This window comes from Salmonella sp. 741265055_HSA, from assembly GCF_046569525.1.
GTDB classification, from domain to species: domain Bacteria; phylum Pseudomonadota; class Gammaproteobacteria; order Enterobacterales; family Enterobacteriaceae; genus Salmonella; species Salmonella enterica.
This window is the reverse complement of sequence record NZ_JBKFSQ010000036.1, coordinates 1-42,667: the sequence shown is the minus strand read 5'-3', so window position 1 is coordinate 42,667 and position 42,667 is coordinate 1. Positions and strand designations below refer to the sequence as shown.

The 42,667-nt window shown below is 53.5% G+C and carries 31 protein-coding genes, 1 other RNA gene and 1 other annotated feature; of the genes, 14 read left to right on the top strand and 18 right to left on the bottom strand.

Annotation, left to right across the window (positions count from 1 at the left end):
• Positions 1–165: 165 nt before the first annotated feature.
• The 6 genes from ssrA to smpB all read right to left on the bottom strand — a co-directional run bounded on the left by ssrA (position 166) and on the right by smpB (position 17,993).
• Positions 166–528, bottom strand: a transfer-messenger RNA (tmRNA) gene (ssrA, locus tag ACLD4K_RS17810).
• Positions 529–599: 71 nt separating this feature from the next.
• Positions 600–1,763 carry an HlyD family type I secretion periplasmic adaptor subunit gene (locus tag ACLD4K_RS17805; protein WP_411012253.1) on the bottom strand — a complete coding sequence of 388 codons (1,164 nt, stop codon included), beginning with the start codon at positions 1,761–1,763 and terminating at the stop codon, positions 600–602.
• Positions 1,764–1,770: 7 nt separating this feature from the next.
• Positions 1,771–3,951 carry a type I secretion system permease/ATPase gene (locus tag ACLD4K_RS17800; protein ID WP_411012250.1) on the bottom strand — a complete coding sequence of 727 codons (2,181 nt, stop codon included), beginning with the start codon at positions 3,949–3,951 and terminating at the stop codon, positions 1,771–1,773.
• A complete protein-coding gene (locus tag ACLD4K_RS17795; RefSeq protein ID WP_411012249.1) occupies positions 3,948–5,357 on the bottom strand; it encodes a TolC family outer membrane protein in 1,410 nt (469 codons plus the stop codon). The genes ACLD4K_RS17800 and ACLD4K_RS17795 overlap by 4 nt, the downstream gene beginning before the upstream one ends.
• A gap of 64 nt (positions 5,358–5,421) precedes the next feature.
• Positions 5,422–16,896 (bottom strand): biofilm-associated protein BapA, encoded by an 11,475-nt coding sequence (gene bapA, locus ACLD4K_RS17790; protein WP_411012248.1) that lies wholly within the window; start codon positions 16,894–16,896, stop codon positions 5,422–5,424.
• 614 nt (positions 16,897–17,510) lie between these two features.
• Entirely contained in the window at positions 17,511–17,993 is a 483-nt protein-coding gene (smpB, locus tag ACLD4K_RS17785) for an SsrA-binding protein SmpB (RefSeq protein WP_001518569.1), read from the bottom strand.
• A gap of 188 nt (positions 17,994–18,181) precedes the next feature.
• On the opposite strand from smpB, the gene ACLD4K_RS17780 reads away from it, so the two are divergent.
• Entirely contained in the window at positions 18,182–18,619 is a 438-nt protein-coding gene (locus tag ACLD4K_RS17780; RefSeq protein WP_001537508.1) for a type II toxin-antitoxin system RatA family toxin, read from the top strand.
• Positions 18,609–18,899, top strand: coding sequence for an RnfH family protein (locus ACLD4K_RS17775; RefSeq protein WP_079981851.1), 291 nt, complete (start codon positions 18,609–18,611; stop codon positions 18,897–18,899). Before ACLD4K_RS17780 ends, ACLD4K_RS17775 begins: the two co-directional genes overlap by 11 nt.
• 165 nt (positions 18,900–19,064) lie before the next feature.
• Here ACLD4K_RS17775 and bamE read toward each other — a convergent pair whose 3' ends face one another.
• The 3 genes from bamE to nadK all read right to left on the bottom strand — a co-directional run bounded on the left by bamE (position 19,065) and on the right by nadK (position 22,177).
• The gene (gene bamE / locus ACLD4K_RS17770) at positions 19,065–19,403 is read right to left on the bottom strand and encodes an outer membrane protein assembly factor BamE (protein WP_131046461.1); all 339 of its coding nucleotides are present in this window, start codon (positions 19,401–19,403) and stop codon (positions 19,065–19,067) included.
• A 148-nt stretch (positions 19,404–19,551) separates the two neighbouring features.
• Positions 19,552–21,213 carry a DNA repair protein RecN gene (gene recN, locus ACLD4K_RS17765; RefSeq protein WP_000880965.1) on the bottom strand — a complete coding sequence of 554 codons (1,662 nt, stop codon included), beginning with the start codon at positions 21,211–21,213 and terminating at the stop codon, positions 19,552–19,554.
• 85 nt (positions 21,214–21,298) lie between these two features.
• A complete protein-coding gene (gene nadK, locus ACLD4K_RS17760; RefSeq protein WP_001059155.1) occupies positions 21,299–22,177 on the bottom strand; it encodes an NAD(+) kinase in 879 nt (292 codons plus the stop codon).
• 122 nt (positions 22,178–22,299) lie between these two features.
• On the opposite strand from nadK, the gene grpE reads away from it, so the two are divergent.
• Positions 22,300–22,890, top strand: coding sequence for a nucleotide exchange factor GrpE (gene grpE / locus ACLD4K_RS17755; RefSeq protein ID WP_001518875.1), 591 nt, complete (start codon positions 22,300–22,302; stop codon positions 22,888–22,890).
• 36 nt (positions 22,891–22,926) lie between these two features.
• Here grpE and ACLD4K_RS17750 read toward each other — a convergent pair whose 3' ends face one another.
• The 3 genes from ACLD4K_RS17750 to ACLD4K_RS17740 form a co-directional block, all read right to left on the bottom strand.
• Positions 22,927–23,532 carry a cytoplasmic protein gene (locus ACLD4K_RS17750; RefSeq protein ID WP_411012247.1) on the bottom strand — a complete coding sequence of 202 codons (606 nt, stop codon included), beginning with the start codon at positions 23,530–23,532 and terminating at the stop codon, positions 22,927–22,929.
• 129 nt (positions 23,533–23,661) lie between these two features.
• Positions 23,662–24,948 (bottom strand): HlyC/CorC family transporter, encoded by a 1,287-nt coding sequence (locus ACLD4K_RS17745; protein WP_127908301.1) that lies wholly within the window; start codon positions 24,946–24,948, stop codon positions 23,662–23,664.
• A 19-nt stretch (positions 24,949–24,967) separates the two neighbouring features.
• On the bottom strand, positions 24,968–25,759 hold the full coding sequence (locus tag ACLD4K_RS17740) for an inner membrane protein YpjD (RefSeq protein WP_001537507.1): 792 nt from the start codon (positions 25,757–25,759) through the stop codon (positions 24,968–24,970).
• A gap of 165 nt (positions 25,760–25,924) precedes the next feature.
• On the opposite strand from ACLD4K_RS17740, the gene ffh reads away from it, so the two are divergent.
• The 5 genes from ffh (at position 25,925) to rplS (ending at position 29,554) form a co-directional block, all read left to right on the top strand.
• Entirely contained in the window at positions 25,925–27,286 is a 1,362-nt protein-coding gene (gene ffh / locus ACLD4K_RS17735) for a signal recognition particle protein (protein WP_000460052.1), read from the top strand.
• Between the two features lie 253 nt (positions 27,287–27,539).
• Complete coding sequence (gene rpsP, locus ACLD4K_RS17730; RefSeq protein WP_000256453.1) at positions 27,540–27,788, top strand: 30S ribosomal protein S16; 249 nt, start codon at positions 27,540–27,542, stop codon at positions 27,786–27,788.
• 18 nt (positions 27,789–27,806) lie between these two features.
• Positions 27,807–28,355, top strand: coding sequence for a ribosome maturation factor RimM (gene rimM / locus ACLD4K_RS17725; RefSeq protein ID WP_411012252.1), 549 nt, complete (start codon positions 27,807–27,809; stop codon positions 28,353–28,355).
• Between the two features lie 44 nt (positions 28,356–28,399).
• Positions 28,400–29,167 carry a tRNA (guanosine(37)-N1)-methyltransferase TrmD gene (trmD, locus tag ACLD4K_RS17720; protein WP_411012246.1) on the top strand — a complete coding sequence of 256 codons (768 nt, stop codon included), beginning with the start codon at positions 28,400–28,402 and terminating at the stop codon, positions 29,165–29,167.
• Between the two features lie 39 nt (positions 29,168–29,206).
• On the top strand, positions 29,207–29,554 hold the full coding sequence (gene rplS, locus ACLD4K_RS17715) for a 50S ribosomal protein L19 (protein WP_012134695.1): 348 nt from the start codon (positions 29,207–29,209) through the stop codon (positions 29,552–29,554).
• Between the two features lie 154 nt (positions 29,555–29,708).
• Here the strand turns inward: rplS and dgcN are convergent, their stop codons facing one another.
• Both dgcN and ACLD4K_RS17705 read right to left on the bottom strand, forming a co-directional pair.
• Positions 29,709–30,929 (bottom strand): diguanylate cyclase DgcN, encoded by a 1,221-nt coding sequence (dgcN, locus tag ACLD4K_RS17710; protein WP_411012245.1) that lies wholly within the window; start codon positions 30,927–30,929, stop codon positions 29,709–29,711.
• Positions 30,922–31,440 (bottom strand): YfiR family protein, encoded by a 519-nt coding sequence (locus tag ACLD4K_RS17705; RefSeq protein ID WP_411012251.1) that lies wholly within the window; start codon positions 31,438–31,440, stop codon positions 30,922–30,924. The genes dgcN and ACLD4K_RS17705 overlap by 8 nt, the downstream gene beginning before the upstream one ends.
• Before the next feature lie 439 nt (positions 31,441–31,879).
• Between ACLD4K_RS17705 and aroF the strand changes: the two genes are divergently transcribed.
• Genes aroF through ACLD4K_RS17690 form a run of 3 tightly spaced genes read left to right on the top strand, consistent with a single transcriptional unit; the run spans position 31,880 to position 35,047 of the window.
• Complete coding sequence (gene aroF, locus ACLD4K_RS17700; protein ID WP_001168062.1) at positions 31,880–32,950, top strand: 3-deoxy-7-phosphoheptulonate synthase AroF; 1,071 nt, start codon at positions 31,880–31,882, stop codon at positions 32,948–32,950.
• Between the two features lie 9 nt (positions 32,951–32,959).
• The gene (gene tyrA / locus ACLD4K_RS17695; RefSeq protein ID WP_000225191.1) at positions 32,960–34,081 is read left to right on the top strand and encodes a bifunctional chorismate mutase/prephenate dehydrogenase; all 1,122 of its coding nucleotides are present in this window, start codon (positions 32,960–32,962) and stop codon (positions 34,079–34,081) included.
• 57 nt (positions 34,082–34,138) lie between these two features.
• The gene (locus ACLD4K_RS17690) at positions 34,139–35,047 is read left to right on the top strand and encodes an SMP-30/gluconolactonase/LRE family protein (RefSeq protein ID WP_000210993.1); all 909 of its coding nucleotides are present in this window, start codon (positions 34,139–34,141) and stop codon (positions 35,045–35,047) included.
• On the opposite strand, the gene pheA is transcribed toward ACLD4K_RS17690, so the two are convergent.
• From pheA to bamD, 4 genes are all read right to left on the bottom strand, one after another.
• Positions 35,008–36,168 (bottom strand): bifunctional chorismate mutase/prephenate dehydratase, encoded by a 1,161-nt coding sequence (gene pheA, locus ACLD4K_RS17685; RefSeq protein WP_411012244.1) that lies wholly within the window; start codon positions 36,166–36,168, stop codon positions 35,008–35,010. The genes ACLD4K_RS17690 and pheA overlap by 40 nt on opposite strands.
• A 22-nt stretch (positions 36,169–36,190) precedes the next feature.
• Positions 36,191–36,316, bottom strand: a sequence feature (Phe leader region).
• The gene (gene pheL, locus ACLD4K_RS17680) at positions 36,268–36,315 is read right to left on the bottom strand and encodes a pheA operon leader peptide PheL (protein WP_010989056.1); all 48 of its coding nucleotides are present in this window, start codon (positions 36,313–36,315) and stop codon (positions 36,268–36,270) included. It overlaps the preceding feature by 48 nt.
• A 102-nt stretch (positions 36,317–36,418) precedes the next feature.
• Complete coding sequence (gene raiA / locus ACLD4K_RS17675; RefSeq protein WP_000178449.1) at positions 36,419–36,757, bottom strand: ribosome-associated translation inhibitor RaiA; 339 nt, start codon at positions 36,755–36,757, stop codon at positions 36,419–36,421.
• A gap of 272 nt (positions 36,758–37,029) precedes the next feature.
• Positions 37,030–37,767 (bottom strand): outer membrane protein assembly factor BamD, encoded by a 738-nt coding sequence (gene bamD, locus ACLD4K_RS17670; RefSeq protein ID WP_411012243.1) that lies wholly within the window; start codon positions 37,765–37,767, stop codon positions 37,030–37,032.
• A 131-nt stretch (positions 37,768–37,898) separates the two neighbouring features.
• On the opposite strand from bamD, the gene rluD reads away from it, so the two are divergent.
• From rluD to clpB, 3 genes are all read left to right on the top strand, one after another.
• Positions 37,899–38,879: a 23S rRNA pseudouridine(1911/1915/1917) synthase RluD gene (gene rluD / locus ACLD4K_RS17665; RefSeq protein WP_000079130.1), complete on the top strand. Its 981-nt coding sequence runs from the start codon at positions 37,899–37,901 to the stop codon at positions 38,877–38,879.
• On the top strand, positions 38,876–39,607 hold the full coding sequence (gene yfiH / locus ACLD4K_RS17660) for a purine nucleoside phosphorylase YfiH (protein ID WP_000992639.1): 732 nt from the start codon (positions 38,876–38,878) through the stop codon (positions 39,605–39,607). The genes rluD and yfiH overlap by 4 nt, the downstream gene beginning before the upstream one ends.
• A gap of 129 nt (positions 39,608–39,736) precedes the next feature.
• A complete protein-coding gene (gene clpB / locus ACLD4K_RS17655) occupies positions 39,737–42,310 on the top strand; it encodes an ATP-dependent chaperone ClpB (RefSeq protein WP_080250744.1) in 2,574 nt (857 codons plus the stop codon).
• Positions 42,311–42,667 lie beyond the last annotated feature (357 nt).

Genomic DNA, 42,667 nt, shown 5'->3' with positions numbered 1-42,667 from the left:
ATTGGTACACGTTTAATGGCCCACAGTATAGCGTGTACCTAAACGTGTACCAATTTTCTCTGGATTTAGCCGGATGTTCTCGGACAACGACAGACACAAAAAAGCCCGCAGGGCTTGTGCTGTGCGGGCTTTCTGTACTTCACCGGACGTATCCGGATTATCATTTGGTGGAGCTGGCGGGAGTTGAACCCGCGTCCGAAATTCCTACATCCTCGGTACTACATGCTTAGTCTGTCTTTACATTCGCCTGGCACCTGCGGACGGACACGCCACTACCAGACTAGCCTGATTCGTTTTAACGCTTCAACCCCAGGCAGGGCATCCGCGCGATCTCTTTTGGGTTTGACCTCTCTTGATCCCCGTCCTAAGAGCGGAGGCTAGGGAGAGAGGGCTCTAAGCAGGTTATTAAGCTGCTAAAGCGTAGTTTTCGTCGTTTGCGACTATTTTTTTGCGGCTTTTTACGAGGCCAACCGCCCCTCGGCATGCACCTTGGGTTTCGCAAATCCCGTCGAATCCAGAATCAGCCCCAATGTGTAAGGTAAGTATAACAGACTTGTGACACGCGTGACCAGCCCCCGTATCTTCTTATCTTCAACGATTTACCGCTCGCGTAGCGCTTCTTTCGCGCGATTAAACGGTTTGATTAAATAGTCGACAATGGTTTTTTCACCAGTTTTGATATCCACCGTGGCGATCATGCCTGGAACAATCGAAAAACGGCGTCCTGATTTATTTTGTAGATAGTCCTGGTGGGTGCGGATAAACACGCGATAGTAGAAAATTTCCGGTTTCACTTTATCCTGAATGGTGTCTGGTGAAATGGTCTCCACCACGCCGTCAAGCCCGCCGTAAATGGCGTAATCATAAGCGGTAATTTTAACCAATGCGCGTTGGCCGGGATGAATAAAGGCGATATCACGTGGCGAAAGGCGGGTTTCAATCAACAGACGATCGTCTACCGGCACTATCTCCATCATCTCGCCGTTAGGCGGGATCACGCCGCCAATCGTCGTGACCTGGATATTTTTAACAATGCCGCGTACCGGCGAACGCACGGTGAGGCGGGTGACGGAATCCTCGCGTCCTTTTAAAATGGCGGAGAGCATATCGACCTCAGCGTTCGCTTTCGATAACGCTTCGCGTGCCTGCACATAATATTGTGAGCGCAGATCGGTAATTTTTAAGCCTAAATCGCTTTTTTGTCGTTGCAGCCGTAGCACTTCAACATGACTGGCCGCGCCGCTTTTCTCCAGCCGCTGGGTAATGGCCAGCTCTTTATTAACCGACGCCAGCGCATCCCGTAGCTCGGCTTCGGTATCGGCCAACTGCGCGCGGCGGCTTTTATAGAGACGCGTCTCTGCGGCAATCAGATCCGGCCAGCCGTTCAGCTCAGCGGGGAAGACTAGAGGTAAGTCGCTGACTTCCGCAGTTAACCGTGCGCTGGAGGCGAGTGACGCGCGATATTTTGCCGCACTTTCACCCACATTGGACGCCAGACGCGTCGGATCAAGCCGGGCGACAATTTGGTTAGCCTGAACTCTGTCGCCTTCCCGCACCGTCAACTGCGCCAGAATGCCGCCATCCAGCGACTGCAGAACCTGTTCGCGTGAACTGGGGATCACTTTCCCGTTGCCGGTGGAAACCTCATCCAGTCGGCCAAACCACGCCCAGATGCCGAGAATGAGAAATAACAGTGAGCTGATCAGAACAATACGACCCGCGCCGGAAAACGCCCGTTCACGCTGAATATCGGGATCGTCCATCGCGGCATCATGCTGATTGGTTTTCATTTTTCCACTCCCGACGGTGACTTTGCATCCGATCCGCGTTAAGCGCCTGCGCTTTTGGCGCGTCCATCACCAGTTGCCCTTCTTTCAGGACAACGACACGCTCAACCAGCTCCAGTATTGGTACCCGGTGCGTCGCGACAACCAGGGTACGGTTGCCAAGCCACTGATGTAACCGCTGAATAAACTCTCGTTCCGTATGCTCGTCCAGCGAGGCGCTGGGTTCGTCAAGTAGCACAATATTGGGGGAGCGCAGCAGCATTCTCGCCAGCAACAGGGACTGACGCTGCCCGCCGGACAGGCCGTTACCACCCTCCATAATGGGATGATCCAACCCTTTTGCCAGCCGCCTGACGAAGACGGCGCCGCCGCTGACTTCGAGCGCGTCAAAAATCTGTTCATCGTTGGCGTGCGGCGCGCCGAGCGTCAGGTTCTCTCGTAGGGTGCCGAAGAAAAGCCGCGCGTTCTGGCTAAGAAAGCCGATGTTGCGGCGTAAATCCGCCATATCGATGTGCGACAAGCTGAGATTATCAAGCCGGGCATCTCCCTGAATCATCTCCAGGCCGCCCGCCATCGCCTGTAAAAGTGTGGATTTACCCGCGCCGTTACGCCCCAGTATCGCAATCCGCTCGCCTGGCATGATCTCCAGACGCACGAGGCGCAGCGGTATGCGTTGATCGTCGTTATGGTAACGAAACTGAGCGTTTTCAAAGAGGTAATGCCCGTGGAGGATGTCGCGGTGTATCAGGCTATCGTCATGCTGTGTCTCGGTGGGCAGTTGCATAATGTTGTCGAGACCCATCTTCGCCGCTTTCACCTGCTGCCAGCGCGCCAGCACGCCGCACAGGTTAGCCATTGGCGCGATCATCCGCGAGCCGAGCATCGACGCGGCGACCACGGCGCCGGTAGTCATACTGCCTTCAATGACCATCGGCGCGCCGAACATAATCACCGCGGCATACACCAGACTTTGTACCGACATCCCCCAACTGATAAGCCCTTGCGTGAGTTTGCGGGTGCGTAGACCCGACTCGCCGGTAATACGGATATAGCTATTCCACTGCTGAAGAAAGCGGTTCTCCGCCTGCATCAGTTTAATATCTTCCAGCCCCTGAACGCTTTCGACCAAGACTGCATTGCGTAGCGTCGCTTCGTGGGCGGCCTGGTTGGCGAGGACAGCCAGTTTTTTTTGCAGTGCCACGCCCGGCAGGATCATCAGCAGAGCCGCCACGGGCGCTATCCATGCCAGCGGTGGGGCAATAATCGCCAGGACTATCATAAACAGGAAAAAGAAAGGCAGATCGACAATGGTCGCCAGCGTTGAAGAGGTAATCATCTCGCGGATTTGCTCCAGTTCGCGTAACTGCGAGATAAAACTGCCGGTGGAACGGGGGATAGCGCTGTTGCGCAGCCTTAACGCATGACCAAATACCCGATCGGAAATGCGCATATCGGCGCGTTTACCGAGCACGTCCATAATGTGCGTACGCGCTTCACGCAGCAGAAAACCGAACAGCACCGCTACCAGCACGCCGAAGGAGAGAACGTACAGGGTAGGATATGACTGAGCGGGGATCACCCGATCGTAAACCTGCATAGAGAACACAATCCCGGCCAGCGACAGCACGTTAATCAGAAAGGCGGCGACCATTACCGGTAAATAAGGGCGAATATCCTGCAGAACCAGCTCGCGCATCCAGTCGGGTTTAAAGCGGGAGATATAGCGATCGACGCGGCTATCCTTGAGCGCCGATAGCGGGCGTAGCGCGGCAACATAGAAGATCTCCGGCAATAACTCGCTGAGCGTCAGGCGGTTACGCTGACCCTCTTCTTCAATCACAAAAACGTCTACCGCATCTTCGCCATTAACATGTTCGATGACCAATAACTGCCCGTCCCGGAGCTCGACAACCAACGGCAATCGCCACTGACTAAATGCCGTTTTGTCTATGTCCGGCGCATGAAAGGATAAACCCGCCTGCCGCGCGAGCTGCGTTAAGGCGGTCGTTCTGCTTTTACCCCTAAGCCACGGGGCGTTGGCCTGAATTGAACCGGGAGAGCAGGCAACGCGATAATGACCGGCGACATGGCTGATGGCCTGCGCCCATTGGCTCAGCGCGCGCTCACTGAGTACCTCTTCTACATCGGGGGCGGCGCGGGTCATGGCTGGATCTCCACGGATTGAATGCTGCGATGATTTAACGCGAACGCCTGACGAAGCGCGCCGGTGTTATACAGACAGTTCAGTTGCAACTGATGCAACTGGCTTTCCGTTTGCAGTTCGGCAAAACGCGCCTGGTAAACTTCCTGTTCCGCATTAAGCACGTCGAGCAGCGGGCGGGAACCGAGGTCAAGGTATTGCTGCTGATACAGTTCGCGCGTGCGTTCGCTAAGCTGCTGTTGCCGACGAAGGATGTGTAACGCGCTGGTAAGACTCATTGCCTGGCTGCGCGCCTCCATCAGTTTCTGGCGGACATCAAGCCGGGTGCGCTGAATGGTCGACTGAGCCGCGTCTACCGCATGGCTGGCGGCGTTGCGTCGGGCAGTCAGCCCTCCGCCCTGATAAAGCGGCATCTCAACTTTTACCCAGGTGGAATACTGGGTTTTATCCAGCACTTCATGACTGGGATATTTATCATTAAGATAATGTTGTACGGAAGGTTCGAGCGAAATCGTCGGCGTCATTTGCGCGCTGGCATAGTCCAGATTCGCCCGCGCAACGTTGGCCTGCGCCCAGGCGGCCAGTACCGCGGGCACCAGTCGATCGTCGGGAGTCGCCGTCTCACAGCTGCGAGCGAGTTTCGCCGGGAAGTCATTATTGATGCCGTTAAGCGAATTCCAGCCCAGCCAGCTCATCAGTGAGGCTTTCGCACTGTCGAGATTGGCCTGATACTGCGCCAGTTGCGAGCGGGCGGATTCGATTCTGGCTTCGGTTTGCACTACGTCAGAGAGCGACGTAGCGCCTTCATCGCTGCGCTGCCGGATAAGTTTACCGATGCTGTCCAGCGCGACGAGCTGTTCTTCCGCCGCTTCTACCATTTGCTGCCAGCTCTGCGTTTGTACAATGGCGTTGGCGGTTTCGTGCGCGACGGTATCAATACTGAGCAACACATTGGCCTGTTGCTGCGCTGCGCCTGCGGTTTCGGCGCGAACCTGGCTTGCCACTTTGCCGAAGTCATAAAGCATTTGCGATACCGACAGCACCAGCGAGGGGCTATACCCGTGATCGGTGTAGGTATTGCTGTACCCATTGTTCACGCCAGCGCTGACTTGCGGATAATATTTCGATTTGGCGACCTCTATTTGTTCATTCTGTGCGAGCAGTTTGCCGACGGCTTCGCGAATAGAAGGATGCCAGTTAACGGCGCGATTGACCGCGTCATTGAGCGTCAGGTTGCCCGGCGCGGCGGCGCTGAGCGGCAACTCAGCGGCGGAGCCATCCAGCGAAGGGAGCATCTGGTCCGTTGCTAATCCTTCGGATGTAATCATTGGCGGCGCTTCTGCGCCCCGGGGCTGGTGATGAAACAAAGCAAATGCCAGTACGATGGCGACAGGCGCGACTCTTCCCATAGTTTATCCCTTTTAAATATCACCGCTTGTTGCCCCGAACGTCGTGGCGTTCGGGGCTTTTTTATCAACCGCCGGTTATCAGGTGGTTGTTCTGCAACAGATCATTTAGCGTGAGCTGCACATTCTCCAGAGTGACAAGGTCAGTGGATTTAAACGCGCTGCTGGCGCCGTCGCGATCGACGGATATCACCGTATTGGCACCGCTGGTATGAACCTGAACAAAGTTACCCAGCGTTGCCGCCTGGTGATCCCAGCCGGTCAGCAGTTCGTGGATATCGATCTTGTCGCCCTGCGCGGTAGAGAAGTTTTGCCAACGATCGGCGCCGTTACCGCCGGTCGCGTCCGCGCCGTTTAACAGGTGGTAAATCAGCGTATCGCCATAGGCGGAGCCGATGAGAACATCGTTTTGGTTGGTACTGACGATTTGCGGCGCCATATCAATGGTTAATGTGGCGCTATCCGTATGACCCATCTTGTCATCCAGTTGATAGGTAAAGACCTCTTTACTGGTAATGGACGACATCGCGACGCCATTATTCAGGGTGTAGGTGTAGGCACCATCAAGGTTAATTTGCAATGTGCCGTAATGTCCCTGAATCGTGGCGCTGGTGGTATTCGCCGCGGCGTCCAGCGTGGCGGCGCTGCCGTTATACCCGCTAATGCTCAGGCGGGTATTCACCGTATTAAGCTGATCCATCGCCCCCGCCGCATCGCTGCCGTCAAAAATATTGCCGGGAACGGTATGCGTTCCGGACGTTTCAAAATTATCCAGATCGACGGTGGTGCCGATGACGCGTGGCGTGATCGTCGCCGCCCCGGCCAGGGTATTGGTGCCGGTAAAGTTAAGCGTGTACGTTCCGGCATCCAGCTCCAGGCCGCTCAGGTTGACGGTCACCGTCGCGCTGCCCAGCGTGATATTCGCCACCGGAACGGTTCCGTTGCGTATGACGGTCCCGTTCTCCTGAATGGCCCAGCTAATATTCAGATTGCCCAACGTAATGAGCGTGGAGACATCAAAGACCAGTGACGCGCCTTTAAGTACGGTGCCCGTTGCAACGTCAAAGGTGCCGCTCCCGCTGCCCGATTTGCCGAGTAGCCCCCAACTGGCGCTGCCGACGCTGGAGTCCAGCCAGGCTGCGGTATCCTGAAGCGTGGCGACGCTAAGGGTATCGCTGACATCATTAATCGCATCCAGCGCCCTGGCGGTTGGCGTGATATTGAGCGAGGCCGTATCGGTATCGCCGTTTGGTGCTTTGACCGTATAGATAAAGCTGTCCGGCGTTTTAATGCTGTCGGCACCGACGCCGTTCTTCAGCGTGTAGGTATAGTTGCCTCTTGCGTCAATAATGAGCGAGCCATACAACCCGTTTACCTCCGTTGTGCCGGTCGCCGCAATCGCCACGCCGTTTACTTCAGTGAGGAGGGCGTCCGTAGGGGCGACATCATTGGTCAGTACGTTGCCGGTGGTGTTAGCGGTGATACTGTCAACGGCATAGGTGTGGTCCTGGGAAATCGCCAACGTATAGCCAGTGAGGACGCTAATGCCGCTGGCGGTATTCAGCACGAACAGGTATTCGCCGCCAGGCAACGTCAGGGTCAGCGGCTGGGACTGTCCGGCTAACAGCAAGGTGTTAATCCAACCCTTTTGCACCCGGAACTGCTCATATTGCTGAATGGCATCGTTGAAGCGATAAACGTACAGATCGAACGTGGAAACCAGTGAGACGCCGCCGACGGTTCCCTGTAACGTCATGGTTCGCGTAGCGCCTTCTTCAACGTTAAAGATGATCGGATTAGTCATATCATCAAGCAGATTCGCGTTCAGTACATTACCAAGTCCGACGCTTAATACCGTGACGCCGCTTTGTGTCGAGGGACCGTTGTTGACGTAGCTAACGTGAGTATCAAAGACCAGTGAGGCGTTATTGTCTGTCGCTATCACGCTGCCCGGTACAGGCGCGGGACCCAGATTGATAACCAGTTGCGCGGCGCTGCTACCGACGCCATTCTGGGTGATGGTGTAGGTGAAGCTCTCTTTATGTCCGTATCCCGCCGTGGGCTTAGTCAGCGTGTAGGTGTAACTGCCATCCTGATTAATGTGCAGCGTGCCGTATTGTCCCAGGATATCCACGCCGCCCGCGCCGACCGGCGTACTGACGCCGTTGGCGTTGGTGATGGCGGTGACCGTGGTGCCCGTCGGGGCGGTATCATCAGCCATGACGTTGCCGGTACTGATGGTTGGCCCGCTAATAATACCTGCGCTGGTCTGGTGTACATCGACATCCAGGCTGGTATATGACCCGGTGGCGAGCAGACTGGTGTTATAAGTGAGTACCCGGTACTGGCCTTCGCCCAGTCCGCTCAGGTTCAGGGTAACGCCGCTCCCGGTCAGGGTAAGCAAATTCGCGAAGTCGCCAACGGCGGTGTTGACGATCGTCGTCCAGGCGCCGAGGCTGGTGTCGTAGCGCTGTACCACAATCTCCTGAGTACTGAGCAGCGAAAGCACGATTCCCGTTGCGGCGGCATCGATGGTGACGTCGCCCGTACCACCTTCAGCAATGGTGAACTCAACCTGAGCGGTATCGTTACCCAAAACCGAGGCGACATTGCCAAGCGCGCCAACCAGCAGCAGGCCGTAATCCGAATAATTTTGCGTGCTGGTGACGGCGGTAGAGGTCAGATCAAGGCTGGTGATGTTATCCCTTGCCGCCAGCGGCAGAACCGGCGCGGTAATGCCTAACGTGCCGGAGGCGTTACCCGCAGCGTCAGTCGCCGTCACGTTAATGAGTTGACCTTCAATTTGTTTTGTCGGCAAGGTGAGAGACCATGCGCCGTTGCTGCCGGCGGTGGTGGTGAGCGTCACGCCGCCCGCCAGCGTGACGGTTACGGTGCTGTTTGCCTCAGCCAGCCCGGAAAGTGAACCGCCATCGGCGCTGAGCGTACCTGACGGCGTACCGGGTGCCAGCGTATCGACAATCACCGTCGCGGCGGTGGAGACGCTGCCTGTACCGTTGGCGTTAGTTGCGGTAGCGGTGAAGGCGTGGCTGCCTTCGGTCAAATTGCCTGTCGGGGTAAAGCTCCAGTTTCCGCTGGCGTTCGCCGTAGTGGTGCCGAGCAGCGCCCCGTTGTTATAAATGCTCACCGTGGCGCCCGCCTGAGCGGTACCATTCAATGTGGGTTGTGCGTCATTAGTGACCTGACCGTTGGCGATAGCGCCGGTATAAATACCCACATCATCCACTACGTTGGTGATGATCGGTGCTTCCGGCACGCGCGTATCGGGCGCGGTAAATCCGGCGGCAATGCCAGTGTTGCCTGCTTTATCCTGGGCAAATGCCAGTAGCGGCTGACCATTGGTCTGCGCGGGCGTGAGTGTGGCGGTGAAGCTGCCTGTACCGTCGGCGGTGGCGGTTCCCAGTACCACACCAGTCTCAGAGGTAATTGTCACTGTACTGCCTGCTTCTGCGGTGCCCGTCACCCGATTACCGGTAGTATTGATGACCAGGTTGCCGGGCGCGCCGGGCGCAATGGTATCCACGATAATTGTTGTCGATGGCGAAGCGGCGCTAACGTTGCCAGCCGCATCGGCGGCGCTAACGCTATAGGCGTGACTTCCCTGGCCGAGCGCGGCGGTTGGCGTCCAGCTCCAGTTGCCGCTGGCATTGGCGTTCACCGTCGCGACCAGCGCGCCATTATCGAAGATGCTTACCGCGCTGTTGGCTTCCGCAGTACCGTTGAGCGTCGGCTGTGTGTCATTGGTCGATTGTCCATTGCCAATGGCGCCGGTATTGTTCGGGACATCATCAACGATGCTGGTTATAAGCGGAACCGTTGGCGCAAGGGTATCGACCACGATAGTAAAACCGCTGGTGGCCGGGCTAATGTTGCCTGCCGGGTCGGTGGCGGTCACTGTTAATGTGCGCGTGCCGTCGTTTAACCCTGTCGTTGGCGTGAAGCTCCACGCGCCGCCCGCGTTAGCCGAGGTGACGCCAAGCAGAGTGTTGCCATCATAGATACTGATCACGCTGCCCGCTTCGGCAGTGCCGTTCAGCGTGGGGCGGTTATCATTGGTTATCTGACCATTAGCGAGATTTCCTGTGACCCCGCCCGCGACGTCATCCACCACGGACGTCAGGATCGGCGTCTGCGGCGCGGTGGTATCGACCGTCAGGGTGAAAGCCGTACTGTTCGGGCTGCTGTTTCCTGCGGCATCGGTGGCGACGGCGGTGATGACGTGCGTTCCGCTTGCCAGCGCTGAGGTGGAGACGCTCCACGCGCCGTCAGGCTGAGCCGTTGTCGTGCCAATAACCGTACCATTTTCATAGAGCGTGATCGTGGCGCCGGCTTCTGCGGTGCCGCTGAAGGTTGGCGTAGGATCGTTGGTATTTTGGCCGTTCGCGATCGTGCCGAGGCCTGGCGCCTGATCGTCACTGACTGATGTGATTACCGGCGTCAGCGGCGGCGTGGTATCGACGACGAAATTAACGCTGTCTGAAACGGGACTGGCGTTGCCTGCGGCATCAACGGCAATGGCGGTAATTACATGGTTGCCCGTCGCCAGAGAGGCATCGGGCGTGTAGCGCCAGCTACTGCTATTGTCGGCGGGAATTTCAGCCAGCAGCGTGCCGTTATCGTAGAGACGAATAGTTGTGTTGGCTTCACGGGTGCCGCTAATGACAGGGCGCGCCTCGTCTGTGATCTGCCCTGAACTCAGATTGCCGGTAATGGGGCCCGTACCGTCGTAGACCGTATCAATAACAGGCGCGGCGGGAGCCGTGGTATCAATAGTAAACGAGCGTATTTCGGACGCGGCGCTGGTATTGCCTGCCGCATCGGTTGCTGTCGCCGTCAGGTTCCAGACGCCCGCGCCCAGCGAGGTAGACGGTGTAAAGCTCCAGCTACCGTTGGCCTGAACTTGCGCTGTGCCGACCAGTGCGTTGCCATTATAAATCGAGATGGTTGCACCCGCCTCACCGGTACCCGAGAGCGTCGGTCGGGTTTCGTTCGTCGAGCCGCCGTTGGGGACGATGCCCGTTACCGGCGCCGTATTGTCTGCCACGCTGGCGATAACCGGCGCGGCGGGCGGTGTGGCGTCAATCGTCAGCACAAATCCGCTGGACACCGCGCTGCTATTACCCGCCGGATCGGTGGCGCTAAGGGTGAACGTGTGGCTACCGTTTGCAAGCGGCGTCTGCGGCGTGAAACTCCACGTGCCGTCGCTATTCACCGTCGTGGTACCGATGGACGCTGGATTACCGTCAAGATAGACATTAATCGTCGCGCCTGCCTCTCCGCGCCCGTTCAGGGTGGGCGTCGCATCGTTCGTTAGCTGCCCGCTTACCAGGTTGCCGGTAATACCGGGCTGGTCATCCACGACGGAGGTGAGAACCGGGATCGCCGGAGGCGTAATATCGACCACGATCGTCCACGGCGCGGAGACCGCGCTGGTATTGCCCGCCGGATCGGTAGCGCTAACCGTCAGATTATGGCTTCCCTCTGACAAATTGCGGGGCACCGGGAAGGTCCAGCTACCGTTTTCGCCTACCTGAGCCGTACCAAGCGGCGTATCGTTATCAAAAATGGTGATTGTCGCGCCAGGTTCGCCAGTTCCGTTCAGTATTGGCTGCCGATCGTCGGTGGATTGCCCCGGTAACACCGGAACGGTCGGTTGATTGTTATCGTCAATCACGGACGTGATAACCGGCACATCTGGCGCCTGCGCGTCAATGTTCAGCGTAAAGCCGTCCGAAGGCTGGCCGCTATTGCCGGCGGGATCGGTCGCTACGGCGGTAAAGATGTGCGCGTTGCTCTCCAGCGGCGCGTTCGGGGTGAAGCGCCAGTTGCCGCTTTGATCTACCGTGGCGGAACCGATTTCTACGCCGTTATCCAGAATGCGGATGGTGGCGCCTGCTTCTCCCGTTCCGTTGAGCGTCGGGCGTGAATCATTGGTGAGCGCGCCGTTATCCAGCGTACCGGTCATGCCGGGGACATCATCCGTTGCGCTGGTAATAACCGGTTGCGCCGGCGCGCTAAGATCGACAGTGATCCCGACCGGTGCGGACAGGCCGCCCTGGCCATTCGCATTGGTTGCCTGGACGGTGAAGTAATGTGTGCTTTCGCTTAATGGCGTCGCGATCTCAAAGATCCAGTTCCCTCTGGCGTCAACGGTGGCAAAGCCTGCCGAATCGCCATCAATGAAAACTTCAACGGTAGAGCCGATATCCGTGGTGCCGCGCAGTGTCGGCGTGGTGTCGTCCGTGGCGCCGCCCGCCGCAATATTCCCCTGTACGCTCCCGACATCATCTTCAATTGCCGTGATGGCCGGGACGGCGGGCAGACCGCTGTCGGAAGCGGGAAAATTCGTAGCCGGGCCGTTATTTCCCGCGCGATCGATAGCAATTGCCGTCAGCGTACCGCCATCGGTTTGCGCCGGACTGAGCGTAACGACGAATTCACCGGTGCCATTAGCGACAGCGCTGCCGACCAGGGTGCCATCGGCATGATGAATTTCAACGGTAGCGTAAGGATCGGCAAGTCCGGCGACGCGCGTGCCATCGTCGTCCACCGTCTGGACTGTTGGCGCGGGCGGGGCGGTGATATCCACGGTAATGGTGATCGGTTGGGTTTGCGCCGTGGTATTTCCAGCATCGTCAGTCGCGCTGAAGGTTAGCGCATGGCTGGCTTCTGACAATTCGGGCGTATTGAATGTCCAGACCCCGTCGGTGACGAGCGCCGTACCGATTGCCATGCCATTGTCGTAAATCGTGACGGTGCTGCCGTTTTCGCCGCTGCCGTTGATAGTCAGCGTCCGATCGTTAGTAAAGGCACCATCGGTTAATGGCCCGGTCACTGGCGCAACATCGTCAAGGATCTCATTGACGACGGGCGGCTGCAACGGAACGGTGTCGACGGTGAAGGTAAAGCTATTCGATACGCCGCTGCTGTTTCCGGCGGCATCGGCGGCAATGGCGGTCAGGGTGTAGACGCCATCCGGCAACGCGCTGGTCACCGCTAGCGTCCAGTTGCCGGTCTCATCGACGGTGACTACACCCACGACACTACTGCCGTTATAGAGCGTGATCACGCTGCCGATGTCGCCAGTGCCGTGAATGACCGGTGTATTGTCGTCAGTGGTTGCGCCGCTGACAATAGTATCCTGGACTTCGCCGACGTTATCTTCGGCAAAAGTGATAACCGGATTGGCGGGCGCAGTGGTGTCTAGCGTAAAAGTGACTGAGGCGGAAGGTGGACTGATATTGCCCGCTATATCGGTTTCCGTGACGGTAATGGTATAGGTTTCTGGCGTCAGTGCCGCAGGCGTAAAGTTCCAGCTACCGTTATCGCCTACCGTTGTGCGACCAATTTCACTGCCATTATTGTAGAGAATAATCGTGCTGCCGATCTCTCCCGTGCCGCTGAAGGTCGGCGTGGTGTCGTTCGTTGCGCCATTATTGCCGATGTTGCCGATAACCGGCGCGACGTTATCGCTGATCAGCGGCGCGTCAGGCTGCGCTGGAGGCTGGGTATCAAGGGTAACGGAGAAAACGCCGGAGGTGGGGCTACTATTGCCTGCGGCATCCGTGGCGGTGGCCGTCAGGATGTTTAACCCTTCGCTCAGATTACGGGTTAGCGGACAGGTCCAGCTACCCTGTGGATTGACCTGGACGGTAGCCAGTTCTATGCCGTTATTGTACAGGGTGATGATGGCGCCGGGTTCGCCGGTGCCGCTGAGGGTCGGCATACGCTGATTGGTCATACTGCCGTTTGCCAGTAGTACCTCGCCTTCTCCGCCTGTGATGGCGGCTGACACGATCTGCGGCGCATCCGGCGCCTGGGTATCGACGCGCAGGGTAAAGCTGAGAGATTCGGGACTTTCGTTCCCCGCCGGATCGTTGGCGCGAGCGGTCAGAAGGTGGTCGCCGTCGCCCAGCGCGGCAGGCGGCGTAAACTGCCAGCGCCCGTCCGTGCCGACCAGCGCCTGACCTATGGCATTGCCGTTATCGTAAAGGATGATTATGTCGCCTGCGGTGCCGCTACCGCTCAACCGGGGCTGGGATTCCTGGGTAATCTGATTGGTATCAATCGTATTTCCGTCGCCGTCAGCTACGCCGATAACGCCGGGGGCGGCAGGGGCCTGGGTATCAATGGTAATCGTAAAATCGGTCGAAAAAGGCGTGGTGTTGCCGTTACTGTCGCTGGCCGTCACGGTAAAGGTGTAGGTGTCGTCCGCCAGTGGCGAGGCCGTGGTGTAAGCGTAGCTCCAGACGCCGGAATTACCGACGATAATATCCGCTATCCGGGCGCCATTCTGATACAGGTGTACTGTGGAACCCGCTTCACCTGTACCGTTAATCGTTGGCGTGCTGTCGTTAGTGAGCCCCAGATGCGCGACGCTACCGAGAATACCCGGCGCATCATCTGTAATGAAGGTGATTACCGGTTGCTGCGGCGATTGCGTATCGACCACCAGATCGAATGACGCGGCCGGACTGGCATTGCCTTTAGCGTCGGTTGCGATTACGGTCAGTTGATGCGCGCCTTCACCTAAATTTTGCGACGGTGTAAACGTCCAGCCGCCGTTGGGCTGTAGCGTGGCGAGTCCCAGCGAAACGCCGTTATCAAAAATTTCGACACGCGCGCCAGCCTCCGCCGTACCGCTAAGGGTGGGGCGGTTGTCGTTGGTGGTTTGTCCGTTAACCAGTGGCCCGGTGAAGCTTTCAACATCGTCCAGCACCTGAGTGATAATGGGCTTATCCGGGGCGGTGATATCGGGCGCTTGCGCTGTGGTTGGCGGGCTGACGTTGTTGGCGCTGTCGGTGGCGGTGACGGTAACCTGTTCGCCGTTGGTCTGTGCGGGGGCGAGGGGAAGGGTAAAATGACCTTCGCCATCTGCTTTGCCGCTGCCGAGCGGCGTGCCGTCCGGCGTGGCGATCGTGATGGCGCTACCCGGTTCGGCGGTGCCGCTGATACTGGCGCCATCCTCACTAATTACCACGTTTTTCGGCATTTCCGGCGCGGTACTGTCCGGCGCGATAACCGTCGCGGCGGCGCTTTCGTTTTTCGCGACATCGGTAGCGGTAGCGATAAGCGCCTGGCCGTTAGTCTGCGCCGGATTCAGCGGAACGATAAATTGTCCGTTGCCGTTAGCGACGGCGCTGCCAAGTACAGTGTTGCTACTGTCGCGGATAGTTACCGTTGCCCCGGCTTCCGCCTGACCGCTTACGGACAGACCATCGGTCGCCACGATAAGGCCGCCCGGTGCCGCAGGCGCAGTTTTATCCGGCGCGTTCAGCGTTTCTACCGGACCGCTATTCGCGGCTTTATCGGTAACGCTAATGCTTAATGTTTCGCCGTTAATTTTCGCCGGGCTAATACCTATTGAGAAGGTACCGTCGTCGCCTGCCGTTCCACTACCAAGCGTATTTCCCAGACTGTCTTTGATAACCACAGTACTGCCAGCTTCCGTAATGCCGGTAAGTCTGTCGCCGACGTCGCTAACCGCCAGGCCTTCCAGCACCGGCGGCTGCGTGTCGATATCAATGGTAAAGGAGACAGACTGCCCGCTGGTGCCGCGATCGTTGGTCGCGGTAGCGGTAAAGACATGGTCGCCATCGGCAAGTGCCAGCGAGGGGGTAAAGCTCCATTTGCCGTCAGCGTCAGCGACAATGGGCGGAAAGGTCGGTACAGGAAAGCCATTATCGCTAATCGATATCGTACTGCCTGGTTCAGCAGTACCGCTGAGGGTTGGGCGGTTATCATCTGTGGCATCGCCATTTTTCAGCAGCCCGGTAACGGCGCCAGCGTCATCCGTCACGGTAAGGATAGTCGGCTGGGCAGGATACTGTGAGTCAGAAGCGGTAAACTCCGTGGCGGGGCCGATGTTACCGACGGCGTCCTGAATACGCGCTTCCAGACGCTCGCCGTGGGTCTGGGCCGGATTCAGCGTGATGCTGAAGAGATTATTTTCTCCGGTAATCGTGGAGCCCAGGTAATTTCCCGCCGGGTCATAGATCGACACGGTACTACCAGCTTCAGCGGTACCGCTAACGGTTGTGCCGTCTTTCGCGACATTATCAATGGTAGCGGCGTCCGGCGGCGTGGTGTCCACAATGATAGTAGGCGTTGTCGTCACGCCGCTCGTGTTTCCGGCTTTGTCGCTTTGTTCGACGGTAAAGGTATGTTCGCCATCGCTTAACGGCGTAGTCGGCGTTAAGGTCCAGCGTCCATTTTCGTCTACGGTAGCGCTGCCGATAACGGTTGATCCCTCTTTAATCGTGATGGTATTGCCTGCCTCTCCCTGCCCGGAAAATAGCGGTTTTGCCTCGTCAGTCCGGTCATTATTCTGTAGCGGCCCGGTGAGCAAACCGGTGTTATCGGCAATCAGTTCAACGCGTGGGGCATCGGGGCTGAGTGTGTCGATAGTCAGCGTAAAGCTGGCTGATTCGCGACTTTCGCCTTTAACGTTAGTCGCAATGGCGGTGAAATGATTTTCCCCATCCGCTAGCGCGTTGGTAATGGCAAAATGCCAGTTTCCGCTGGTATCAACCGTTGTTGAGCCTATTTCCTGACCATTGGCGTAAATATGGATGACTGTGCCTGCGCTGCCGGTTCCCTCCAGAGTGGGGGTATTGTCGTTCGTAAACTGGTTATTGCTCAGCGTGCCGGTGAGGGGAACGGCATCATCGATAGCGGCGGTGATAACCGGTGTATCGGGGAGAGGAATGTTGGGCGCATCAATGGTTGCGGATGGGCCGGTATTGCCGGCATCGTCAGTCGCGGTCACGGTAAGTTGTTCGCCGCTAAGCTGTGGCGCTGTCAGATCAATACTAAATTTACCGTCGCTATCCGCTTTGCCCTCGCCAACGACGTTGCCTGAGGGAGCTTTGATGGTAATGGTACTGCCCGCTTCGGCCTCGCCGCTCACCGTTTTTCCGTCCGCTGAAATCAACAATTTGCCGGGAGCGAGAGGCGGGGTAGTATCTACAGGATTACTGCTACCTGGAGTATTGCCGTTAGGGTTACTGCCGCCGGGATTGCTGTTATCAGGGGGATTACCGTCAGGATTGGTGTTATCGGGGGGCGGATTATCGCCATCCGAATGATGGTGGGAATCGCCGCCGCCGGAAGACGCGATAGCGGCAATGCCGCCAGCCGCCACCGCGCCAGCCAGTACCCACGGCCAAACGGCGCCGCCTGCTTCATGGGAAGCGCCGGAAGTGACCAGCAGCTCATTAATATCAGCGATTTGTTCAAAATGTAGCCCGGCTTGCGGATTTTCTACCCACCATAACGTGCCATCGTTTTCCGCCAGTACTAACTGGCTTGCGCCCAGATCGTTGGTAACGTAAAAGTTTTTAATCGTGATCGTTTCGCCGGAATGGAGCGTCACCACCAGATCCTGATTAATGCGCGTAAGTTGACTAATTTCATCCCGGGCCACTGATAATTTAACAATTGACGGGGCGTTAAGAGTGACCGCAGAGGATTCCACAGTGGTGGAGACGCCAGTCAATTTCGAAACCACGGCGAGTAGACGCATAAATTAGCTCCTGATGAATTTGCTCTGTGTATTAATTAACGGGCACGACGTTCAGGGCAAAATGCGTAGACGAGCCTTCCCGTTCATCGTGAGAGATGAATTTCCGTAGCCATATTCTTTTTTATGAGCGTAGGTGAAGGTCTGGTTTTCTCGTCGAATAACCCTTTGTTTTTTGTGCCTGACTAGTGCTTTCGTATTAGATGATATAGTCAGAAAAAAAACTTTCTGCAAATTAAGATCTATTGATAAAGGTGTTAGTGCGCCTAAAATATAACGGAGTTTGTGTTAAGGAGAGGTGGGGTGGGCTAACAACGCATGATGATTTTTTATTTATCTTTATGTTTTATAATGAATTTTAATTTCTGCTTCTTTTTCTTTTGTAACATGAAAACAATACCTTTTGTGAAGGTATTCAGCGATATTAAATTTTAAAAAAATCATTTGAAGTATTGTGTTATTAGGCTATAAAAATTTTTTAAACAAAGAATATATTCTTTTTGTGGTATTTATTGCTATTGATAAGCGTCAGACACAGAGAATATATTTTCGAGGCATGCATGAGATATGAATATTGACCAGCTTCATACTGAGAAGCTGGTCACAAAAAATGTCTATTATCGACCTGCATTTTTCATAATGCGTGCTTTATCCAGTTGCCACTCACGTTCTTTAAGATCGGAACGTTTATCATGTTGTTTTTTACCTTTCGCCACGCCGATCTTCACTTTGCACCAGGCATTTTTCCAGTACAGAGAAAGCGCGACGACAGTATAACCTTCACGATTAATACGGCCATACAGCGAATCAAGCTCACGCTGGTTTAACAACAGCTTGCGGGTTCGGGTTGGGTCACATACGACATGTGTCGAGGCGACCGCCATCGGCGTAAAGTTTGCGCCAAACAGCCAGGCCTCGCCATCTTTGAGGATAACGTAACTGTCGCCGATATTGGCTTTTCCTGCGCGCAGAGATTTTACTTCCCAGCCTTGCAGGGCGAGACCAGCCTCGAACTCTTCTTCGATAAAGTATTCGTGCCGGGCGCGCTTATTCAGCGCGATGGTGGCTGAGCCCGGTTTATGTGCTTTTTTCTTCGTCATAAGTGTCGTGAATTCATAGGTAATCTGATATCGAAAACACCCCATTACGTCCTGATGAGGTGCAAAAATCTATCTTAGCATGAGTTGGGCTATGCACGCACAATTAAGGCATGACGGTTGGGGACAGCATTTTTTTTACTCGCTGATAAGTGGTATTATTTACACGATTTATGTTGATGGGAATTGCTATGCCTCAGATTAGTCGGACTGCTTTAGTCCCCTACAGTGCGGAACAGATGTATCAGTTAGTGAATGACGTGCAATCGTATCCCCAGTTTTTGCCTGGGTGTGTTGGTAGCCGCGTCCTGGAGTCATCGCCAGCACAGATGACGGCGGCTGTTGACGTGTCGAAGGCGGGTATCAGCAAGACGTTTACGACGCGTAATCAGCTAACGCGTAACCAGAGCATTCTGATGCATCTGGTGGATGGCCCCTTTAAAAAGCTGATCGGCGGCTGGAAATTTACCCCGCTCAGCCCCGAGGCGTGCCGTATTGAGTTTCAGCTTGATTTTGAGTTTACCAATAAACTCATTGAGCTGGCGTTTGGTCGTATATTCAAAGAGTTAGCGTCCAACATGGTGCAGGCGTTTACGGTTCGCGCCAAAGAGGTTTACCGTGCCGGATAAACTTGTGGTTGAAGTGGCTTATGCGCTGCCGGAAAAGCAGTATTTGCAGCGCGTAACGCTGGAGGAGGGCGCGACGGTCGAAGAGGCGATTCGCGTTTCCGGCTTGCTGGAATTGCGCACGGATATCGATCTGGCGAAAAATAAAGTAGGTATCTATAGTCGTCCGGTAAAACTCACCGATACGGTGCAGGATGGCGATCGGGTTGAAATTTACCGTCCCTTAATCGCCGATCCAAAGGCATTACGCCGCCAGCGCGCCGAAAAATCGGCTGGCAGATAATTAGCCTCTTTTGCCGGGTAACGGTGTGAAAGGGGTACCAGACCTGAAGCGCAGGCGTGTCTGTAAGCCAGATAAACGTAGCGCCATCAGGCAAATTCGTACCAAATGGCGGGGGAGAGGTTTGCAGGCCTGATGAACGTAACCTCATCAGGCGGTATCACAAAATTACTTCGTCAACGCCGGTTTGTTATCAATATTGGTTAACACGCCGCTGCTGTTAAAGGTGAGTGTCAGAGTCTGCTGCGTCACGTTCTCGTGTCCTGGCTGCTGACGGAAGACATAAAACCAGGTGTTCGTACCAAAAGGATCGGACATCATCGGCGTGCCTAAAGTATACGCAACCTGTTGTTGCGTCATACCAACACGCACTTTGGCGACATCCGTAGGTGTAAGATAGTTCCCCTGATTGATGTCAGGTCGGTAAACCACTCGCTCCAGAGTGGAACAGCCTGCGGTCAACATCAGGAGTACTGCTGCGGCAGCAGTCAGCGTTTTACAGCGCATAGTGATTGGGTTCCTTTTCGGGCCTGAGCAGTACGTGGCTCATATTAATATGCCGATGATAATAGACCTTTCATCACTTTAAAACCTTTTGCTGTCGGGTCTTACGGCGTTTTTGTTGTGAACTCAGACCTTCGGGAGGTAAAAAAGTTTACGCCGCCAGCAGTTCTTTTGCGTTTGCCAGCGTATTACGCGTAACTTCACTTCCTCCCAACAGGCGGGCCAGTTCCTGTAAACGCGCACGTTTATCCAAAGGTTGCATATGTGTTTCGGTCATTGCCCCGTCTGTTTCTTTACTGACAAAGAAGTGCTGGTGACCGCACCCGGCTACCTGTGGCAGGTGAGTGACGCACATCACCTGAGTGGATTCGCCAAGCTGACGCAGGAGTTTACCGACCACGGCGGCGGTTGGGCCGCTGATGCCAACATCGACCTCGTCAAAAATTAGCGCCGGCGTTTCCATTTTGCGCGCGGTAATCACCTGAATAGCCAGCGCAATGCGCGACAGTTCACCGCCAGACGCGACTTTAGCGATAGGCTGCAGCGGCTGACCCGGGTTTGTCGTCACTTTAAACTCCACGCGATCGGCGCCGTCGTTGCTCAGATGATGCTCATCAAATTTCACGTCGATAGTAAACAGACCGTGCGGCATCGAAAGTAAATGCATACTTTCAGTGATCAACTGCCCCAGCTCCTGGGCGTAAAACTGACGCTGTTGATGCAGCGCTTGCGCCGTTTCCAGCGCTTGTTGGTGATGCTTATTAACCGCCAGCGTTAGCGTTTCCAGCGAATCGGCCTGATCGTCGAGCTGCTGCTGTTCTTCGAGCAGTGACTGATAAAGCTGCGGCAGCGCTTCCGGGCTGACGTGATGTTTTCGCGCCAGAGAAATTTGTTTAGCGATGCGCTGTTCAAGCTCAAACAGGCGATTGGGGTCTAAATCCAGACGCTCGCAATAGTGGCGTAATTCATCGCTGGCTTCAGTGAGTTGGATAGTGGCTTCTTCCAGCATATCCAGGATGCCGGAAAGCTTGCTGTCCATACCCACCAGCTCGCTAACCAGTTGTTTTGCGCTATATAACTGGCTTTGCAGGTTAACGTCTTCGCCGTCCGCGAGTAGCGCCAGAGCGTTCTGGCTGGTCGTAAGCAACTGCCCGCTATTGGCCAGCCGTTTGTACTCTTCGTCAATTTGCTCGAATTCGCCGGCCTGCGGATTAAAGTCGTTCAACTCTTTTAACTGATATTGCAGCAGTTCCGCGCGCGCGGCGCGTTCCTGGCTTTGTTGCTGGTGATGGGCGAGATCGCGGCAGCTTTGATGCCATAATTGGTAGCGGGCAGCCATCTGCTGCGCTAAAGCGGCTTCGTTGGCATAACTATCCAGCAGCGATTTTTGCTGTTCGGGTTTGGTAAGCTGCTGGTGCGCATGTTGACCATGAATTTGAATCAGCAACTGACCGAGCTCGCGCAATTGAGACAGGGGCACAGCGGTGCCGTTAATAAAGCCCCGTGAGCGGCCATCGCTGCTGATAACGCGGCGAAGTAAGCATTCGCGCCCTTCTTCAAGCTGGTTTTCTTCCAGCCAGCGCAATGCCGCAGGCGTGTCTTTCAGCGCAAAGCGGGCACACAAATCGGCGCGGGTCGCTCCGGTACGGACCATATCGGCCTCAGCGCGACCACCCAGACACAGACCCAGGGCATCAATCGCAATAGATTTACCCGCGCCGGTTTCACCAGTAATGACGGTCATTCCGCTCTGAAAATCGATCTCAAGCTCACGAACGATAGCAAAATTGCTGATGGTCAGTTGCGCCAACATAGCTGTTGTCCTGTATGAAAAACCATGACTGTAATTAAATACAGTATAAACTGGTTTTTTATACAGTAAAGAGGCTAACGTAAAATTAGAATAATTTTTTTGACCAACCGAGTTTTGTGCTTAATGTATTGAAATAACTATAGTCTTTGGGATGTATCAGGTTGAGGTGGTAGTCGCAGCGGCGAATCAGCACATCTTCTCCTTCCTGAATAGGCAGCGCTATCTGGCTGTCGCAGCTAATTTCCAGATCGCTACGGCGATGCGAAAAACGCAGACGAATCGTGCTACTGCTGTTAATGACTAACGGGCGCGCCGACAAGGTATGCGGGAACATCGGCACCAGGGTGATGGCATCCAGTGAAGGGGTCAGAATAGGGCCGCCTGCGGAGAGCGAATAGGCGGTGGAGCCGGTCGGCGTAGAAATGATCAGACCATCAGATCGCTGTGAAAAAGCGAATGTTTCATCAATATAAACCTCGAATTCGATCATATGCGCCACTTTTCCCGGATGCAGCACCACTTCATTAATGGCTGTGCTGATACGCTTCTGGCGGTCCTGTTGGCAGACCTGCGCTTCCAGCAGAAAACGTTTTTCGGAGATATAGCGCCCTTCCAGCACATCAGATAATTGTTGCAGGGCGTTGTCCGGATCGAGATCGGTCAGGAAGCCAAGATTACCGCGGTTAATACCAATCACATTGATGTCATAACGCGCCAGAGTACGCGCTGCGCCAAGCATATTGCCGTCGCCGCCCACGACTACCGCCAGATCCGCCTGTTGACCAATTTCCGCCAGCGTGCCGGTTGGCACATTTTTTAGCTGTAATTCGTGGGCGATTTGTTGCTCCACAATGACCTCATAACCCTGATCGCATAGCCAACGGTAGAGCATTTCATGTGTCGTGAGTGCGGTGGGATGACGCGGATGCCCCACAATGCCGATACACTTGAAATGATTATTCATTTTTCTGAGGTCCTTGTAGCGAAGATTGATGACAATGTGAGTACTTCCCTTGAAACCCTGAATCTGATCCCCATAATAAGCGAAGTTAGCGAGATGAATGCGAAAAAAACGCGGAGAAATTCATGAGTAGTAAAGAACAGAAAACGCCTGAGGGGCAAGCCCCGGAAGAAATTATCATGGATCAGCACGAAGAGGTTGAGGCAGTTGAACCAAACGATTCTGCTGAGCAGGTGGATCCGCGCGATGAAAAAATTGCGAATCTGGAAGTTCAGCTTGCTGAAGCCCAGACTCGCGAACGCGACACCGTGTTGCGTATCAAAGCGGAAATGGAAAACCTGCGCCGTCGTACTGAACAGGATATCGAAAAAGCGCATAAATTCGCCCTCGAGAAGTTCGTCAACGAATTGCTGCCGGTAATCGATAGTTTGGATCGCGCGCTGGAAGTCGCAGACAAAGCCAATCCGGATATGGCGGCAATGGTCGAAGGGATTGAGCTGACGCTGAAGTCTATGCTGGATGTAGTGCGTAAGTTCGGCGTGGAAGTGATTGCTGAGACCAACGTGCCGCTGGACCCGAACGTGCATCAGGCGATTGCGATGGTGGAGTCGGAAGAGGTTCCGGCAGGCAATGTGCTGGGTATTATGCAGAAAGGCTATACGCTGAACGGTCGTACCATTCGCGCGGCGATGGTGACGGTAGCGAAGGCGAAGTAAAAGTCTGATGGCCGATGTAAAGTCGGCCATTTTTTTTTAGCTTAAAAAATCCTGTACTTCGAGCCATGGAGTGTCGAAGTCAGCTATTTGTTCGTACTCATCCATAGGTAAAACAAATATATTATAGGCATCAGTGCTTTCATTGAGACTGGCTATCTGAAAGCCACGTTCGTTGAGCTGGCTTTGAATGCGCTCAAATATCTCATCGATGTAACGGTCGCCTTTTTTGCAGACTTTGCTTATTTCATCATATCTGGTGAGTGCCAGTAGTCGCGTTTTTAGTTCATCTGTACTGGCAAAATCTTTTGTCAGGTCATAATAACGATTGGCCGCAAAAGTGGCGAGCAGACCTTCTTCACCCTCCCCCTTATAATCGATTTCTTCAATAACGCCTTCAGTACGCAGAACCTGCATGAATGCCTGTAACAACGCACGATTGTCTAAATCACCGCCACTGCAATCAAGCACTTCCACCATCCCGTAGTCATCGTCCTCGTCGTCTTCAAAACTGGCAGGATCGCTGGCGAGGCGGGAGACGATATTGGGCCATAAATCTGGCGTTTCCTTTAAGAAAATGCTGGCCAGCTTTTTTAAATATTCAGCAAACGCCAGATCCCATTCAACAACGTAATCATCGTACATAGTATGGTTTTCCTTTCCATTAATAAGCTTTTATTGTGTCACTATGCCGGAGAGGAGATGAATGAATAAAATCTTAATTAACAAGGAAAACGGCAAACCATTGGCTGCCGTTTTAAGAAAGGAGGAGGGTTATTCAAGAATACTCTCGCGCAGCGGTTTTACCGGTACAACCTTTACCTGCTTAATCATATTTTCCTGTACATCGAGAATATCGATATCGTACTGCTCAATGCGCACGCGCGTGCCAGCAACCGGAATTTCCTCCAGCGCCTCCAGAATCACCCCGTTGACGGTGCGCGCGTCATCTTCCGGCAGGTGCCAGTTAAACGCTTTATTGATTTCCCGGACGTTGGCGGTACCGTCAATAATGACCGAACCGTCGTTTTGCGGCGTGACCTCTTCCGCCAGTGTCGGCGACATCGATGTGGTGAAATCGCCAACGATCTCCTCGAGAATATCTTCCACGGTGACCAGCCCCTGGATATCGCCATATTCGTTGACGACCAGTCCGACTTTCTTTTTATTGCGCTGAAATTTAATCAGTTGCGTACTGAGCGGCGTACCTTCCGGGACGTAATAGATTTCATCGGCGGCGCGCAGCATCATCTCTTTGGTGAACTCTTTTTTCTCGGCCATTAACCGCCAGGCTTCACGCACGCGCAGCATACTGATGGCGTCATCCAGCGAATCGCGATAGAGCACGATGCGTCCGTGCGGGGAGTGGGTAAGCTGCCGCTCGATAGATTTCCAGTCGTCATTGATATCGATCCCGATAATTTCATTACGCGGCACCATGATGTCATCCACGCTGACCTTTTCCAGGTCGAGAACCGACAGCAGCATATCCTGATTGCGGCGAGAGATTTGCGAACGGGATTCATGCACGATAGTGCGTAATTCCTCTTTGCTTAACGACCCGCTGACCACGATGTCCGTTTTAATTCCCATCAGACGCATCAGCAGGCGGGTGATGGTGTTAAGTAACCACACCAGCGGCATCATCAGTATCTGTAACGGCGCCAGCAGGAAGCTGCTGGGATAGGCCACTTTTTCCGGATAGAGCGCGGCGATAGTTTTGGGCAGGACTTCGGCAAAAACCAGCACGACAAACGTCAGTACCCCGGTGGCGATAGCTACGCCGGCGTCGCCGTAAAGCCGCATACCCACAATCGTGCCAAGCGCCGAGGCAAGAATGTTGACCAGGTTATTGCCGATCAGCACCAGGCTTATCAGTCGGTCAGGTTTACGCAGTAATTTTTCTACCCGTTTTGCCGAGCGATTACCTTGCTTCGCCATATGGCGTAAACGGTAACGGTTTAGCGTCATCATTCCAGTTTCGGAACCGGAAAAATAGGCCGAGATGACCACCATGATGATTAATATGATAATCAGCGTGGTGGTGGAGATGTGTTCCAGGGGAAACTCCTTTAAAAGCTTAGCTTACAAATTGCTGTAATATGCGGCTACCAAAATAGGCCAGCGTCAGAATACCCGCGCCTGCGACGTTAAACCACACGACCCGGCGACCCCGCCAGCCTTCATGGTAATGCCCCCACAGCAGAACGATATAGACAAACCATGCCACGATAGAGAGCACGGCTTTATCAATATTTTCAGTACTGAACAAGTTATGCATGTAAAACAGGCCGGTACACAGAGTAAGGGTCAGCAGTACGACGCCAATCTGCGTAATATGAAACATTTTGCGCTCAATGCTCATCAATGGCGGCATTTCATTACTAAACGCCAGCTTTTTGTTCTTCAACTGATAGTCGATCCACGCCAGTTGTAGCGCATACAGAGCGGCGATTATCAGCGTCGCGTAAGAGAAAAGCGACAGACCGATGTGCACCATCATGCCTGGGGTCGCTTCCAGATGCGTAATATATTCATTAGGCATAAACGTGGCGAAGGCCAGGTTAATCAGCGCAAAAGCATAGACAATGGGCAGAAGTAGCCAGCCGCGATTACGCGACGCGACAATGGTCATCACCGTGCAGATCATCAGGCTGACCAGCGAACCGACATTCAGCAGGCTCAGGTTTTGTCCACTGTCGCCGCCGGGCAGAATACGCGATTCCAGCGCGACAGCATGGCACACCAGCGCGATGACCGCAGAAAGAATAGCCATACGCCGCCAGCCGCTGTTTTTTTGCAACAGTCCGGGAACGATCAGCGCGAGGCTGAAGGAGTAGGCGACAAGGGCAAGTAAAGCAAAAACGGGCATAGTTGTGTCGACAGTTGACCAGTGAGAAAGAGAAGCAGTATAGCGTTACGTGACCGCAGCTCCAACCGTTGCATAACAACAAAGACGGCTTCATGGTATACTGTGGCGAAATTCTGTAACTGTGTCGCTGCGGCGACCAACCGTTTCCACCCCAGGCGAGAGACAATGTTTGATAATTTAACCGATCGTTTGTCGCGCACGCTGCGCAATATCAGTGGCCGTGGGCGCCTTACTGAAGACAACGTTAAAGAGACGCTGCGCGAAGTGCGCATGGCGCTGCTGGAGGCTGACGTTGCGCTGCCGGTAGTGCGTGAGTTCATCAATCGCGTAAAAGAGAAAGCGGTTGGTCATGAAGTTAACAAGAGCCTGACCCCAGGGCAGGAGTTCGTCAAGATTGTCCGTAGCGAACTGGTTGCGGCGATGGGCGAAGAGAACCAGACGCTGAATTTAGCTGCGCAGCCGCCAGCCGTAGTATTGATGGCGGGTCTGCAGGGGGCGGGTAAAACCACCAGCGTCGGTAAGCTGGGTAAATTCTTGCGCGAGAAGCACAAGAAGAAAGTGCTGGTCGTCTCTGCCGACGTCTATCGCCCGGCGGCGATCAAACAGCTCGAAACGCTGGCTGAGCAGGTTGGCGTGGATTTCTTCCCGTCTGATGTCGGCCAGAAACCGGTTGATATCGTCAACGCCGCGCTGAAAGAAGCGAAGCTCAAATTCTACGACGTGCTGCTGGTGGATACCGCCGGTCGTCTGCACGTTGACGAAGCGATGATGGACGAAATCAAACAGGTCCACGCTTCTATCAAGCCAGTAGAAACGCTGTTTGTCGTCGATGCGATGACCGGTCAGGATGCCGCGAATACCGCAAAAGCCTTTAACGAAGCGCTGCCGTTAACCGGCGTGGTGCTGACCAAAGTTGATGGTGATGCGCGTGGCGGTGCGGCGCTCTCTATTCGTCATATCACCGGCAAGCCGATTAAATTCCTCGGTGTCGGCGAGAAAACTGACGCGCTGGAGCCGTTCCATCCGGATCGTATCGCCTCGCGTATTCTCGGTATGGGCGACGTACTGTCTCTTATCGAAGATATCGAAAGCAAAGTTGACCGCGCACAGGCTGAGAAGCTGGCGACCAAACTGAAGAAAGGCGACGGTTTCGACCTGAACGACTTCCTGGAACAGCTCAAACAGATGAAAAACATGGGCGGCATGGCCAGTCTGATGGGCAAATTACCGGGCATGGGGCAGATTCCGGACAACGTTAAATCGCAGATGGATGACAAAGTGCTGGTGCGTATGGAAGCGATCATCAATTCGATGACGCTGAAAGAGCGCGCGAAGCCGGAAATCATCAAAGGTTCCCGTAAACGCCGTATCGCACAAGGCTGTGGGATGCAGGTGCAGGACGTTAACCGCCTTCTGAAACAGTTCGACGACATGCAGCGCATGATGAAGAAGATGAAGAAGGGCGGGATGGCGAAGATGATGCGGAGTATGAAGGGGATGATGCCGCCAGGCTTCCCTGGCCGCTAATTTCCCGGCCTGGCTCACTTGCTATTTCGGCACCGGGGTGTGCTCGCCATCCTCACGTACTGCGTGTACGCTGCGGTGGCTGCGCGCACGCCGGCACCGAACTCGCTGCGCCGCCGACGGCCTTCTACAGCAGAGTTATTAACTGTTGATTGCAATTCTCCCAGAAATCAGTAAAATTTTCGGGCTTTTAATATGACACCCGGGCTCCGTTCCTCGATGGGGCCCGGTTGTTTTATTCACACAAGAGGATGTTATGGTAACTATTCGTTTAGCTCGTCACGGCGCTAAAAAGCGTCCGTTCTACCAGGTTGTTGTCACCGACAGCCGTAATGCACGCAACGGTCGCTTCATTGAGCGCGTTGGTTTCTTCAACCCAATCGCTAGCGAAAAAGAAGAAGGCACCCGCCTGGATCTGGATCGCATCGCTCACTGGGTTGGCCAGGGCGCAACCATTTCCGATCGCGTTGCGGCGCTGATCAAAGAAGTAAAAAAAGCAGCTTAATCTGTCACGGTGGTCATGATGAGCAAGCAACTCGCCGCACAAGTACCCGCTGAACCGGTTGTACTGGGGAAAATGGGTTCTTCATACGGTATCCGTGGTTGGCTCAGAGTGTTTTCCTCCACTGAAGACGCCGAAAGCATTTTTGACTATCAGCCCTGGTTTATCCAGAAGGCGGGTCAGTGGCAGCAGGTACAGCTGGAAAGCTGGAAGCACCACAATCAGGATCTGATCATCAAGCTGAAAGGCGTTGACGATCGAGATGCCGCGAATCTTCTGACGAATTGCGAAATTGTCGTGGATTCCTCGCAGTTGCCAGCGCTGGAAGATGGTTCCTACTACTGGAAAGACCTTATGGGCTGCCAGGTAGTGACTACTGAAGGCTACGATCTCGGTAAAGTCGTCGATATGATGGAAACCGGGTCGAATGACGTCATCGTCATCAAGGCAAACCTGAAAGATGCGTTTGGTATCAAGGAACGACTAGTACCGTTCCTCGATGGGCAGGTTATCAAGAAAGTCGATCTCGCTACTCGTACTATCGAAGTAGATTGGGATCCTGGTTTTTAAACCACCGAATAAACGGTAATAAATGGCGTTATGGGGATTGGCTTGTGTTTATTGGCATAGTTAGCCTGTTTCCTGAAATGTTCCGCGCAATTACCGATTACGGGGTAACTGGCCGGGCAGTAAAAAATGGCCTGCTGAACATCCAGAGCTGGAGTCCTCGAGACTTTACTCATGACCGGCACCGTACCGTGGACGATCGTCCTTACGGCGGCGGACCGGGGATGTTAATGATGGTGCAACCCTTGCGGGACGCCATTCACGCAGCAAAAGCCGCGGCAGGTGAAGGCGCTAAAGTGATTTATCTGTCGCCTCAGGGACGCAAGCTTGATCAAGCGGGCGTTAGCGAGCTGGCCACGAATCAGAAGCTTATTCTGGTGTGTGGTCGCTACGAAGGCGTAGATGAGCGCGTAATTCAGACCGAAATTGACGAAGAATGGTCAATTGGCGATTACGTTCTCAGCGGTGGTGAGTTACCGGCAATGACGCTGATCGACTCCGTTTCCCGGTTTATTCCGGGTGTACTGGGTCATGAGGCTTCAGCAATCGAAGATTCGTTTGCTGATGGGTTGTTGGACTGCCCGCACTATACCCGACCTGAAGTGTTAGAGCAGATGGAAGTACCGGCGGTGTTACTGTCGGGGAACCACGCTGAGATACGTCGCTGGCGTTTGAAACAGTCGCTGGGCCGGACCTGGCTTAGAAGACCTGAACTTCTGGAAAACCTGGCTCTGACTGAAGAGCAAGCAAGGTTGCTGGCGGAGTTCAAAACAGAACACGCGCAACAGCAACATAAACATGATGGGCAGGCGTAAGCCCCCAATATCAGTTTACCCAGGATAAGAGATTAAATTATGAGCAATATTATTAAGCAACTTGAACAAGAACAGATGAAGCAGGACGTACCTTCCTTCCGTCCGGGTGATACCGTGGAAGTGAAAGTATGGGTTGTTGAAGGTTCCAAAAAACGTCTGCAGGCATTCGAGGGCGTGGTTATCGCTATTCGTAACCGCGGTCTGCACTCTGCATTCACTGTTCGTAAAATTTCCAACGGCGAAGGCGTTGAGCGTGTCTTCCAGACTCACTCTCCGGTAGTTGACAGCATTGCTGTTAAACGTCGTGGTGCTGTTCGTAAAGCTAAACTGTACTACCTGCGTGAGCGTACTGGTAAAGCGGCTCGTATCAAAGAGCGTCTTAACTAAGAACGCGCTTTCGCAACATCCGAAAGCTTGTAGAAAAGAAGGGGCTGGCATTACGCTGGCCCCTTTTTTATGGGTTGTTCCACGCCATGACGGTTACATGATTAGGCTGGGTCTGTGGTATCAACGCTGAGTCAGCAACGGCCAGGCCCGTTCCTTAATTTAGCGAACGTTCCGCACGCCGGTGTTTAGCCTGATACATATTTCGATCGGCCAGTTCTTGTAGTTTTTCGGCAGTGGCATGTTCCCATGTCAGCGCAAAGCCAATACTCAGGGTCATCGTTATTCGCTGGCCGTTATGCAGTTCAAAAGGTCGATTAAACGCCTGGGATAGCGCTGCGCAAATACGTTGTACTTCATACTCCGAATGCACACCGTAAAGCACCATCGCAAATTCATCGCCGCCGAGTCGGTAAGTCTGATAACGACTACCACCGAATTCCGCTAATCTTTTGGCAACCTCTATAAGTACGCGGTCGCCTGCCGCATGTCCCCAGGTATCATTAATATATTTAAAGTTATCGCCATCCAGAAATAACAATGCCGAACTGCTACGAGCGGAATTGTCCTTCATCAGCGCGTTAATACAGCTGCGAAATGCCGCACGATTGGCAAGCCCCGTCAGCGGATCGTGCAGCGCGGTACGTAGTAACTGTGCATTTTTAGCCTGAAGCCGTAGCTGCCATTCTTCCATCTCATCCAGAAGGCTATTGAAATCCTGCGCAAACAGGTGAAATTCCGCAATACGTTCATCAGGTACCCGGCGTGAAAAATTTCGGTTAGTGCGAACGTCGTGTACAACTTCAGTAATATTTTGCAGCGCATCCACAACGCCATTGTGTAAATAACGCGTGAGCAATAGGGCAATGCCGGATGCCAGCAGAATACATCCTGTCAGCACTGCCAGCGAGAGCCAGATAAAATGACCAATAAGGCTGTCGCGGGCAACAAGCCGTACTTCGCCGATGGCCCTGCCGTTGTGCCAGACGGGTTGCGATACCGGCAATGGAAAAAGCCAGTGGCTAATTAAGCCGATGAGCTTATCGTCTGCGGCTCGCGCATCATAGCGCCATGAGGCGATAATACGGCCATTTTTATCGCGGATCTCCGCCGCTGAAAATTGTCCCTGGCGTCCCAGTGTGGCGAGCGTTTCCGCTGCGGCCGCGTTATCGGAAAATACCAGTGCCGCTTCAAGGCCATGGGCCATTGTGGCGGCGGTCAAATCGAGATTCTTTTGCGCATACTGTTTGAGCGTAAGGACAGACGCAACGCAAATTAATAGCCAGATCAATGTCATTGTAAGCAGCACGCTGATTATACTAATCCGCCGTAGTGTGCGTTTAAATGTTGGCCTGGACAGAGAAAATTCCTTATTCATGCTTTTGATTCCGTGCAAGCATTAATACTTCTGGATTCACTCTCACGCCGCTATGCGAGAGGGAGTCCAGGTTGACGGAAAATTTGGCTTCATCATTGTTAATGATCAGACAAAATGCGCTGCCAATAATACATTCGGTATTTTGCTCGGCAATTAATAACAAGGCATTAACTGGATAATGACGCGTTAACTCCGCCTGATAAGCTGGCGATTCATTGCCAAAGTAAAAACCATCACAGCGGGCGCTCAGGGCTTCTTGTGTGGTACGGATGACAAGCGGTTGATAAGGGAAAGCCCAGTCAGCCTCTTCGCTAAGTACCCTGACAAAACGCGCAGATGAAAATATGCATAGCCTTGGCGGCCCGGATAACGCCGGCCAGTGTGTATAACTGACGATACCGGAGACGATGGCGCGTACGGATTTCTCTTCTTCCGTGACGCGTTGAGCATACAGAGGCAAGCTTGCTAATAATAGCGATAACAGAAGGATAAATCGGTGAGAAAAACGCATTAACAAGTCCCCACCATCTTCAGTCGTAAAGCATTAAAATACATCCGTGATTGTTTGTAGCAAAATAACATTATTTTGCCATATCGTCATTATGTCTTATTGATAATATGAATAATTTAAGTGACATCCCTGATATTAAATTCTTGTGATAATGGTATTAATCACCCTGTATCAGAAAGTAAAAATATGCGTGCGGAGAAAAAATAATCAAAAAATGGCGAGCATCGCTCATTTTACCGCTTTTCTGAGGCTGGGAATAAAATAATTCACTTGTTGTGTAAAGTTTTTGATACGAAATTGAGGGGTTTAATCGACCATTGCGCATGGTGTAAAGTTTATTTTACGTAATATGGATTGAAATCTTTACTTTTTGTGGTATGGTTTAAACATCCTCGTGGAGGATCAACTATCGCAAACAAGAAAAGACAGGATCGCCATCATGCAAAAAGACGCGCTGAATAACGTACGTATCACCGATGAACAGGTATTAATGACGCCGGAGCAGCTTAAAGCGGCCTTTCCGTTGAGCCTGGCGCAGGAAGCGCAGATAGCGCAGTCCCGGGGAATCATTTCTGACATTATTGCCGGGCGCGATCCGCGTCTGTTGGTGGTATGCGGTCCTTGTTCTATTCACGATCCTGAAACCGCTCTGGAATATGCCCGTCGATTTAAAGCCCTTGCCGCAGAGGTCAGCGATAGCCTCTATCTGGTAATGCGCGTCTATTTTGAAAAGCCGCGGACTACCGTCGGCTGGAAAGGGCTGATTAACGATCCTCACATGGATGGCTCATTTGATGTGGAAGCCGGGTTGAAAATAGCGCGTCAGCTACTGGTGGAACTGGTGAATATGGGGTTGCCATTGGCGACCGAAGCGTTGGATCCGAACAGCCCGCAATACCTGGGCGATCTGTTTAGCTGGTCGGCGATAGGGGCGCGCACAACCGAATCGCAAACCCACCGCGAAATGGCGTCTGGTCTTTCTATGCCGGTCGGCTTTAAAAACGGCACGGATGGCAGCCTGGCGACAGCGATTAACGCCATGCGCGCCGCTGCGCAACCTCATCGTTTTGTTGGCATTAACCAGGCCGGTCAGGTTGCGTTATTGCAAACCCAGGGAAATCCGCATGGCCATGTGATTCTGCGTGGCGGCAAAGCGCCAAACTATAGCCCGGCAGATGTCGCTCAGTGTGAAAAAGAGATGGAACAGGCGGGACTACGTCCTTCGCTGATGGTAGATTGCAGTCATGGTAACTCCAATAAAGATTATCGCCGCCAGCCAGCCGTTGCCGAATCTGTGGTTGCGCAGATTAAAGATGGCAATCGTTCAATCATTGGCTTAATGATTGAAAGTAATATTCATGAGGGGAATCAGTCTTCCGAACAGCCGCGCAGCGAAATGAAGTATGGCGTTTCCGTCACCGATGCTTGTATTAGCTGGGAGATGACCGATGCCCTGTTACGTGAAATTCATAAAGATTTGAGCGGCCAGCTGGCGGTGCGCGTCGCATAAGAGGTTGTTATGGTTGCTGAATTGACCGCGTTACGCGATCAAATAGATGATGTCGATAAAGCGTTGTTGAATTTACTGGCTAAGCGCCTGGAACTGGTTGCCAAAGTTGGCGAGGTGAAAAGCCGTTTTGGCCTGCCTATTTACGTGCCGGAGCGTGAGGCCTCTATGCTGGCTTCACGACGGGCGGAAGCAGAAGCGATCGGTGTCCCGCCCGATCTCATTGAAGATGTCCTGCGCCGGGTAATGCGTGAATCTTACTCCAGCGAAAATGATAAGGGGTTCAAAACGCTTTGTCCTTCTCTGCGTCCGGTCGTCATTGTGGGCGGCGGCGGACAGATGGGGCGTCTGTTTGAAAAAATGCTCACGCTGTCGGGCTATCAGGTCCGTATTCTGGAACAACAGGACTGGCCGCGCGCCAGGGACATTGTCGCCGATGCCGGAATGGTGATCGTCAGCGTGCCGATTCATGTTACTGAACAGGTCATAGCGCAACTGCCGCCCCTGCCGTCTGACTGTATTCTGGTCGATCTGGCATCGGTGAAAAGCGGTCCGTTGCAGGCAATGTTGGCGGCCCATGATGGCCCCGTGTTGGGCTTGCATCCGATGTTTGGTCCGGACAGCGGGAGCCTGGCGAAGCAGGTGGTGGTCTGGTGTGACGGGCGTCAACCGGAAGCGTATCAGTGGTTCCTTGAGCAAATCCAGGTGTGGGGCGCGCGGTTGCACCGAATTAGCGCTGTTGAGCACGATCAGAACATGGCTTTTATCCAGGCGCTGCGCCACTTTGCTACCTTCGCTTATGGGCTGCATCTGGCGGAAGAGAACGTCCAGCTTGAGCAGCTTCTGGCGCTATCATCGCCGATTTATCGACTGGAGCTGGCGATGGTCGGGCGTCTGTTCGCCCAGGACCCGCAGCTGTATGCGGACATTATTATGTCGTCGGAGCGCAATCTGGCGCTTATCAAGCGTTACTATAAACGTTTTGGTGATGCGATCGGGTTACTGGAACAGGGTGATAAGCAGGCTTTTATCGACAGTTTTCGCAAAGTTGAACACTGGTTTGGCGATTATGCCAGACGCTTCCAGAATGAAAGCCGTGTGTTATTGCGTCAGGCGAATGACAGCCGACCATAATGATGACATCTATACTAAAAGCCAGCTTTGCTGGCTTTTTTCGTTTAAGGAACCGTTATGACTACGCCGCACGTTTTATTTGATTATGTCGGACATCTACCAGAATGCCCCACATGGAGCGAGGATGAAAGCGCGCTGTATTGGACCGATATCCTGGAACAGGAGATCCATCGTTACCATCCGGCGAGCGGGACGCATAGCGTGCTGGCGTTTCCGGAAGAGGTGGGCTGTTTTGCCTTGCGTGAGCAGGGCGGATTTATTGTGGCCATGCGTCATGCTATCTGGCTGGCCGATAAAAATGGATTATTGCAGCGTAAGGTTTGCGACAATCCCTCTAATACGAAACTGGCGCGTTTCAACGATGGCGGCACTGATGGCGATGGACGTTTTTATGCCGGAACGTTCTGGGCGCCAGGTGACTATAATGGCGCGTTGCTGATGCGGATCGATCATGACCTGACGGCAAAAGTGATCCAGTGCGATATCCAGGGACACAACGGCCTGGCGTTCAGCCCGAATAACCAGTGGATGTATACCTCCGATACGCCGAATGGCGTGATATACCGCACGTTACTTGATAAGCATGGCGAACCGGGCAAGCGTGAACTTTTTCGCCATTTTGGCGAAGGAGAAGGACTTCCCGACGGCGCGGCGATGGATAGTGAAGGGTGCTACTGGAGCGCGATGTTTGACGGCTGGCGCGTGGCGCGTTTCTCACCGCAAGGAGAGCAGCTGGAAGAGTACCGGTTGCCGGTACGTTGTCCGACGATGGTTTGCTTTGGCGGCGCAGATATGAAAACGCTGTTTATTACAACTACCAGAGAAAATATGTCTGCTCAGGAAGTGGCGGATTATCCGCTCTCCGGCGCCATCTTCACCCTGCAGGTAGCCGTCGCAGGGATGAAGAAAAGCCGTTTTATTGAACGTCAGGCAGGTTCTACCGGCACGACGTTTTCGCTGGGATAGCAGCCAAGCACTTTCATTGAGCGCGTGATCTCGCCCAGCTCTTTTAGCGCGCTTTGCATTACCTGCGACTCCAGGTTCGCCTGAATATCGAGATAAAACATCTCTTCCCACGGATTGCCGTGAATGGGGCGCGACTCCAGTTTCGTCATGATGAGATTGTGGTTACGCAGCACCAGCAGCGCTTCGACCAGCGCGCCTGCCTGCTGCCCGGTGGCGATTAACAGAGTGGTTTTTGCCGGAACCTGATCGGAAACGTTGATGGCTTTGCGCGCCAGTACCAGAAAGCGGGTGATATTCTGCGTCTGGTTTGCGGCGATGCGTTCCAGCACCTGTAAACCGTGCAACATGCCGCCTGCCTCGCTGCCGAGCGCCGCGACGCGCGGAGAGTTCGCCTGCGCGACTTTTTCCATCGCTGCCGACGTACTCTCGGTATAGTCGATTTTCCAGTGCGGATAGCGGCTCAAAAACTTACTGCACTGCTGGAACGGCTGCGGATGGCTGTACACCGTTTCGATGGTATTCAGATCCGTAGCGCCGGAAACCAGCACGCAGTGATCGATAGTGACGGTCATCTCACCGACAATCGACAGACTGGTGTGTTGCAATAAGTCGTACACATCGTTGATAGCGCCGGAGCTGGTGTTCTCTATCGGAACCACGGCGTAATCGGCCTGGCCGGTTTCGACCTGATGAAAAATATCGGCGAATTTTGCGCAACCGCTCTCAATAAATTGCTCAAAATGGCGTGCGGCATACTGGCGCGCCGCGAGATGAGAATAGGAGCCTTTCGGCCCAAGAAACGTAATACGTGCCGAATGAGGCTGAGTATTATTCAGATGTTGTTGCAGCAGCGCCTGCTGAGTAAGCACGGAGTCTTCAATGATAAGCTGGAACAGACGGGTAATGTAGTGTGCGTCGAGATGGTGGGCTTTACCGAGATGAATGAGCCTGTCCAGCAGCGCGCGTTCACGATCGATATCCCGAACCGGACGATGCGACAGTAGTTTTGCTTGTCCCACTTCAATCGCCAGCGCGCGTCGTTTTGCCAGTAAGGCCAGTAACTCTTCGTCTAAAGCGCTGATTTTATCTCGTAGCGCCAGTAATGGGTTTTCCGATGTCATAGTGTTGCCTTTTTTGTTATCAATAAAAAAGGCCTCCCGGTGGGGGAGGCCTTCTTGTTCGTCTTCGCATTCTTTATCACATGACGAAACGCCTCCCGGTCAGGGGAAGATAAAAAAGAATGCGAAGAAAAACCGGGTGAGCTTCATAACTGTTTCCTTTGTATACGTCAGTACAGTACCCGTACTGTTTTAATCCTGTCAACAAAAAACGCGCCCGAAGGCGCGTTGGCGATACACTCAATGTAAGGGACTACTCTTCTTCTGCTTCGACGAAGCTGGCATCTTTCACCGATGCGGTGGCACGACGGGCTTCGCCTTTGTGCTGCACTTTATTGAGCTGCCGTTCCAGCTTGTTGATCAATTCATTAATAGCGGTGTACATATCCTCGTGTTTTGCGCTGGCGACCAGATGTCCGTTCGGTGTATTAATGGTGGCGTCAGCAATAAAGCCCTGTGGCTCTTTAGACAGAATGATATGAGGATTAATCAGGTGAGTTTGCCATTTTTCCAGTTTGGCGAGACGGTCTGCGACATGTTGGCGGATTGCCGGAGTAATTTCCATTTGTTTACTGGTAATGTTCATTGTCATAAATTTTACCTCTTGTCTTTCCCGTCTTGGTGATTCCAGCATACCGTTCTTAATGTCAAAATGTGTGATGTAAATCACATTATTTTGTCACTTTTTGTCAAGGCGAACTTTTTGTGAGGCATCGCAGGAAGAAGCGATCTTTTACTTGAGGAATGGCTGAAAGCAGGCCATATTTGACTGGATGCGTTGCAGTGAAATCATTTCTGTTGCATCAGATACCGAATAAAAAAAACGGCAGCCGGAAGGCTGCCGTTTTGCTTGTCTGTATTGCTTCAGGTGTTTTTGCTGTTAGCGGCAATAATTTTCGCGACTTTGTCAGCCTGCGCATTCAGCTGCATCTGACGATAGGCGTTTTCCATCAGCGGCAACGCATCGCGCGTGACCTGCGTATCAGGATAATTGCGTAGCATACCTTCTACCCGGTTTACGACTGCAACCCATGCGCCGCGCGCGGTATAGTACTCTGCGACGGAATATTCATATTTCGCCAGACGGTCTTTCAGGAATACCAGACGCTTGGTGGCGTCGGTGGTGTACTGGCTATTAGGATAGCTGCGTACCAGTTTCGAAAAGTCATTGAACGCCGCCCGCGCATGTTGCGGATCGCGATCGCTGCGATCGACGCCAAAGAAACCCTGTAGCGCGCTATCATCCAGCGCCATGTTCGTCAGGCCGCGCATGTACATGACATAGTCAATATTAGGGTGCGTTGGATTAAGACGCATAAAACGATCGATGGCGGCCTGCGCTAGCGGCAAATCGGCGTTTTTGTAATAGGCGTAGATAAGATCCAACTGCACCTGCTGAGAATACGGTCCGAATGGATAACGATTATCTAACGCTTCCAATTGCGTTATTGCCTGTTTCCAGTTACCGTCCTGCAGCTTTTGCTGAGCAGTCGCGTAGATTTCATTCGGCGGATTATCGGGCACCTCTTCCTTTGAACCCGAGCAACCCGCCAGAAACAGGCTCAACGTGGCTGCTGCCACCAGATATTTCATGCGCGTCATGACGTTTTGACTTTCCTCAAAATGTTTTACGGGAGATTCTCTGTTCCTGCTCCCGGTTAAGACCAGCTACAATAGCACACTATATTAAACGGCAAAGCCGTAAAACCCAACGTTAAACGAAGAAGCTGTATATGGCACAACGAGTACAACTCACCGCAACGGTCTCCGAAAACCAACTCGGTCAACGCTTAGATCAGGCTTTGGCCGAAATGTTCCCGGATTATTCACGTTCGCGTATAAAAGAATGGATTTTGAATCAGCGCGTGTTGGTCAATGGTCAACTTTGCGATAAGCCAAAAGAAAAAGTGTTAGGCGGCGAGCGAGTGGCTATTGATGCGGAGATCGACGAAGAGATTCGTTTTGAAGCGCAGGATATCCCGTTAGATATTGTTTATGAAGATGACGATATTCTGGTTATCAACAAACCACGCGATCTGGTGGTACATCCTGGCGCGGGTAACCCGGACGGTACGGTACTGAACGCGTTGCTACATTATTATCCGCCGATTGCGGATGTCCCGCGCGCGGGCATTGTGCATCGTCTGGATAAGGACACGACGGGGCTGATGGTGGTGGCCAAAACCGTTCCGGCGCAAACGCGCCTGGTGGAGTCTTTGCAGCTGCGCGAGATCACCCGCGAATATGAAGCGGTCGCGATAGGACATATGACGGCGGGAGGAACGGTGAATGAACCCATTAGTCGTCACCCGACCAAACGTACCCATATGTCGGTGCATCCTATGGGCAAACCGGCGGTGACCCACTACCGCATTATGGAACATTTCCGTGTGCACACGCGTCTTAGGTTGCGTCTGGAGACCGGGCGTACGCACCAGATCCGCGTGCATATGGCGCATATTACGCACCCGTTAGTGGGCGATCAGGTCTATGGTGGTCGTCCACGTCCACCGAAAGGCGCATCGGAAGAGTTTATTTCCACGCTGCGTAAGTTTGACCGCCAGGCGCTTCATGCAACGATGCTGCGTCTCTACCATCCTGTATCGGGTATCGAAATGGAGTGGCACGCGCCGATTCCACAAGATATGGTGGACCTTATCGATGCGATGCGCGCCGATTTCGAAGATCATAAAGATGATGTGGACTGGTTATGAATGCACTGATTGTCCCGCAGTGGCCGCTGCCGAAAGGCGTCGCAGCCTGTAGTTCTACCCGTATTGGCGGGGTGAGTTTACCGCCTTACGACTCGCTGAATCTGGGCGCGCATTGCGGCGATAACCCGGAGCATGTTGAAGAGAACCGCAAGCGTCTGTTTGCGGCGGGCAATCTGCCTTCGAAACCTGTCTGGCTTGAACAGGTTCACGGTAAAAATGTGTTGAGGCTCACCGGAGAACCTTATGCCTCCAAACGTGCGGATGCGTCTTACAGCAATACGCCAGGAACCGTCTGCGCGGTAATGACGGCAGACTGCCTGCCTGTGCTATTCTGTAACCGTGAGGGAACAGAAGTGGCGGCGGCTCATGCGGGCTGGCGCGGATTATGTGAAGGCGTACTGGAGGAAACTGTCACCTGCTTTGCTGACAAACCAGAAAATATCATCGCCTGGTTAGGTCCGGCGATCGGCCCGACCGCGTTTGAAGTGGGGCCGGAAGTGCGTGACGCATTTTTAGCAAAAGATGCGCAAGCCGATAGCGCATTTTTGCCGCACGGGGAAAAATTTCTGGCGGATATTTATCAGCTTGCACGCCAACGTCTGGCGAATACCGGCGTTGAACATGTCTATGGCGGGGATCGCTGCACCTTTAGCGAAAGTGAGACTTTCTTCTCTTATCGTCGCGACAAGACGACAGGCCGTATGGCAAGTTTTATTTGGCTGATATAACCTAAAGAATCAAGACGATCCGGTACGGGTAACTTTCTTTTCACATAATTCAGGTCATTCACCTTGAATAATTGAGGGATGACCTCATTTAATCTCCAGTAGCAATTTTGACCTGTTATGGGAGGAGTTATGCGTCTGGATCGTCTTACTAACAAATTCCAGCTTGCTCTTGCCGATGCCCAGTCGCTCGCGCTGGGGCACGACAACCAATTCATCGAACCTCTTCATTTAATGAGCGCCTTGCTGAACCAGGAAGGGGGATCGATACGTCCTTTATTAACCTCCGCCGGCATTAATGCTGGCCAGTTGCGCACCGCTATCGATCAGGCGCTGAGCCGTTTACCGCAGGTGGAAGGCACCGGCGGCGACGTACAGCCTTCTTCGGAACTGGTACGCGTACTGAACCTTTGCGACAAGCTGGCGCAAAAACGGGGGGACAATTTTATTTCGTCAGAGCTGTTTGTTCTGGCGGCGCTTGAGTCTCGCGGCACGTTAACCGATCTGCTGAAATCAGCCGGTGCGACCACGGCCAATATCACTCAGGCAATTGAACAAATGCGCGGAGGTGAAAGCGTGAACGATCAAGGGGCTGAAGACCAACGTCAGGCCTTGAAAAAATATACCGTCGATCTGACCGAGCGGGCTGAACAAGGTAAGCTTGACCCGGTAATTGGTCGTGATGAAGAAATTCGCCGTACCATTCAGGTACTGCAACGTCGTACTAAAAACAACCCGGTGTTAATCGGTGAGCCAGGGGTCGGTAAAACGGCAATTGTTGAAGGGCTGGCGCAGCGCATTATTAATGGTGAAGTCCCTGAAGGCTTAAAAGGCCGCCGCGTACTGGCGCTGGATATGGGCGCGCTGGTGGCCGGGGCGAAATATCGCGGCGAATTTGAAGAGCGTCTGAAAGGCGTGCTGAATGACCTCGCAAAACAGGAAGGCAACGTCATCCTGTTTATCGATGAGCTGCACACGATGGTTGGCGCAGGTAAGGCCGATGGCGCAATGGACGCCGGGAATATGCTGAAACCGGCGCTGGCGCGTGGTGAACTGCACTGTGTGGGCGCCACCACGCTGGATGAATACCGTCAGTACATTGAAAAAGACGCGGCGCTGGAACGTCGTTTTCAAAAAGTGTTTGTCGCAGAACCCTCAGTGGAAGACACCATTGCGATTCTGCGTGGCCTGAAAGAACGTTACGAGCTGCACCACCATGTGCAGATCACTGACCCGGCGATTGTGGCGGCGGCAACATTGTCTCACCGCTATATCGCCGACCGTCAGTTGCCGGATAAAGCTATCGATCTCATCGATGAAGCGGCATCCAGCATTCGTATGCAGATTGACTCTAAGCCGGAGGAGCTGGACAGACTCGACCGCCGCATTATTCAGCTCAAACTGGAACAGCAGGCGTTGATGAAAGAGTCTGACGAGGCGAGTAAAAAACGTCTCGATATGCTCAACGAAGAACTGGACGACAAAGAGCGTCAGTACTCTGAGCTGGAAGAAGAGTGGAAAGCGGAAAAAGCGTCGCTCTCTGGTACGCAAACTATTAAAGCGGAGCTGGAGCAGGCGAAGATCGCCATCGAGCAGGCGCGTCGCGTTGGCGACCTGGCGCGAATGTCTGAACTGCAGTACGGCAAAATTCCGGAGCTGGAAAAACAGTTGGAAGCCGCGACCCAGTCGGAAGGTAAAACCATGCGTCTGTTACGTAACAAAGTAACGGATGCGGAAATTGCCGAAGTGCTGGCGCGCTGGACCGGTATTCCGGTTGCCAGAATGCTGGAAGGCGAACGTGAAAAACTGTTGCGTATGGAACAAGAGTTACACAGCCGTGTGATCGGGCAGAATGAAGCCGTTGAAGCAGTATCGAACGCCATACGTCGTAGCCGCGCGGGGCTGTCCGATCCGAATCGTCCGATTGGTTCCTTCCTGTTCCTGGGGCCGACGGGGGTCGGTAAAACCGAACTGTGTAAAGCGCTGGCTAACTTTATGTTTGACAGCGACGACGCGATGGTGCGTATCGACATGTCTGAGTTTATGGAGAAACACTCCGTGTCTCGTTTGGTCGGGGCGCCTCCGGGATATGTCGGCTATGAAGAAGGCGGTTATTTGACGGAAGCGGTGCGCCGTCGTCCTTATTCCGTCATCTTGTTGGATGAAGTGGAAAAAGCGCATCCGGATGTATTCAACATTCTGTTGCAGGTGCTGGACGACGGTCGACTGACTGACGGGCAGGGGAGAACGGTCGATTTCCGTAATACGGTGGTCATTATGACTTCTAACCTCGGTTCTGATCTCATTCAGGAGCGCTTTGGCGAACTGGATTACGGTCGAATGAAAGAAATGGTGCTGGGTGTGGTTAGCCAAAACTTCCGTCCGGAATTTATCAACCGTATTGATGAAGTTGTGGTATTCCATCCGTTAGGTGAGCAACACATCGCTTCTATTGCTCAGATCCAGCTGCAGCGTCTGTACAAACGTCTGGAAGAACGTGGTTATGAAATCCATATCTCCGACGAGGCGCTGAAACTGTTGAGCGCCAACGGTTACGATCCGGTCTACGGGGCGCGTCCGTTAAAACGTGCTATTCAACAGCAGATCGAAAACCCACTGGCGCAGCAAATCCTGTCTGGTGAACTGGTTCCTGGCAAAGTGATTCGCCTTGAAGCCAATGATGATCATATTGTGGCAGTGCAGTAAGTCACAAATTTGAATAAAACGAGCCCTGACGGGCTCGTTTTTGTTTAAAAACCAGGCGAAAATAGGCTTTTGGTTCAAATATTGTTTGAAAAGTGAACGGTTGAGCTTTTTTTTGCATTTAGGTCTTGTCAGGCTCTAATAACTCCCTATAATGCGCCACCACTGACACGGAACAACGGCATACAGGCCGCCGGGTCAGAAAGGCTTCGTTAAGAAGTCTGTGAGGAAAGCGAAAATAAAGGCTTGACTCAAAAAGAGGAAAGCGTAATATACGCCACCTCGCGACGGTGAGCTGAAAGCCACGTCGCACCTGCTCTTTAACAATTTATCAGACAATCTGTGTGGGCACTCGAAGAT

What these genes read in the sequence shown, in the direction of transcription:
- pheA (WP_411012244.1), bottom strand. Translation starts at nt 36,168, where the DNA reads ATGACATCGGAAAACCCATTACTGGCGCTACGAGATAAAATCAGCGCT.
- recN (WP_000880965.1), bottom strand. Translation starts at nt 21,213, where the DNA reads ATGTTGGCGCAACTGACCATCAGCAATTTTGCTATCGTTCGTGAGCTT.
- dgcN (WP_411012245.1), bottom strand. Translation starts at nt 30,929, where the DNA reads ATGAATAAGGAATTTTCTCTGTCCAGGCCAACATTTAAACGCACACTA.
- aroF (WP_001168062.1), top strand. Translation starts at nt 31,880, where the DNA reads ATGCAAAAAGACGCGCTGAATAACGTACGTATCACCGATGAACAGGTA.
- grpE (WP_001518875.1), top strand. Translation starts at nt 22,300, where the DNA reads ATGAGTAGTAAAGAACAGAAAACGCCTGAGGGGCAAGCCCCGGAAGAA.
- ACLD4K_RS17750 (WP_411012247.1), bottom strand. Translation starts at nt 23,532, where the DNA reads ATGTACGATGATTACGTTGTTGAATGGGATCTGGCGTTTGCTGAATAT.
- nadK (WP_001059155.1), bottom strand. Translation starts at nt 22,177, where the DNA reads ATGAATAATCATTTCAAGTGTATCGGCATTGTGGGGCATCCGCGTCAT.
- ACLD4K_RS17740 (WP_001537507.1), bottom strand. Translation starts at nt 25,759, where the DNA reads ATGCCCGTTTTTGCTTTACTTGCCCTTGTCGCCTACTCCTTCAGCCTC.
- ACLD4K_RS17805 (WP_411012253.1), bottom strand. Translation starts at nt 1,763, where the DNA reads ATGGACGATCCCGATATTCAGCGTGAACGGGCGTTTTCCGGCGCGGGT.
- ACLD4K_RS17705 (WP_411012251.1), bottom strand. Translation starts at nt 31,440, where the DNA reads ATGCGTTTTTCTCACCGATTTATCCTTCTGTTATCGCTATTATTAGCA.
- ACLD4K_RS17780 (WP_001537508.1), top strand. Translation starts at nt 18,182, where the DNA reads ATGCCTCAGATTAGTCGGACTGCTTTAGTCCCCTACAGTGCGGAACAG.
- bamD (WP_411012243.1), bottom strand. Translation starts at nt 37,767, where the DNA reads ATGACGCGCATGAAATATCTGGTGGCAGCAGCCACGTTGAGCCTGTTT.
- bamE (WP_131046461.1), bottom strand. Translation starts at nt 19,403, where the DNA reads ATGCGCTGTAAAACGCTGACTGCTGCCGCAGCAGTACTCCTGATGTTG.
- ffh (WP_000460052.1), top strand. Translation starts at nt 25,925, where the DNA reads ATGTTTGATAATTTAACCGATCGTTTGTCGCGCACGCTGCGCAATATC.
- ACLD4K_RS17795 (WP_411012249.1), bottom strand. Translation starts at nt 5,357, where the DNA reads ATGGGAAGAGTCGCGCCTGTCGCCATCGTACTGGCATTTGCTTTGTTT.
- rpsP (WP_000256453.1), top strand. Translation starts at nt 27,540, where the DNA reads ATGGTAACTATTCGTTTAGCTCGTCACGGCGCTAAAAAGCGTCCGTTC.
- bapA (WP_411012248.1), bottom strand. Translation starts at nt 16,896, where the DNA reads ATGCGTCTACTCGCCGTGGTTTCGAAATTGACTGGCGTCTCCACCACT.
- ACLD4K_RS17800 (WP_411012250.1), bottom strand. Translation starts at nt 3,951, where the DNA reads ATGACCCGCGCCGCCCCCGATGTAGAAGAGGTACTCAGTGAGCGCGCG.
- rplS (WP_012134695.1), top strand. Translation starts at nt 29,207, where the DNA reads ATGAGCAATATTATTAAGCAACTTGAACAAGAACAGATGAAGCAGGAC.
- raiA (WP_000178449.1), bottom strand. Translation starts at nt 36,757, where the DNA reads ATGACAATGAACATTACCAGTAAACAAATGGAAATTACTCCGGCAATC.
- ACLD4K_RS17690 (WP_000210993.1), top strand. Translation starts at nt 34,139, where the DNA reads ATGACTACGCCGCACGTTTTATTTGATTATGTCGGACATCTACCAGAA.
- smpB (WP_001518569.1), bottom strand. Translation starts at nt 17,993, where the DNA reads ATGACGAAGAAAAAAGCACATAAACCGGGCTCAGCCACCATCGCGCTG.
- rluD (WP_000079130.1), top strand. Translation starts at nt 37,899, where the DNA reads ATGGCACAACGAGTACAACTCACCGCAACGGTCTCCGAAAACCAACTC.
- yfiH (WP_000992639.1), top strand. Translation starts at nt 38,876, where the DNA reads ATGAATGCACTGATTGTCCCGCAGTGGCCGCTGCCGAAAGGCGTCGCA.
- clpB (WP_080250744.1), top strand. Translation starts at nt 39,737, where the DNA reads ATGCGTCTGGATCGTCTTACTAACAAATTCCAGCTTGCTCTTGCCGAT.
- rimM (WP_411012252.1), top strand. Translation starts at nt 27,807, where the DNA reads ATGAGCAAGCAACTCGCCGCACAAGTACCCGCTGAACCGGTTGTACTG.
- tyrA (WP_000225191.1), top strand. Translation starts at nt 32,960, where the DNA reads ATGGTTGCTGAATTGACCGCGTTACGCGATCAAATAGATGATGTCGAT.